The sequence below is a fragment of the Geodermatophilus amargosae genome (assembly GCF_041028265.1).
Taxonomy (GTDB): Bacteria; Actinomycetota; Actinomycetes; order Mycobacteriales; family Geodermatophilaceae; genus Geodermatophilus; species Geodermatophilus amargosae_A.
Map to the genome: position 1 here is coordinate 1 of NZ_JABGCW010000008.1, position 56482 is coordinate 56482.

At 75.3% G+C, this 56482-nt stretch carries 55 protein-coding genes (1 of these 55 cut by a window edge); 33 read left to right on the forward strand and 22 right to left on the reverse strand.

Annotated features, from left to right (window positions below):
- The 5 genes from HLV61_RS10630 to HLV61_RS10650 all read left to right on the forward strand — a co-directional run.
- Positions 1 to 1385, forward strand: a 1385-nt coding sequence (locus HLV61_RS10630) for a DUF2252 domain-containing protein (protein WP_369255113.1), incomplete at its 5' end; no start/stop codon positions are given.
- 196 nt (positions 1386 to 1581) lie between these two features.
- On the forward strand, positions 1582 to 2571 hold the full coding sequence (gene glpX / locus HLV61_RS10635; protein ID WP_369255115.1) for a class II fructose-bisphosphatase: 990 nt from the start codon (positions 1582 to 1584) through the stop codon (positions 2569 to 2571).
- Positions 2572 to 2629: 58 nt separating this feature from the next.
- A complete protein-coding gene (locus HLV61_RS10640) occupies positions 2630 to 4342 on the forward strand; it encodes a glycerol-3-phosphate dehydrogenase/oxidase (protein ID WP_369255117.1) in 1713 nt (570 codons plus the stop codon).
- Positions 4343 to 4367: 25 nt separating this feature from the next.
- Complete coding sequence (locus HLV61_RS10645) at positions 4368 to 5087, forward strand: Crp/Fnr family transcriptional regulator (protein ID WP_369255119.1); 720 nt, start codon at positions 4368 to 4370, stop codon at positions 5085 to 5087.
- 16 nt (positions 5088 to 5103) lie between these two features.
- Positions 5104 to 6495: an FAD-binding oxidoreductase gene (locus tag HLV61_RS10650; protein WP_369255121.1), complete on the forward strand. Its 1392-nt coding sequence runs from the start codon at positions 5104 to 5106 to the stop codon at positions 6493 to 6495.
- Between the two features lie 13 nt (positions 6496 to 6508).
- Here the strand turns inward: HLV61_RS10650 and HLV61_RS10655 are convergent, their stop codons facing one another.
- On the reverse strand, positions 6509 to 7075 hold the full coding sequence (locus HLV61_RS10655; RefSeq protein WP_369255123.1) for a dihydrofolate reductase family protein: 567 nt from the start codon (positions 7073 to 7075) through the stop codon (positions 6509 to 6511).
- Positions 7076 to 7108: 33 nt separating this feature from the next.
- Positions 7109 to 7525, reverse strand: a complete 417-nt coding sequence (locus HLV61_RS10660; protein ID WP_369255125.1) for a VOC family protein — start codon at positions 7523 to 7525, stop codon at positions 7109 to 7111.
- 260 nt (positions 7526 to 7785) lie between these two features.
- Between HLV61_RS10660 and HLV61_RS10665 the strand changes: the two genes are divergently transcribed.
- The 3 genes from HLV61_RS10665 to ggt all read left to right on the forward strand — a co-directional run bounded on the left by HLV61_RS10665 (position 7786) and on the right by ggt (position 11569).
- The gene (locus HLV61_RS10665; protein ID WP_369255127.1) at positions 7786 to 8775 is read left to right on the forward strand and encodes an ATP-binding cassette domain-containing protein; all 990 of its coding nucleotides are present in this window, start codon (positions 7786 to 7788) and stop codon (positions 8773 to 8775) included.
- Positions 8772 to 9608: an ABC transporter permease gene (locus HLV61_RS10670; protein ID WP_369255129.1), complete on the forward strand. Its 837-nt coding sequence runs from the start codon at positions 8772 to 8774 to the stop codon at positions 9606 to 9608. Before HLV61_RS10665 ends, HLV61_RS10670 begins: the two co-directional genes overlap by 4 nt.
- A gap of 110 nt (positions 9609 to 9718) precedes the next feature.
- Positions 9719 to 11569 carry a gamma-glutamyltransferase gene (gene ggt / locus HLV61_RS10675; protein WP_369255131.1) on the forward strand — a complete coding sequence of 617 codons (1851 nt, stop codon included), beginning with the start codon at positions 9719 to 9721 and terminating at the stop codon, positions 11567 to 11569.
- Between the two features lie 29 nt (positions 11570 to 11598).
- On the opposite strand, the gene HLV61_RS10680 is transcribed toward ggt, so the two are convergent.
- The 3 genes from HLV61_RS10680 to HLV61_RS10690 form a co-directional block, all read right to left on the reverse strand.
- A complete protein-coding gene (locus HLV61_RS10680) occupies positions 11599 to 11784 on the reverse strand; it encodes a hypothetical protein (RefSeq protein ID WP_369255133.1) in 186 nt (61 codons plus the stop codon).
- Positions 11781 to 13067 (reverse strand): glycerophosphodiester phosphodiesterase, encoded by a 1287-nt coding sequence (locus HLV61_RS10685; protein WP_369255135.1) that lies wholly within the window; start codon positions 13065 to 13067, stop codon positions 11781 to 11783. Before HLV61_RS10685 ends, HLV61_RS10680 begins: the two co-directional genes overlap by 4 nt.
- Before the next feature lie 207 nt (positions 13068 to 13274).
- Positions 13275 to 13808: a single-stranded DNA-binding protein gene (locus HLV61_RS10690; protein ID WP_369255137.1), complete on the reverse strand. Its 534-nt coding sequence runs from the start codon at positions 13806 to 13808 to the stop codon at positions 13275 to 13277.
- A 187-nt stretch (positions 13809 to 13995) separates the two neighbouring features.
- Between HLV61_RS10690 and recD2 the strand changes: the two genes are divergently transcribed.
- From recD2 to HLV61_RS10720, 6 genes are all read left to right on the forward strand, one after another.
- Entirely contained in the window at positions 13996 to 16233 is a 2238-nt protein-coding gene (recD2, locus tag HLV61_RS10695) for an SF1B family DNA helicase RecD2 (RefSeq protein ID WP_369255139.1), read from the forward strand.
- Between the two features lie 131 nt (positions 16234 to 16364).
- Positions 16365 to 17855 carry an AAA family ATPase gene (locus tag HLV61_RS10700; RefSeq protein ID WP_369255141.1) on the forward strand — a complete coding sequence of 497 codons (1491 nt, stop codon included), beginning with the start codon at positions 16365 to 16367 and terminating at the stop codon, positions 17853 to 17855.
- Between the two features lie 9 nt (positions 17856 to 17864).
- Positions 17865 to 18983, forward strand: coding sequence for a PD-(D/E)XK nuclease family protein (locus HLV61_RS10705; RefSeq protein ID WP_440284561.1), 1119 nt, complete (start codon positions 17865 to 17867; stop codon positions 18981 to 18983).
- Positions 18980 to 19246 carry a hypothetical protein gene (locus HLV61_RS10710; protein ID WP_369255145.1) on the forward strand — a complete coding sequence of 89 codons (267 nt, stop codon included), beginning with the start codon at positions 18980 to 18982 and terminating at the stop codon, positions 19244 to 19246. The genes HLV61_RS10705 and HLV61_RS10710 overlap by 4 nt, the downstream gene beginning before the upstream one ends.
- A 58-nt stretch (positions 19247 to 19304) precedes the next feature.
- Entirely contained in the window at positions 19305 to 21257 is a 1953-nt protein-coding gene (locus tag HLV61_RS10715) for an acyl-CoA dehydrogenase family protein (protein ID WP_369255147.1), read from the forward strand.
- Between the two features lie 94 nt (positions 21258 to 21351).
- Positions 21352 to 22140: an alpha/beta fold hydrolase gene (locus tag HLV61_RS10720; protein ID WP_369255149.1), complete on the forward strand. Its 789-nt coding sequence runs from the start codon at positions 21352 to 21354 to the stop codon at positions 22138 to 22140.
- A gap of 46 nt (positions 22141 to 22186) precedes the next feature.
- On the opposite strand, the gene HLV61_RS10725 is transcribed toward HLV61_RS10720, so the two are convergent.
- From HLV61_RS10725 to HLV61_RS10745, 5 genes are all read right to left on the reverse strand, one after another.
- Positions 22187 to 22852 (reverse strand): hypothetical protein, encoded by a 666-nt coding sequence (locus HLV61_RS10725; protein WP_369255151.1) that lies wholly within the window; start codon positions 22850 to 22852, stop codon positions 22187 to 22189.
- A 19-nt stretch (positions 22853 to 22871) separates the two neighbouring features.
- The gene (locus HLV61_RS10730) at positions 22872 to 23174 is read right to left on the reverse strand and encodes an STAS domain-containing protein (protein ID WP_369255153.1); all 303 of its coding nucleotides are present in this window, start codon (positions 23172 to 23174) and stop codon (positions 22872 to 22874) included.
- Between the two features lie 68 nt (positions 23175 to 23242).
- Positions 23243 to 23842, reverse strand: a complete 600-nt coding sequence (locus HLV61_RS10735; protein ID WP_369255155.1) for a GerMN domain-containing protein — start codon at positions 23840 to 23842, stop codon at positions 23243 to 23245.
- Entirely contained in the window at positions 23839 to 25209 is a 1371-nt protein-coding gene (locus HLV61_RS10740) for a sensor histidine kinase (protein WP_369255157.1), read from the reverse strand. Before HLV61_RS10740 ends, HLV61_RS10735 begins: the two co-directional genes overlap by 4 nt.
- Positions 25206 to 25916 carry a response regulator gene (locus HLV61_RS10745; RefSeq protein ID WP_369255159.1) on the reverse strand — a complete coding sequence of 237 codons (711 nt, stop codon included), beginning with the start codon at positions 25914 to 25916 and terminating at the stop codon, positions 25206 to 25208. Before HLV61_RS10745 ends, HLV61_RS10740 begins: the two co-directional genes overlap by 4 nt.
- 151 nt (positions 25917 to 26067) lie before the next feature.
- Here HLV61_RS10745 and HLV61_RS10750 point away from each other — a divergent pair, with 151 nt between their 5' ends.
- From HLV61_RS10750 to HLV61_RS10790, 9 genes are all read left to right on the forward strand, one after another.
- Positions 26068 to 26442 (forward strand): STAS domain-containing protein, encoded by a 375-nt coding sequence (locus HLV61_RS10750; RefSeq protein WP_369255161.1) that lies wholly within the window; start codon positions 26068 to 26070, stop codon positions 26440 to 26442.
- 154 nt (positions 26443 to 26596) lie between these two features.
- On the forward strand, positions 26597 to 27259 hold the full coding sequence (locus tag HLV61_RS10755) for a GntR family transcriptional regulator (protein ID WP_369255163.1): 663 nt from the start codon (positions 26597 to 26599) through the stop codon (positions 27257 to 27259).
- A 218-nt stretch (positions 27260 to 27477) separates the two neighbouring features.
- Positions 27478 to 28914 (forward strand): MFS transporter, encoded by a 1437-nt coding sequence (locus HLV61_RS10760; protein ID WP_369255165.1) that lies wholly within the window; start codon positions 27478 to 27480, stop codon positions 28912 to 28914.
- Between the two features lie 18 nt (positions 28915 to 28932).
- A complete protein-coding gene (locus HLV61_RS10765; protein WP_369255167.1) occupies positions 28933 to 29808 on the forward strand; it encodes a transketolase in 876 nt (291 codons plus the stop codon).
- Positions 29805 to 30860 (forward strand): transketolase family protein, encoded by a 1056-nt coding sequence (locus HLV61_RS10770; RefSeq protein WP_369255169.1) that lies wholly within the window; start codon positions 29805 to 29807, stop codon positions 30858 to 30860. The genes HLV61_RS10765 and HLV61_RS10770 overlap by 4 nt, the downstream gene beginning before the upstream one ends.
- Before the next feature lie 54 nt (positions 30861 to 30914).
- The gene (locus HLV61_RS10775) at positions 30915 to 31676 is read left to right on the forward strand and encodes an SDR family NAD(P)-dependent oxidoreductase (protein WP_369255171.1); all 762 of its coding nucleotides are present in this window, start codon (positions 30915 to 30917) and stop codon (positions 31674 to 31676) included.
- A 122-nt stretch (positions 31677 to 31798) separates the two neighbouring features.
- The gene (locus HLV61_RS10780) at positions 31799 to 32671 is read left to right on the forward strand and encodes a pyruvate, water dikinase regulatory protein (protein WP_369255173.1); all 873 of its coding nucleotides are present in this window, start codon (positions 31799 to 31801) and stop codon (positions 32669 to 32671) included.
- A complete protein-coding gene (gene ppsA / locus HLV61_RS10785) occupies positions 32668 to 35079 on the forward strand; it encodes a phosphoenolpyruvate synthase (RefSeq protein ID WP_369255175.1) in 2412 nt (803 codons plus the stop codon). Before HLV61_RS10780 ends, ppsA begins: the two co-directional genes overlap by 4 nt.
- Before the next feature lie 112 nt (positions 35080 to 35191).
- A complete protein-coding gene (locus tag HLV61_RS10790) occupies positions 35192 to 37525 on the forward strand; it encodes a glycoside hydrolase family 65 protein (RefSeq protein ID WP_369255177.1) in 2334 nt (777 codons plus the stop codon).
- Positions 37526 to 37547: 22 nt separating this feature from the next.
- Here the strand turns inward: HLV61_RS10790 and HLV61_RS10795 are convergent, their stop codons facing one another.
- A complete protein-coding gene (locus HLV61_RS10795; protein WP_369255179.1) occupies positions 37548 to 38333 on the reverse strand; it encodes a transglycosylase domain-containing protein in 786 nt (261 codons plus the stop codon).
- A gap of 476 nt (positions 38334 to 38809) precedes the next feature.
- Here HLV61_RS10795 and HLV61_RS10800 point away from each other — a divergent pair, with 476 nt between their 5' ends.
- The gene (locus HLV61_RS10800; RefSeq protein ID WP_369255181.1) at positions 38810 to 40012 is read left to right on the forward strand and encodes an MFS transporter; all 1203 of its coding nucleotides are present in this window, start codon (positions 38810 to 38812) and stop codon (positions 40010 to 40012) included.
- A 118-nt stretch (positions 40013 to 40130) separates the two neighbouring features.
- Here HLV61_RS10800 and HLV61_RS10805 read toward each other — a convergent pair whose 3' ends face one another.
- Positions 40131 to 40316: an RGCVC family protein gene (locus HLV61_RS10805; protein WP_369255183.1), complete on the reverse strand. Its 186-nt coding sequence runs from the start codon at positions 40314 to 40316 to the stop codon at positions 40131 to 40133.
- A gap of 38 nt (positions 40317 to 40354) precedes the next feature.
- Entirely contained in the window at positions 40355 to 40603 is a 249-nt protein-coding gene (locus HLV61_RS10810; protein ID WP_369255185.1) for a hypothetical protein, read from the reverse strand.
- Between the two features lie 173 nt (positions 40604 to 40776).
- Here HLV61_RS10810 and HLV61_RS10815 point away from each other — a divergent pair, with 173 nt between their 5' ends.
- Together HLV61_RS10815 and HLV61_RS10820 are read left to right on the forward strand one after the other, a co-directional pair.
- Positions 40777 to 40899: a hypothetical protein gene (locus tag HLV61_RS10815; protein WP_369255188.1), complete on the forward strand. Its 123-nt coding sequence runs from the start codon at positions 40777 to 40779 to the stop codon at positions 40897 to 40899.
- Between the two features lie 69 nt (positions 40900 to 40968).
- A complete protein-coding gene (locus HLV61_RS10820) occupies positions 40969 to 41256 on the forward strand; it encodes a DUF6343 family protein (RefSeq protein WP_369255190.1) in 288 nt (95 codons plus the stop codon).
- 43 nt (positions 41257 to 41299) lie between these two features.
- Here the strand turns inward: HLV61_RS10820 and HLV61_RS10825 are convergent, their stop codons facing one another.
- The gene (locus HLV61_RS10825) at positions 41300 to 42802 is read right to left on the reverse strand and encodes an amidohydrolase family protein (protein WP_369255192.1); all 1503 of its coding nucleotides are present in this window, start codon (positions 42800 to 42802) and stop codon (positions 41300 to 41302) included.
- Between the two features lie 173 nt (positions 42803 to 42975).
- On the opposite strand from HLV61_RS10825, the gene HLV61_RS10830 reads away from it, so the two are divergent.
- Positions 42976 to 43839 carry a dioxygenase family protein gene (locus HLV61_RS10830; RefSeq protein WP_369255194.1) on the forward strand — a complete coding sequence of 288 codons (864 nt, stop codon included), beginning with the start codon at positions 42976 to 42978 and terminating at the stop codon, positions 43837 to 43839.
- 10 nt (positions 43840 to 43849) lie between these two features.
- On the opposite strand, the gene HLV61_RS10835 is transcribed toward HLV61_RS10830, so the two are convergent.
- The 3 genes from HLV61_RS10835 to HLV61_RS10845 form a co-directional block, all read right to left on the reverse strand.
- Positions 43850 to 44260 carry a nuclear transport factor 2 family protein gene (locus HLV61_RS10835; RefSeq protein WP_369255196.1) on the reverse strand — a complete coding sequence of 137 codons (411 nt, stop codon included), beginning with the start codon at positions 44258 to 44260 and terminating at the stop codon, positions 43850 to 43852.
- 34 nt (positions 44261 to 44294) lie between these two features.
- On the reverse strand, positions 44295 to 45329 hold the full coding sequence (locus HLV61_RS10840; RefSeq protein WP_369255198.1) for a uroporphyrinogen decarboxylase family protein: 1035 nt from the start codon (positions 45327 to 45329) through the stop codon (positions 44295 to 44297).
- 122 nt (positions 45330 to 45451) lie between these two features.
- Complete coding sequence (locus HLV61_RS10845; protein WP_369255200.1) at positions 45452 to 46294, reverse strand: nucleoside-diphosphate sugar epimerase; 843 nt, start codon at positions 46292 to 46294, stop codon at positions 45452 to 45454.
- Between the two features lie 84 nt (positions 46295 to 46378).
- On the opposite strand from HLV61_RS10845, the gene HLV61_RS10850 reads away from it, so the two are divergent.
- Positions 46379 to 46807: a MarR family winged helix-turn-helix transcriptional regulator gene (locus tag HLV61_RS10850; protein ID WP_369255202.1), complete on the forward strand. Its 429-nt coding sequence runs from the start codon at positions 46379 to 46381 to the stop codon at positions 46805 to 46807.
- Between the two features lie 55 nt (positions 46808 to 46862).
- Positions 46863 to 47264, forward strand: a complete 402-nt coding sequence (locus tag HLV61_RS10855) for a nuclear transport factor 2 family protein (protein ID WP_369255204.1) — start codon at positions 46863 to 46865, stop codon at positions 47262 to 47264.
- An 18-nt stretch (positions 47265 to 47282) separates the two neighbouring features.
- Here the strand turns inward: HLV61_RS10855 and HLV61_RS10860 are convergent, their stop codons facing one another.
- Both HLV61_RS10860 and HLV61_RS10865 read right to left on the reverse strand, forming a co-directional pair.
- Entirely contained in the window at positions 47283 to 48641 is a 1359-nt protein-coding gene (locus tag HLV61_RS10860) for a circularly permuted type 2 ATP-grasp protein (RefSeq protein ID WP_369255206.1), read from the reverse strand.
- Entirely contained in the window at positions 48638 to 49540 is a 903-nt protein-coding gene (locus tag HLV61_RS10865) for an ATP-grasp domain-containing protein (protein WP_369255208.1), read from the reverse strand. Before HLV61_RS10865 ends, HLV61_RS10860 begins: the two co-directional genes overlap by 4 nt.
- Positions 49541 to 49625: 85 nt before the next feature.
- On the opposite strand from HLV61_RS10865, the gene HLV61_RS10870 reads away from it, so the two are divergent.
- The 3 genes from HLV61_RS10870 (at position 49626) to HLV61_RS10880 (ending at position 53314) form a co-directional block, all read left to right on the forward strand.
- Positions 49626 to 51632, forward strand: a complete 2007-nt coding sequence (locus HLV61_RS10870) for a glucuronyl esterase domain-containing protein (RefSeq protein ID WP_369255210.1) — start codon at positions 49626 to 49628, stop codon at positions 51630 to 51632.
- A gap of 78 nt (positions 51633 to 51710) precedes the next feature.
- Positions 51711 to 52856 carry an iron-containing alcohol dehydrogenase gene (locus tag HLV61_RS10875; RefSeq protein ID WP_369255212.1) on the forward strand — a complete coding sequence of 382 codons (1146 nt, stop codon included), beginning with the start codon at positions 51711 to 51713 and terminating at the stop codon, positions 52854 to 52856.
- 62 nt (positions 52857 to 52918) lie between these two features.
- Positions 52919 to 53314, forward strand: coding sequence for a VOC family protein (locus tag HLV61_RS10880; protein ID WP_369255214.1), 396 nt, complete (start codon positions 52919 to 52921; stop codon positions 53312 to 53314).
- A gap of 93 nt (positions 53315 to 53407) precedes the next feature.
- Here the strand turns inward: HLV61_RS10880 and HLV61_RS10885 are convergent, their stop codons facing one another.
- The 3 genes from HLV61_RS10885 to HLV61_RS10895 form a co-directional block, all read right to left on the reverse strand.
- The gene (locus tag HLV61_RS10885) at positions 53408 to 54001 is read right to left on the reverse strand and encodes a TetR/AcrR family transcriptional regulator (protein ID WP_369255216.1); all 594 of its coding nucleotides are present in this window, start codon (positions 53999 to 54001) and stop codon (positions 53408 to 53410) included.
- Positions 54001 to 55413 (reverse strand): amidase, encoded by a 1413-nt coding sequence (locus tag HLV61_RS10890; protein ID WP_369255218.1) that lies wholly within the window; start codon positions 55411 to 55413, stop codon positions 54001 to 54003. Before HLV61_RS10890 ends, HLV61_RS10885 begins: the two co-directional genes overlap by 1 nt.
- A gap of 64 nt (positions 55414 to 55477) precedes the next feature.
- Positions 55478 to 56275: a MerR family transcriptional regulator gene (locus HLV61_RS10895; protein ID WP_369255220.1), complete on the reverse strand. Its 798-nt coding sequence runs from the start codon at positions 56273 to 56275 to the stop codon at positions 55478 to 55480.
- A 78-nt stretch (positions 56276 to 56353) separates the two neighbouring features.
- On the opposite strand from HLV61_RS10895, the gene HLV61_RS10900 reads away from it, so the two are divergent.
- Positions 56354 to 56482, forward strand: partial view of a nuclear transport factor 2 family protein gene (locus HLV61_RS10900; RefSeq protein WP_369255222.1) — the beginning only. Its footprint extends 225 nt past the window's final position; the window shows 129 of its 354 coding nt (coding positions 1-129); the start codon lies at positions 56354 to 56356; its stop codon lies beyond the right edge, outside the window.

The following is a 56482-nucleotide window of genomic DNA, read 5'->3' on the forward strand; positions in this document are numbered from 1 at the left end:
AGACGGCGGACGGGGCGGCCTACGGCTCGCTGCGGCGCCGCTCCACGCCCCGCGCGGAGCGGTACGCCCTCGGGCGGCGGCTGCGCGCCCGGGTGCCCCGGTCCGAGCTGGGGCGGTGGGCTCCTCCCGCCGACCGGCAGGACGTGGTCGACCAGATCCGGGCGTCCCACGTCGGGCGGGTGGACCGGCTGATACCGGTCCGGGTCGCCCGGATGACCGCCTCTCCGTACGGCTTCCTGCGCGGGACGGCCGTGGTGATGGCGGCGGACCTGGCCGGGCTGCCGGCCACCGGGATCCGGCCGGTCATCTGCGGCGACGCGCACCTGGGCAACTTCGGCTTCTACGCCTCTCCCGAGCGCGACCTGGTCATCGACCTCAACGACTTCGACGAGGCGCACCCCGGCGGCTGGGAGTGGGACCTCCGCCGGCTGGCCGCGAGCATCTGGGTGGCCGGGCGGCAGAACTCGGCCACCGAGGAGCAGTGCAGCCGCGCGGTCGCGTCCATGGCGCACCGGTACCGGGAGCACCTGCGCCGGCTGTCCGGCGAGCCGCTCCTGGCGCGGTCGTTCGACCGGTTCGACGTCAGCCGGCTCCGCGCGACGGCGACGGACCGGTCGCTGCGCAAGGAGATCGAGCGGGCCGCGCGCCGGGCACGCAGGCGGGTGAGCGACCGGGCGCTGCCCCGGTTCACCGAGGAGCACGCGGAGGGACGGCGCATCGTCGAGGAGCCGCCGCTGATCACCCGGCTCGACCAGGTCGAGCGGGAGCAGGTGGCCGACGGTCTCGACGCCTACGTGGGCACGCTGCCCCCGCACTGGCGGCGGGTGATCAGCGGGTACACCCTCGTGGACGTCGCCCACAAGGTGGTCGGTGTGGGCAGCGTCGGACTGCGCGCCCTCGTCGTGCTGTGCGAGGGCAGCGGCGCCGACGACGTCGTGTTCCTGCAACTCAAACAGGCACGCCGGTCGGTCCTGGCGCCGTACGTCCACGGGGACTCCGCCTGGCACGCCCACCAGGGCCAGCGGGTCGTGGAGTACCAGCAGGCGCTGCAGACGGTCAGCGACCCGCTGCTGGGCTGGACCACCATCGCCGGCCGCCAGTACTACGTCCGCCAGTTCCGCAACATGAAGGGCACCATCGCGGTCGACGCGCTGGACGCCGATGCGCTCGGCGACTACGCGGGCGTCTGCGGGCGCCTCCTGGCCAAGGGGCACGCCCGGACGAGCGGCGCCTCGATGATCGACGGGTACGTGGGTTCCTCCGGGAAGCTCGACGGGGCGCTGTGCCGCTTCGCCCGGGCCTACGCCGACCAGACGGAGCGCGACCACGCGACCCTCGTGCGTGCGGTCGCCCGTGGTGCGCTCCCCACCGAGCCGGGGGCCTGACGGGCGGTCGCCGGCGGCGGCCGGGTGTCCTTGTGGTCCCGGTTGCACCTGGTTACGGTCCAGGCGGGTCGTCCCCCACGGGCGGACGACGGGAACGAAGCGCTCCGGACTCCCGAGCAGAGGTGCTGGCCATGTCCGCCGTACCCCGCACGCCTCCCGTTCCGGACGGGCTCCCCGGCATCCGGGAGGCGGGCGCGTGAGCGGGCGGGGCATGCCGCTGGACCCGGACCGCAACCTCGCCCTGGAGCTGGTCCGCGCCACCGAGGCGGCGGCCATCTCGTCGGCCCGGTTCGTCGGCCGGGGGGACAAGAACCAGGTGGACGCCGCGGCCGTCGACGCGATGCGGCCGGTGCTGGGCACCGTCGGCATGGCCGGGGTCGTCGTCATCGGCGAGGGCGAGAAGGACGAGGCGCCGATGCTCTTCAACGGGGAGCGGGTCGGCGACGGCTCGGGCCCCGAGGTCGACATCGCCGTCGACCCGGTGGACGGCACCACCGCCGCCGCCAAGGGGCTGCCCGACGCGGTGGCGGTCGTCGGCCTGTCCGAGCGGGGCACGATGTTCGACCCGGGGCCCTGCGTCTACATGCACAAGCTGGTCGTCCCGGGCGCCGCCGCCGGCGCCGTCGACCCCGACGCGCCCATCGCCGACGTCCTCGCGGCGGTGGCCCGCGCGCTGGGCAAGCGACAGGAGGACCTCACGGTCGCCGTCCTCGACCGGCCCCGGCACGAGGACCTCGTCGCCGACATCCGCCGCGCCGGAGCGGCGGTCAGGTCGCTGCTCGACGGCGACGTCGCCGGTGCCATCGCCGTGGGGCAGCCGGACTCCGGCGTCGACCTGCTGGTGGGCGTGGGCGGCACGCCCGAGGGCGTGATCGCCGCCTGCGCGCTGCGGTGCAGCGACGGGGAGATCTTCGGCCGGCTGCGGCCCCGCGACGACGCCGAACGGGCCGCCGCGCTCGACTTCGGGCACGACCTCGACCGCGTCCTCACCACCACGGACCTCGTGTCGGGCGACGACGTGTTCTTCGGCGCCACGGGCGTCACCACCGGCGCGCTGCTGCGCGGCGTCCGCTTCCAGCAGGACGCGGTGGTCACGCAGTCGCTGTCCATGCGCTCGAGGTCGGGAGCGATCCGCGTCATCGAGACCCGGCACGACCGGGGCCGCTCCAACCTCATCCGCCACTGACCAGGCGCCACTGACCGGGCGCCGAGACGTCCGGCGTCACCCGAGCAGAGGAGCGACCGTGCCCATCTCCGAACGGCTCAGTCCCCGCAACCGCGCCGCCGCCCTCGAGCGGCTGGCGGCCGAGGAACTCGACGTCCTGGTCATCGGCGGCGGGGTCGTCGGGTCCGGCGCCGCGCTGGACGCGGTCACCCGCGGCCTCAAGGTCGGGCTGGTGGAGGCGCGGGACTACGCCGCCGGCACCTCGAGCCGGTCCAGCAAGCTCTTCCACGGCGGCCTGCGCTACCTCGAGCAGTTCGACTTCCACCTGGTCTTCGAGGCGCTGCGGGAACGCCGCCTGGTGCTCGACACGCTGTGCCCGCACCTGGCCCGGCCGGTCCCGTTCATCTACCCGCTGGAGAAGCGCATCGACCGGGCCTACGTCGGCCTGGGCATCGGCGTCTACGACGTGATGGGGGCCGGGCGCGGGGTGCCCGGGCACCTCCGGCACCTGGGCCGCCGGAAGACGGCGGAGTCCTTCCCGTCGGGCAAGCGGTCGGCGATCCGGGGCGCGATCCGCTTCTACGAGGGCCAGGTCGACGACGCCCGCCACACCATGATGCTGGCCAGGACCGCGGCCGCGTACGGCGCGCTGTGCGTGAACAGCACGCGGGTCACCGAGTTCCTCCGGGAGGGCGACCGCATCGCCGGGGTCCGGGTCCGTGACCTGGAGAACGGCGGCGAGTTCGCCATCCGCGCGCAGCAGGTGGTCAACGCCGCCGGGGTCTGGACCGACGAGATCCAGGAGATGGTCGGCGGGAGGGGGCAGTTCCAGGTCCGCGCGTCCAAGGGCGTGCACCTGGTGGTCCCGCGGAACCGGATCAACAGCGCCACCGGCGTCATCACCCGCACCGAGAAGAGCCTGCTGTTCATCATCCCGTGGGGCAGCCACTGGATCGTCGGGACCACCGACACCGAGTGGCACCTCGACCTGGCCCACCCGGCCGCGAGCAGGGACGACATCGACTACCTGCTCGCCCACGCGAACAGCCTGCTGCAGGACCCCCTCACCCGGGAGGACGTCGTCGGCGTCTACGCCGGGCTGCGGCCGCTGCTGTCGGGGGAGTCCGAGGCGACCAGCAAGCTCTCCCGCGAGCACGCCGTCGCCAGTCCCGTGCGCGGCCTGACCGTGATCGCCGGCGGCAAGTACACGACCTACCGGGTGATGGCCAAGGACGCCGTCGACTCCGCCGTGCACGGCCTGGAGCGCACGGTGCCGCCGTCGATCACCGAGCGGATCCCGCTGCTGGGCGCCGAGGGCTACGTCGCCGCGCACAACGCGCGCCGGCTCACCGCCGAGCGCACCGGCCTCCCGCTGTCGACGGTGGAGCACCTGCTGGGCCGGTACGGGACGCTCACCGGGGAGCTCCTCGACCTGATGGCCGAGCAGCCCGCGCTGCGCGAACCGCTGGCGGGCGCACCCGAGTACCTGCGCGCCGAGGCGTACTACGCCGTCAGCCACGAGGGGGCCCTGCACCTGGACGACGTCCTGACCCGCCGCACCCGCATCTCCATCGAGGTGCCCGACCGGGGCGTCGCCGCGGCCGCCGAGGTCGCGGAGATCGTCGCGCCCCTGCTCGACTGGGACGCCGCGCACGTCGAGCGGGAGGTGACGCACTACCGGCTGCGGGTCGAGGCCGAGCGGGAGTCGCAGCAGCAGCTGGACGACCGCACCGCCGACGCCGCGCGACTGGGCGCGCCCGACGTGCGGGTGGGCACGACGAGCATGGCCTGAGCGCCCGCGGCTCCCGGTGTCCGGTGTGGACGACGGCGTCGCGGCCGCTCTCGCCGCCTCGAACCTCGCCCGGCTGCCGCGTCCCGCCCTCCAGCGGCTGCTCGCCGGGGCGCGTCTCGTGCGGGTGCCGGCCGGCTCGGTGACCCACCGGGAGGGCGAGACGGCCGAGTACCTGGAGCTGGCCGTCGACGGCCTCGTGCGGGTGTTCGTCACCGCGCCGGACGGCCGCGGCATGACCGTGCGCTACGCCCGGCGCGGTGCGCTCCTCGGGCTCGTCTCGCTGTACGCCGACGGCACCGGGATGCCGGCGGGCACGCAGGCCGTCGTCGACACGACCGTGCTGCGCCTCTCCCCGGAGGTGGTGCGGCGCGCGGCCGCCGAGGACGCCGACGTGGCCGACGCGCTGCTGCACGAGCTGGCCGACCGCGTGCGCAGCTTCGTCCACGAGATCACCGACAGCGCGTTCACCAGCGTGCGGCACCGCGTGGCCCGCCACCTGCTGGACCTGGCGTCGCAGGAGTCGCGGGCAGGCGCCGGCGCGACGCCGGTCCTCACCGTCCCGGTCAGCCAGGGAGAGCTCGCCGAGGCCGTGGGCAGCGTGCGTGAGGTGGTCGTCCGCGCGCTGCGAGACCTGCGGGAGGCGGGCGTGGTCAGCACGCACCGCGACCACATCGAGATCCTCGACCCGGTCCGGCTCAGCGCGGAGCTCGGTGGAACCTGGGTCCCTGACCGACCGCGCCGCTGACCCGAGACTCCCCGGCATGACCAGAACACTGGGTCCGGGTACGGCCGTGGCGGCGCTCCGCGCCTCCTTCGAGGGGCAGGTCCTCGCCCCGGGCGACGACGGGTACGAGGAGCACCGCCGGGTCTGGAACGGGTCCATCGACCGGCACCCGGCCCTCATCGCCCGGTGCACCGGCGTCGACGACGTCCGCACCGCCGTCCGGTTCGGACGGGACTCCGGGCTGACCGTCGCCGTCCGGGGCGGTGGCCACAGCTTCCCCGGCCTGTCGACGGTCGACGGCGGCCTGGTCGTCGACCTGCGGCCGATGGCCGGCGTGCGCGTCGACCCGGACGCCCGCGTCGCCGGCGTCCAGGCCGGGGCCCTGCTGGGCGAGGTGGACCAGGCGACCCAGGAGCACGGGCTCGTCGTGCCGTCCGGGATCGTGTCGCACACCGGGGTGGCCGGGCTGACCCTCGGCGGCGGCATCGGCTGGGTCATGCGCCGGTACGGGCTCACCGTGGACTCGCTGGAGTCCGCCGACCTGGTGACCGCCGACGGCGAGGTCGTCCGGGCGAGCGAGGACGAGGACGCCGAGCTGTTCTGGGGGCTGCGCGGCGGAGGCGGGAACTTCGGCGTGGTCACCGACTTCCGGTTCCGCCTGCACCCCCTGGGGCCGACGGTGATGGCCGGCGCGACCTTCTGGTCCATGGACGACGCGGAGCAGGTGCTGCGCCGCTACCGGGACTGGATCGACGGGTGCCCGGACGAGCTGATGACGATCGTCGTGCAGCGCTTGGCGCCCGCGCTGCCCGTCGTCCCCGCAGAGCTGGTCGGCCGGCCGGTCATCGCGGTCGCGGCGTGCTACGCCGGCGACGTCGACGAGGGGGAGGCGGTGCTGCGGCCGATGCGCTCCTCCGGGTCACCGGTCCTCGACCTGTTCGCACCCAAGCCGTTCCTGGCGCACCAGCAGATGTTCGACCCGTCGTTCCGGCACGGCTGCTCCTACTACGTCCGCTCCTGCGACGTCGCCGAGCTGACCGACGAGGTGATCGGGGTCGTCGCGGAGCACGGCCGGCGGATCACCTCGCCGATGAGCAGCATCGCGCTGTGGCAGATGGGCGGGGCGGTGGCCCGGGTCGCCGACGACGCCACCGCGTTCAGCGGCCGGTCCGCCGGGTTCACCTTCAACATCAACGGCAACACGCCGACCGCGGAGGGGTTCGAGGAGCAGCGGCAGTGGGCCCGCGACTACTGGACGGCGCTGACGCCCTGGCACACCGGCGTCTACGTCAACTTCCTCATGGAGGAGGGCGGGGCGCGCGTCCGTCAGGCGTACGGCGACGCGAAGTACCGGCGCCTCGCCGCGCTCAAGCGCGAGTACGACCCGGCCAACCTCTTCCGGCTGAACCAGAACGTCCTCCCGGGTTGAGCGGCGCGGCCGCTCAGCGCCGCACCCGGTAGCGCAGGTGGATCGCGCCGCGGCCGTCGAGCCGCCGGACGAGTTCCCGCTCGACCCGGTCGGTGGGTGCCCCGGACAGGCGGCGGCCGCCGCCCAGCAGGACCGGGACCAGGTGGATCTCCGTCTCGTCGAGCTCGCCGGCCCGCAGCAGCGCGTGCGCCGCGCCCGCGCCGTGCACCATGACGGCACGGTCGCCCGCCGCGGCCCGCGCCCGGGCCGCGCAGTCGGCCACGTCGGTGCAGAACCCCGCGGCGCCCGGGGGCACGTCGCCGTCGTCGACGGCGTGGGTCGGCACGAGGACCGGGACCCCGTCGTGGTGGTCGCCGTTCCAGCGCCCGGCGAGCTCGAAGGTGCGCCGTCCGCTGATCACGGCCCCGGTGGCCAGGGCCTCGCCGTACATCTGCCCGTCGACCCCGGGGGAGGTCCGGTCGTCGAGCCAGTCGAACAGCCGCCCGCCGCCGACTGCGAGCTCCTGCCCGGGCCGGTCGTCGGGTCCGGCGACGTAGCCGTCCAGGGACATGGACGCGTAGGGCCGGATCGGTGCGGTCATCGCAGGTGCGCCTCTCTCCGTGGCAGGTGGGGCTCAGCCGGCGAAGTCGGCTGAGGTCATGCCGGCGGGGTGACCGGCCGGCCACTGGACCAGCTCGATCCGGATGCCGTCGGGGTCGGTGACCCACGCCGTGAGGAAGCCGGGCGAGCCGTCCGGGGACGTCGGCGACTCGACGTCGACGCCCGCCGCGGTGAGCCCGGTGACGGTCGTGCGCATCGAGTCCACGGCGACCACGAGGTGGCTGAGGGTCGTACCCGGCCGGACCCCGGGTCCCGCGGGACCGGAGACCAGCTCGATGCTCACGAACTCGTCACCGGGCAGCTCCAGCATCGTCAGGTGCCCCAGGCCGGTCCCGGGGACCTCGCCCACGACCTCGTAGCCGAGGGCCGTGTAGAAGGCGAGCGACCGCTCGAGATCGGTCACGCGCAGTCCCACGTGCAGCGTCCTCATCGCTCCTCCTCCTGTGCCGGCCGGGAGCTCCCTCCCCACGGGTCCTGACCGCCCGGGCGCGCGGGAGTCATCGGGAGCGCCACCGGGCCGCCCGGCGGACCGCTTGACCTCGAGTGCGCTTGAAGGTCCAGCGTGGGTGGGGACGGGCACGACCCGCTGGCGGGCCGCCCGGGAAGTCGCCGGCCTCCGATGAGTCCGCGGCGGACGGCCCGTCAGACCTGCAGCGAGATCTCCCCGATGCGCTCGACGTGAGGAAGCCCATGACCACACAGACACCGCTCGCCATCGAGGCGAGCGGGCTCGGGAAGTCCTTCGGCACGACGCGGGCCGTCGACGGGGTCGACCTCGCCGTCCCGGCGGGCACCGTCTACGGGGTCCTGGGCCCCAACGGTGCGGGGAAGACCACCACGATCCGCATGCTCGCCACGCTGATCGCCCCGGACGCGGGGAGCGCCCGGGTCCTGGGGCACGACGTCGTCACCGAGGCCGACGCGGTCCGCGAGCTGGTCAGCCTGACCGGCCAGCTCGCCTCCGTCGACGAGGAGCTGACCGGCCGGGAGAACCTCGTGCTGCTCGGCCGGCTCCTCGGCTACTCCCGGGCCGCCGCGCGGAACCGTGCCGACGAGCTGCTCGACGCCTTCGACATCGCCGAGGCCGCGGGCAGGCTGGTCAAGCACTACTCGGGCGGCATGCGCCGCCGGCTCGACATCGCGGCGAGCATCGTCGTCACCCCGCGGCTGATGTTCCTCGACGAGCCGACGACCGGGCTGGACCCCCGCTCGCGCAACCAGGTCTGGGAGATCGTCCGCGCGCTGGTCGAGGAGGGGACGACGATCCTGCTCTGCACCCAGTACCTCGAGGAGGCCGACCAGCTCGCCGAGGGCATCGCGGTGATCGACCGGGGCCGGGTCATCGCCGAGGGCACCCCCGGGAACCTCAAGGCGTCGGTCGGCACCGGCTCCCTCCAGGTCCGGCTGCTCGACCCCGGACGGCGCGCCGAGGCCGCCGAGCTGCTCGAGCGCGCGGTGGGCCCGGTCGTGCTGGAGCCGGACCCGGCCGCCCTGTCGGCCGTCGGCGCGGACGCCGAGCGGGCGGCCATCGCCGTCGCCGGGCTCGCGCACGCGGGCGTCCCGCTGGCGCACTTCTCGCTGCAGCAACCGAGCCTCGACGAGGTCTTCCTCGCCCTCACCGGCCACCCCGCCGACGAGACGTCCCCGACCTCCGACACCCAGCAGGAGCACGCGTCATGACCGCCACGACCAGGACGACCGGCTCCGCCGACACCGCGGCGGTGCGCCGGGCGATCTCCTCCACGCCGCGGCCGCCCCGTCCCGGCCGGCTCTCGGCCGCGCTGACCTTCGGCTGGCGGGGCATGCTCAAGGTCAAGCACGTGCCCGAGCAGCTGCTCGACGTCACCGTCACGCCGGTGATGTTCCTGCTGCTGTTCACCTACCTGTTCGGTGGCGCCATCGCCGGGTCCACCAGCGCCTACCTCGACTACACGCTGCCGGGGCTGCTGGTCATGTCGGTCCTGTTCACGACCGTCTACTCCGGGATCTCGCTGAACACCGACCTCACCAAGGGGGTCGTCGACCGCTTCCGCTCCCTGCCCATCTGGCGGCCGGCGCCGCTGCTCGGCTCGCTGCTCGGCGACAGCGTCCGCTACGTCATCGCCGGCACGGTGATCATCGTCGTCGGCGTGGCGCTGGGGTTCCGGCCCGAGGGCGGGTTCCCGGGGACGATCGCGGCTCTGGGGCTGGTCGTCGCGTTCTCGTTCGGCCTGTCGTGGGTGTTCTCGGTCCTCGGCCTGCTGATGCGCTCCCCGAACGCGGTGATGAACGCCGGGTTCATGGCGATCTTCCCGCTGACCTTCCTGTCCAACGTCTTCGTCGACCCCACCACGCTGCCGGGGCCGCTGGAGGCCTTCGTCGACGTCAACCCGATCTCCGTCCTGGCCACCGCGTCGCGCTCGCTCATGGCCGGGCAGCCCGACGGCGTGGCGATCGTCGTCTCCCTCGCGGTGGCGGCGGCGCTGGCCGGAGTCTTCCTCCCGCTGACGACGAGGCTGTACCGCAGCCGCTGAGCCGGGGCCCCACCGGCGCGCGGCGGGGGACCGGCGTCCTGCGGTGGCGCGGCGGGTCTCCCGGGTGTGCGATCGGGGCCTCGCAGGTCCACCACGCCCGGGGAGGCGGCATGGCCCGTCGACGCACCACACTGCTCGCGCTCACCGGGCTCGCGGCCGGCCTGGTCGTGGCCGGCGGCCCCGCTGCCGCCGCGACGGAGGAGCCGGTGCCGGAGAAGGTGCCACTGGCGGTGGGCACCGGGGGCGCCGTCTCCAGCGTCGACCCGGACGCGACGCGCGTCGGCCTCGAGGTGCTGGCCGCCGGCGGGAACGCCGCCGACGCCGCCGTGGCCACGGCCGCGGCCCTGGGGGTCACCGAGCCGTACTCCGCCGGCGTCGGCGGCGGCGGCTTCTTCGTCTACTACGACGCCGCGACCGGCGAGGTGTCCACGATCGACGGCCGGGAGACCGCGCCGCTCGCCATGGGCGTCGACGCCTTCCTGGCCGAGGACGGCACGCCCCTGCCCTTCCAGGAGGCGGTGCAGAGCGGGCTGTCCGTGGGCACGCCGGGGACGCCGCTGACCTGGGCCCGGGCGCTCGAGCGGTTCGGCACGCTGCCGATGTCCGAGGTGCTGCAGGGCGGGATCGCGCTGGCCGACGCGGGCTTCGTCGTGGACGAGACGTTCCGGCAGCAGACCGCGGACAACGAGGCCAGGTTCCGCCGGTTCCCGGCGACCGCCGAGCTGTTCCTCCCCGGCGGGCAGCTGCCGGAGGTCGGCACCGTCCTGCGCAACCCCGACCTGGCCGGCACCTACCGGCTGCTGGCCTCCGAGGGCGTCGACCCCTTCTACACCGGCGAGGTCGCCGAGGACGTCGTCGCGACGGTGCAGGACCCGCCCGAGGCGCCCGGTGCGGGTGAGGTCCGGCCGGGGCTGCTGGAGGCGGTCGACCTGGCCCTCTACGACGCCCCGTCGCGCGAGCCGACCCGGATCGACTACCGGGGGCTGGAGGTCTACGGCATGGCGCCGCCGTCCAGCGGCGGGTCCACCGTCGGCGAGGCGCTGAACGTCCTCGAGCGGTTCCCGCTGGGCGAGCTGCCCGAGGTGCCCGCGCTGCACACCTACCTGGAGGCCTCCGCACTCGCCTTCGCCGACCGCAACCGCTACGTGGGCGACCCGGCCCACACCCCGGTGCCGCTGGAGGACCTGCTGTCCGACGGGTTCGCCGCCGAGCGGGCCTGCGCCGTCGACCCCGCCCGGGCGGCGGCCGAGCCGGTGCCGGCGGGGGACCCGGACGGCGAGTACGGGCCCTGTCCCGCGGAGGGCGCCGCGACGCCGGCGGGCGGCGCCGAGGGACCGTCCACCACGCACCTGACGGTCGCCGACGTGGAGGGCAACGTCGTCGGCTACACGCTGACGATCGAGCAGACCGGCGGCAGCGGGATCACCGTCCCGGGCCGCGGCTTCCTCCTCAACAACGAGCTCACCGACTTCACCTTCGCGCCCGCCGACCCGACGGTGCCGGAGCCGAACCTGCCCGCGCCGGGCAAGCGCCCGCGCAGCAGCATGGCGCCGACCATCGTGCTGGCCGACGGCGCGCCGGTGCTGGCGCTCGGCTCCCCGGGCGGTGCCACGATCATCACGACCGTGCTGCAGACGCTGGTGAACCGCGTCGACCGCGGCCTGGACCTCGGCGAGGCGATCGCCGCGCCGCGTGCCAGCCAGCGGAACTCCGCGACGGCCGACGCCGAGCCCGCCTTCCTCGCGCTGTACGGGGAGCAGCTGGGGGCGCTGGGCCACGTGTTCACGGAGACGGCGGAGATCGGCGCGGCCACCGGGATCGAGTTCCTGCCCGGCGGGCTGCTCCTCGCCGCCGCCGAGCCCGAACGGCGCGGCGGCGGCAGCGCCGGGGTCGTCAGCCCGCTCCCCGACGGTGCGGCGGGTGTCCCGGACCTCGCCCCGGACCTGGGGGACCAGGGGTAGACGGGCGCCGACCCCGACGTCCGGGTGGTTCAGGCGGTGCCGCCGGCGCCGGCGTCGGCGTCGGCGTCGGCGACGGCCTCGTCGCGGGTGGGGAACGGCCCCGCCCTGCGGCCGTCGGCGCGGCGGGTCCAGCCGTAGCCGTCCGGGGTCTCCTCGACGAGATAGCCGTCGGGGTCGGCGGGGCCGTGCCCGGGGCGTTCGCGGGGATCGGTCACGTGACCACCAGGTTCCTGAAACGGACCCCGGCGAACGCGCTGCCGAGGTGGACGACGGGCACGGGGCGGGAGGTCGTGTCCGCGATGGTCACGGCCGTTCCGCCGTTCCCCGCGCGGGCGGCCAGGCCCGCGCGGCTGACGGTGATGCGGAGCGGGACGTAGCTGCCCGTCCGCAGCGCCGCACCCCCGGTCGAGGCCGCCAACGCGGTGCTGACACCACCGGTGACCCGGTGGACCTCCAGGTCACCGTCGGCCCGCAGGAGGACGCGGTAGCCGTCGGTGCCGGGGGACGCACCGGACACCGGGACGTACGGGTGGTCGTCGGTGGTCAGCAGGACCGATCCGGAGCACGTCGGGTCGTCGGCGCGGGCCTCGTCCATGCGGAGGTCGAGGTCCAGCGTGAACGCGGCCGGATCCGGGGGTGCCAGGAAGCCCATGAGCGTGGAGGTGACGGAGTCGGGGCCGCCGGAGCCCCAGGTGGCGTCGTCGGGGTGGAACCGTCCGCGGTCGGTGTCCGGCAGCATCCCCGGCAGCCAGACCTGACGGGCGAACAGGTCCGAGGTACGACGCCCGGCCTCCCCCGCGACGTAGACGGGGTCGTCGGAGAAGATCGCGTCCACGCCGTCGGCGACCAGGGCGTCCCGCTGGTGCCGGCGGTTGACGGTGTGGCAGGCCACCTCGATCCCGGCCGCGTGCGCCCGGGTGCAGACCGCCGAGGTGACCTGGCCGGCCTCCAGGCCGATCCAGCCGATGCCCTCCGCGGCGGCCCGGGCGACGTCGGCGCTCCCGAGCCAGATGACGGCCCACCCCCGCGAGCGCGCCAGCCGGCAGTCGGCGAGCGAGTAGGACTGCAGCAGCACCGACTCCGGACGGAGGCCGCGTCGGTCGAGCGCGTCGAGCATCGGGGTCATCGCGTCGTTGCTCTTGGCCTCGGCGCACAGCAGGACGCGGTTGCCGAACTCGGTGAGCACCTCGTCGAACAGCGGCGGGCGGAGCCCGTCGGGCCAGCCGCCGCCGAGGGTGACCGAGGCGTCGATGTCCAACTGCTTCCAGGACACCGAGGTGTGGTCGGCGACGTTGCCGCTGGACGTGGTCATGCGGTCCACGGTGCCGTCGTGCATGACGCCGAGGCCGCCGTCGGCGAGTCTGGACACGTCCTGCTCGATGACGACCAGGCCCTGGCCCACCGCGACCCGGTAGCCCTCCATCGTGTGCTCGGGCACCTGCAGGGCCCCACCGCGGTGGGCGATGACGAATGGCCGGCGTAGGTCGGCGAAGTCCACGCGGAACCCTAAGGCGCCGGCCGCGTCGTCGGGGTCCTCGCGGACCGGCGGAGCGCGACCTGTGGTCCGGCCTCGTCGAGCCGGACGCCTGGGGTGCCGGCGGCACCCGCCCTGCTCGCCGTCTCCGGTCGCGCAGCCGCCGGGCACGGGCGCCGGCGCCGGCGCCCGTGCCCGTGCCCGGCGGAGTGGTGGTGTGTCCGGCGGAGGTCAGAAGGGCGGCTCCTCGCCGTCACCGCCGGCCGGAGCCGCCCACGGATCGGCAGAGCCGCCCCGTGTGGCCCCGACGCGACCGTTGCCGGTCTCCGTCCCGCCGGAGCCGCCACCGGAGCCCCCGCCGGAGCCGCCGCCGAAGCCCCCGCCGGAGCCGTCCCCGGAGCGGGAGGCCCGGGTGACCGTCGCCGTCGCGTAGCGGAGGGACGGGCCGATCTCGTCGACCTCGAGCTCGATGACGGTGCGGTTCTCGCCCTCCTTGGTCTCGTAGGAGCGCTGCTTCAGGCGGCCCTGGGCCATCACCCGCGAGCCGCGGGTCAGGGACTCGGCGACGTTCTCCGCCGCCTGCCGCCACACGCTGCAGCGCAGGAAGAGCGCCTCGCCGTCCTTCCACTCCTGGGTCTGGCGGTCCAGGGTTCGCGGCGTGGACGCGATGGTGAAGTTGGCGACCGCGGCGCCCGAGGGCGTCCAGCGGAGCTCGGGGTCGCTGGTCAGGTTGCCAATGACGGTGATGACTGTGTCGCCGGCCATGATCCGGTCCTCCGTGTCGTCGGTGCATCGCTCAGGTGAGCACCCGGAGGCTAGGGAGACCCCCTGACAGTCCTGTGTCCGCGGTCACCGCCTCCTCGCGGCCGGGGCCCCGGCCGCGGACCGGGAACTGTCCCTGGCGGCTGGAACCCTCGGTCGTCGGAGGACGCGTGAGCGAGGGGGACGGCAGGTGGGGGAGGCGCGGGCCGGGTCGGTCCTGGAGGCGACGCTGGAGCGGATCACGTTCGCCGACCCCGAGAGCGGCTACACCGTGGCGCGGGTCGACACCGGGCGCGGCGGTGACCTGGTCACGGTGGTCGGCTCGCTGCTGGGCGTGCAGCCGGGCGAGACCCTGCGGCTGCGGGGCCGGTGGGCGGCGCACCCCCAGTACGGCCGCCAGTTCCTGGTCGAGGACCACACCACCGTGCTGCCGGCCACGGTGCAGGGCATCCGCCGCTACCTCGGGTCGGGGCTGGTCAAGGGGATCGGCCCGCGGCTGGCCGAGCGGATCGTCGACCACTTCGGTACCGACGCCCTGCGGGTGATCGAGGAGGAGCCGCAGCGGCTGGCCGAGGTCCCGAACCTGGGCCCGAAGCGGACCCGGCTGATCACCGCGGCCTGGGAGGAGCAGCGGGCGATCAAGGAGGTCATGGTCTTCCTGCAGGGCGTGGGCGTGTCCACCTCGCTGGCCGTGCGGATCTTCAAGCAGTACGGCGGCGCCTCGATCGGCGTGGTCCGGGCCGAGCCCTACCGCCTGGCCGCGGAGGTGTGGGGGATCGGGTTCCGGACCGCCGACACGATCGCGGCCGCGGTGGGCATCCCGCACGACAGCACCCAGCGGGTCGAGGCGGGCGTGCAGTTCGTGCTCTCCGAGGCGACCGGGCAGGGACACTGCTTCCTGCCCGCGGCCGAGCTGGTCGCCCGGGCCGTCGAGATCCTGCAGGTCCCCGCCGACCTGGTGGGGCACTGCCTGGCCCTGCTGGTGGCCGACCGGAACGTCATCCGCGAGGAGTTCCCCCGCGCCGAGGGGCAGCCTCCGACGGTCGCCTACTACCTCGTCCCCTTCCACCGCGCGGAGGTCTCCCTCGCCGCGGGGCTCCGGAGGCTCGCGACCGCCGACGACGACCGGATGCCGGCCTTCGCCGCCGTCGACTGGGACGCGGCGCTGACCTGGCTGCACCGGCGGACCGGCGTGGACCTGGCGCCGGGTCAGCAGGAGGCCGTCCGCCTGGCGCTGACCGAGCGGGTCGCCGTGCTCACCGGTGGCCCCGGCTGCGGCAAGAGCTTCACGGTCCGCTCGATCGTCACCCTCGCGGCTGCCGCGGGGGCGCGGATCGTGCTCGCGGCGCCGACCGGGCGGGCGGCCCGGCGGCTCACCGAGCTGACCGGGACCGAGGCGGTCACGGTGCACCGGCTGCTGGAGCTGCGCCCCGGCGGGGACGCCGGCTTCGACCGGGACCGGCCCCTGCAGGCCGACCTGGTCGTCGTCGACGAGTCCTCGATGCTGGACCTGCTGCTGGCCAACAAGCTGGTGCGGGCCGTCCCGCCGGGCGCGCACCTGCTCCTGGTCGGCGACGTCGACCAGCTGCCCTCCGTCGGTGCCGGTGAGGTGCTGCGCGACCTGCTCGCCGAGGGCACCCCGGTCCCGCACGTGCGCCTGACGCAGGTCTTCCGGCAGGCCGGCCGGTCGGGGGTGGTGACCAACGCCCACCGCATCAACGCGGGGACCGTCCCCGAGGTCCGCGGACTCGACGACTTCTTCCTGTTCGCCACCGACGACGCCGAGGAGGCCGCCCGGCTCACCGTGGACGTCGTGGCGCGCCGGATCCCGGCCCGGTTCGGCCTCGACCCGCGCCGGGACGTCCAGGTGCTGACCCCGGTGCACCGCGGCCCGGCCGGCGCCGCCGCGGTGAACGAGCTGCTGCAGGAGGCGCTCACCCCGGCCCGGCCCGACCGGCCCGAGAAGCGCTTCGGCGGACGGGTGTTCCGTGTCGGGGACAAGGTCAGCCAGATCCGCAACGACTACGACAAGGGCCGCAACGGGGTCTTCAACGGGACCCAGGGCGTCGTCACCGCGATCGATCCCGTCGAGCAGACCGTCACCGTCCGCACCGACGAGGACGAGTCGATCGACTACGACTTCGGCGAGCTCGACGAGCTGGTGCACGCCTACGCGGTCACCGTCCACCGCTCCCAGGGCAGCGAGTACCCCTGCGTGGTCGTCCCGCTGACCACCAGCGCCTGGACGATGCTGCAGCGCAACCTGCTCTACACCGCGGTCACCCGCGCCAAGCAGCTCGTGGTGCTCGTCGGATCGCCCCGCGCCCTCGCCCAGGCGGTGCGCGCCGCCGGCTCCGGACGCCGGCACACCGCCCTCGCCGCGCGCCTCCGCGGCAGGACGTCCGCTCCCGACGCCGAGGCCGCCTGACCGGACGGCCGTGTCCGGACTTCCACCACCGGACGGTGCCGGAAACGCCTGTCAAGGCGACACGCCGTTTTGTCGGTACCCGTTCGTAGTGTCCGGGTCGACATCTTCCCCGTGTCACAAGGAGTCCCCCCATGACCGTCCCCGGTCTCAAGACCCGCAAGCCCACCGGCCGCGTCCCGTGGCCGTGCATCCTCCTCGAGGGCGAGGAGAAGTCGGGAAAGAGCTGGTCACTGGCCCAGCTCAGCAGCAGCGACAAGATCGGCGCGCTCTACTGGATCGACCTCAACGAGGGCGCCGGCGACGAGTACGGCGCGATCCCCGGCGCCCGCTACCAGATCATCGAGCACGACGGCTCCTACGCGGCGGTGCTGGCCGCGGTCCAGGCGGTCAAGACCGAGGCGCGCCGTGCCGCCGACGCCGGTCAGCCGCCGGTGGTCCTGGCCATCGACACCGGCTCGGCGATCTGGGACGGCCTGAAGGACTGGGCCAGTGACCGCGCCGCGAAGTCGGCCCGCAACCGCGAGATCCTCAAGCGGGACCCCAACGCCGAGGTGACCATCAGCCAGAACCTGTGGAACGACGCCGGCTCCCGCTGGCGCAAGCTGCAGACCGAGCTGCTGACCTTCCCCGGCATCGTGGTGGTGACCGCGCGCGGCAAGGAGGTCACCGAGGTCGACGCCAACGGCCGTCCGATCGAGGGGCAGAAGACCTGGTCGGTGCAGACCCACCGGGAGTTCCCGTACGCGGCGTCGGTGTGGATGCGGCTGCGCCGCGGCCGCCGGCCGCTGATCGTCGGTGCGCGCAGCGTGCACGTCGGCATCAAGCCCAACAGCGACCCCGCCCGGGAGGTCACCGACCCTGCCGCCACCGGCCGGCTGCTGGAGTGGCTGGTGTTCGACGCGCTCAAGTGCGACCCGGGCACCGCGCACGTGCGCGACCTCGTGTCCTTCCACGGCGGCGGGCTGCTCGAGCACGAGCGCACCCAGGAGGCCTCCGCGGCCCAGCAGGCCGGCGACGCCGGTCCCCGGGCCGGCGGACGGCAGGAGCCCGACGTCGCCGACCTGGTCGAGCGGATCGGCGACGCCCGCGGCGACGACGAGCTGCGCGAGGTGTGGACCGACGGCAACCGCTCCGGGCTCCTGCAGGCCGAGGTGTCGACCCCCGGCGGGCCGTACACGCTCGCCGAGCTGATCCGGGCCCGGCACGAGCAGCTCCTCGAGGCGTCGATGAAGGCGCACCCCGCCGGGCGGCGCCGGGTCGCGGCCGGCGATCCCACCGCTCCGCAGACGCCCGCCGCGGTGGTGCAGGCCGCCCAGGCGGCCGCTGCGGCCGCGCAGGCCGCCGTCGCGGCTCCCCGTCCGGAGGCCGGCCGGGAGGCGGCGCCGGCGAACCCGCTGCTGGAGCCCTCGTCCACCCCGGACGACCCGAAGGACCGCAGGCTCACCGCGGCCCGCCGGGGCGTGCTCGCCAGCCTCGAGGCGCTGGGCGTGACCGAGGAGCAGATCGGCGCCCGCTTCGGCCGCCCCGTCGAGCACGTGGCGACCAAGCGGCTGACCGCCCTGGTGCGCGAGGTGATCGCGGAGCAGCGGAACGGGTCCGACGGTCGCGCGGACGTCGCCTGAGCCGTGCCGATGGAGCGGGGCCGGACATCCGGCCCCGCTCCGCCGCCCGATCGAGGAGACGCGATGACCGCCGTCCTGCCCGCCCGTCCCAGCGCCGCCGAGCGGCGTGCCGCCCCCAGCCTGGCCGCGGCGGTCCGTGACCTGGACTCCCGCCGGGCACGGTCCCGCCAGCGGATGATCGGCGCCTCCGAGCTCGGCGAGTGCCGCCGCCGCGCGGCCTACCGGATCGCCCGGCGCCGGCCGACGAACACCCGGACGGGCCTGCAGGCCTTCCTGGGCACCGAGCTGCACCGCGGCGTGCTGCGGGCGCTGCGCCGCCAGTACGGCGGGCTGACCGAGGTCGGGCTCCGCGGCGAGCAGGTCAAGGGCCGCTGCGACTGGTTCCACGCCCCGGTCGTGGAGGACCTCAAGACGACGTCGCGGTTCGGCTTCGAGCGGGTCCTCACCCGCGGCGTCCCGGTCCGGCACTGGTTCCAGGTGGCCGTCTACGCCTGGCTGCTGCGGACCGGGCAGACCGCCGACCGCCGACTGCCGGCCGGGACCGGCCAGGACGTGGACGGACTGCGCATCCGCTACCTGTCCCGCGACTCCGGCGAGGACGTGGTCTTCGAGGCCGACTCCGACCCGGCGCTGACCGCCGAGGCGCTCATGTGGCTCACCGACGTCTACGACGCCGTCGAGGACGACGGCGTCGACGCCGTCCCCCGCGACGGGTTCGGCCCCGGCGTGGACACCATGTGCGACTGGTGCCCGTTCCTCGACCTGTGCTGGGGCCCGCCCGTGGACCCGGAGACGGAGGGCGAGGTCTCCCGCCAGTCCCGCCTGACGGTCACCGACGAGGACTTCGTGGCCGCCGTCCGCGACTACGACGCCGCGCGGGCGGTGGAGAACGAGGCCAGGCGCTCCAAGGAGTACGCCCGGGAGCGGCTGCGCGGGCGCTCCGGGCCGGCCGGCGAGCTGCACTGCGAGTGGTCCGGTGGCGGCCTGCGCACGCAGGTCGACAAGGACGCCGCGGTCGAGCGGCTGGCCGAGCTCGGAGAGGTCGTGCCCACCCGGCGGACCCGCAGCCCCCGGACGATCCGGGTGACCCGCAACGGCGTCCGGACGGGATCCGAGGAGGCCGGATGACCACCGTCGCCACGTCCCGGCTGCCGGCCGGGGAGCCGGTCCTCACCACCGACGTCGTCGGCACCGACTTCGGTCTGCCCCTGGTCCGGCCGAGCAGGACCAGGCAGGGGAGCCGGATCCGGGTCGTGCGCTCGCGCTGCCGGGCGCACGGAGGAGTCGTCGTCTGGTTCACCGACGGCACCAAGACGCCGCCCATCCACGGGCGCACGGCCTGGATCGTCGCCGATCCGGAGGCGCACGCCGCTCCGCGGGAGTCCCCGTGATCCGGTCCGGGACGCCGAGGGCCGTTGTCCGCCGGGGCGATGAGCGCGATGGTGGTCCATGGCGTCGAACCCGTCGTACGAGCAGTCGAAGCAGGTCGCCGAGGCCAGCCGTGAGACCGAGTGGACCAAGCCGTCGTTCGGCAAGGAGCTCTTCCTCGGCAACTTCCGCCTGGACCTGATCCACCCCCAGCCGGAGCCCGATCCGGCCGCGGTCGAGAAGGGCGAGGCGTTCCTCGCGCGCCTGCGCGCCTTCCTCGTGGAGCACGTCGACCGGCAGCGGATCGAGCGCGAGGCGAAGATCCCGGCGGAGGTCCTCGAGGGCCTCGCGGGCCTGGGCGCCCTCGGCATGAAGATCCCCGAGGAGTACGGGGGACTCGGCCTGAACCAGGTCTACTACAACAGGGCGCTGGCCCTGGCCGGCACGTGGCACTCGTCGATCTCGACGCTGCTGTCCGCCCACCAGTCGATCGGCCTGCCCGAGCCGCTGCACCTCTTCGGCTCCGAGGAGCAGAAGCGCACGTGGCTGCCCCGGCTCGCCACGGACTGCGTGTCGGCGTTCCTGCTCACCGAGCCGGACGTCGGCTCCGACCCCGCGCGCATGAGCACGACCGCGACGCCGACCGAGGACGGCACGGGCTACCGGATCACCGGCACCAAGCTGTGGGGCACCAACGGCGTGATCGCCGACGTCGTGGTGGTCATGGCCGTCGTCCCCGCGTCCGAGGGCCACCGCGGCGGCATCACCGCCTTCATCTGCCCGTGCGACCGCGAGGGCGTCACGGTCGAGCACCGCAACGAGTTCATGGGCCTGCGGGGCATCGAGAACTCGGTGACCCGCTTCGACGGCGTCTTCGTCGCCAACGACGAGGTCATCGGCGGCGAGGGCAAGGGCCTGCGGATCGCGCTCACCACGCTCAACACCGGCCGCCTGTCGCTGCCGGCGATCTGCGTGTCCACGGCCAAGTACTCGCTGAGGATCGCGCGCCAGTGGTCGGCCGAGCGCCGGCAGTGGGGCCGGCCCATCGGCGAGCACGACCCGATCGCGCAGAAGCTCGCGTGGTTGGCCGGCACCGCGTTCGGCCTGGAGGCGGTGCTCGAGGTGTCCAGCCGGCTGGCCGACGACGAGCGCAACGACATCCGCATCGAGGCCGCGCTCGCCAAGCTCTACGCCTCCGAGCTCGGCTGGACCGCCGTCGACCAGATGGTCCAGGTCCGCGGCGGCCGCGCGTTCGAGACCGCCGAGTCACTCGCCCGGCGCGGGGAGAAGCCCGTGCCGGCCGAGCAGATGCTGCGTGACATGCGCATCAACCGGATCTTCGAGGGCTCCACGGAGATCATGCACCTGCTCATCGCCCGGGAGGCCGTCGACCAGCACCTCGCCGTCGCGGGAGACGTCGTCCTCGGCGACCTCGGGCCGGCCGCCCGGGCGAGGGCCGCGGCGAAGGCCGGCGCGTTCTACGCCACCTGGTTCCCCCGGCTGACGACGGGCGCCGGGCAGCGCCGGAGCTCCTTCTCCGCCGAGTTCGGCGACCTGGCCCGGCACCTGCGCTACGTCGAGCGCTCCGCGCGCAGGCTCGCGCGCTCCACCTTCTACGCGATGGGCCGCTACCAGGCCCGCCTCGAGCGGAAGGGCGAGCTGCTGGGCCGGATCGTCGACATCGGCGCCGAGCTCTACGCGATGTCCTGCGCGTGCGTGTACGCGGACACCCTCGCCCGCGAGCACCCCGACCGCAGGCAGGAGGCCGTCGAGCTGGCCGACCTGTTCTGCGGCCAGGCCCGCCGTCGCGCCGACCGGCTGTTCACGGAGCTGTGGGCCAACGACGACGAGACGCGGTACCGGGTCGCGCAGCAGGTGCTCTCCGGCCGCTACGCGTGGTTCGAGGACGACGTGCTGGACCCAGCGGGCGACGGCCCCATGATGCCGGCGGCCGCCCAGCCGGCCGCCCAGCGGTCCGAGGCCCCGCAGGTTCCGCAGGCCGCGCCCAGGGAGGAGGTCCCGGTCGCCCGGTAGGGCGCGGCACGGGAGGACCGCGCGCACCTCGTCCGGAAGCACCCCACGTGCCCGAGGCGTTGTGGGGGTGTCCCCGGCGCGGTTGGCTGGCCGGGTGCGGACCCGGGTGGAGGAGGTGGTGGTCCACTCCGTCGAGCACGGGACCGGCCGGCCCGTGCTGGTGCTGCACGGCGCGGGCGTCGACCACCGCGAGGCCGAGGCCTGCTTCGAGCCGGCGCTCGACGGCGTCGCCGGGCTGCGGCGGATCTACCCCGACCTGCCCGGGACGGGCCGGACGACGGCTCCGCCGACGCTGGGCAGCGCTGACGACGTCCTCGACACGCTGCTCGGCTTCGCCGACGAGGTCACCGGCGCGACGGCGTACCTGCTGATCGGCCACTCGGCGGGCGCCTACTTCGCACAGGCCATGGCCGCGCGGCGCCCGGAGCGGGTGGTCGGCCTGGCGCTGGTCTGCCCGCTGCTGCCGGCGACGCGCGACGTCCCGCCCCACCGCGTCGTCGCCGGGCCCGGCAGGCTGGGGGACGACGGGTTCCGGAGCTACTTCGTGGTCCAGACGCCGGAGATGCTCGACCGGTACGAGCGCGTCGTCGCCCCGGCCGCCGCCCTGCTCGACGAGGCGGCGCTCGAGCGGATCGGCCGGCGGTGGCAGCTCGCCCCCCACCCCGCGCCGGCCTACGCGGGGCCGGCGGTGGTCGTGGCGGGGCGGCTGGACTCGACCGTCGGGTACGCCGCCGCCGCGGACCTCCTCGGCGCCCATCCGCACGCCTCGCTCGCCGTGCTCGACGACGCCGGCCACGCGCTGCCCCACGAGCAGCCGGAACTCCTGCGCGCCCTCCTCGCCGAGTGGCTCGCCCGCGTCGAGCGATCGGGCCGGTCGGGGTGATCGCCCTCGACGGGGACGGACGGCCTGCCGCGGGGCCCGGGGGTCCTCACCCCGGCGCGTCCGCGGACCGCCCCACGTAGCGCTCGGGCGGCTCGTCGGGTCCTCCGGTGAGCCACCGGGTGGTGCCCGCGGGGTCGCGCCGGGAGAACTCGTCGACCACGAGTGCGCGCACCTCGGCGCGCGCTCCGTCGGAGGCGGGTCCGGACCGGATCCCGGTGCCGTGCCACTCGTCGAACAGGACGTCCAGGGGCACCGACGCGAGGACCTGGCGCAGCAGCTCCGCATCCTGGCCGGCGCGCGTCCGGGCCGGGCGGGTGCCCGCCGGCCGGACGGCCTCGGCGGCCAGCCAGCGTCCGAACGCGGCCGTGCCCAGCAGCAGGGTCACGACGACGATCCCGCTCCCGAGGGTGTCCAGCGACGTCGTGCCCGCGAGTGCGGCGGGGAGTGTGCCACCCGCTGCTCCGGCCAGCGCGGGGTGCGGCAGCCCGGGCAGTTCGGCGGAGCAGCGGTGGTGGAGCGACGTGCAGCCCAGCACCGCGACCACCGCCCCCAGCGCACCGAGCGTCAGCGAGGTCCACGGGTGCAGCAACCCGCCCAGCGCGACCAGGGGGACGTACACGACGAGCAGCGCCGCGGAGACGGCCCGGCGTACAGCGGTGGGGGAGGTCCTCCCGGGTCGGGTGTCGGGACGTCCGGTGCGGTCGGTGGCCATCGCGTCCGCCGGCGGCGCGTCAGGCCAGGGGCGCCGGGCTCGTAGGGGGAGCGAGCAGGCGCAGCTCGCCGCCGCCGGCCGCCATCGTCCGCTCGAGGTCGCGCAGGACGCGCAGGCCGGCGAGGTCGGCGCCTCGCACGTCCGCCAGGTCGAGCAGCACCCGGGCGTGGCCGCTCCGGCGCAGGCTCTCGACGGTGCCGCGGAGGAGGTCGGCGCCCTGCACCGTGAGGTGGCCGCTGACCCGCACGGAGCCCCGGCGGGAGACGACCACCTCGGTCGTCGCTCGACGGTCGTCGCCCTGGAGTGCTCCGGTGGTGCCCATGGCCCCACCCTGACAGCCGGCGCCGACCGCGCCCAGCCTCGACGCCGACTCGTCACGGGACCGCAAAGTCAGGACGGCGGGCTCACCAGCAGTGGGTCGTAGTCGGCCGCCTCGAGCGGGTCGGCGGAGAGCTCCCCCGAGGGCAGCGGGGCCTCGAGCGGGTCGCCGTCCCGGGTGAGCAGCACGGCCTCCACCTCCGGCAGGCTCGTGGCGGTCAGCACGATCTGCGCCACGGCCAGCCGGCTCTGCAGGCCCGACGGCACCTCGCCCGGACCGGTCAGGTCGATGGTCACCGTGTCGCCGTCCACCGCCGCCACCGCCAGCCCGACGCCCGGGGCGAGCGCCGTCGTCAGCTCGCCGTCCCGTTCACCGCTGGTCGGGCCGGCGGCGAGCTGGGCGAGCAGGTCGTCCAGGCGCGTCCGGAGGTCCCCTTCCGCGACGTCGCGTCCGGTGGGGACGACGACGTCGTCCGGCGTGAGGAGGTACACCCGGGGCCGGTCGCCGAGCGGCGGGACCGGGGACGGTGCCGTGCTCGTCGGGGCGGAGGACAGCAGGCCGTAGGGGACGTCGGACGGCGCGATGGCCTCGGGGGCGCCACCCGTGGACACCCCGCAGCCGGCCAGCGCGACGAGCGTCGCGACGGTGACGAGCCGGGCCGGCGCCCTCACGTCCCCTCCGCGGGCAGTGACAGGGTCATGCGGGCTCCTCCGTCGGGGCCGGCCGAGCACCAGGCGGCCCCGCCGTGCCGGGCGGCGGTCTCGGCGACGATGGCCAGGCCGAGCCCGGCTCCGGTCCGGGACCCCCGCGCGGCCCGCGGCCCGCGGACGAAGCGCTCGAAGACGCGCTCGCGGTCCTCGGCCGGCACGCCGGGTCCCGCGTCGTCCACGGTCAGCACCACGGAGCCGTCGCGGCGTTCGACGCCCACGCGGCAGGGGCCCCCCGCGTGGCGGTCGGCGTTGTCGAGGAGGTTCCGCACGGCGCGCTCCAGCTGCAGCTTGTCCCCGAGGACGACGGTCCGGGCGTCGTCGTCGGACCGGAGGAGTGCCGCCGGCCGTCCGCCGACCGCGAGCACCTCCCGGGCCAGGGCGCCGAGGGAGACCGGAGGACGTTCGTCCGGGGCCGCGTCGTCGTCGAGCCGCGCCAGCTCGAGCAGGTCCTCGAGGGTCGCCCGGAACGCGGCCAGCTGCTGCTGTACCAGGTCCAGCGCCTGCCGGGAGCGCGGGCTCAGCTCCGCCTGGCGGGTGGCGAGCACCTCGACGCTGGTCACCAGGCTGGTCAGGGGGCTCCGTAGCTCGTGGCTGACGTCCCCGACGAAGCGGGCGTCCCGCTCGATCCGCGCGGCCAGCGCGTCGACCATCGTGTTGAAGCTGCCGACGATGGCCACGAGGTCCGGGTCGTCGGTCGGCGGCAGCCGGGTGCTCACCTCGCCGGCGGCGATCCGCGCGGCCGCCCCGGCGACCTGGTCCAGGGGGTGGACGACGCGTCGGCTGGCCCACAGGCCGAACGCCGCGCCGGCGGCGGTGGCGGCCAGCGCGCCGGCCGCCAGCACCGCCGCGAGGGTGTGCAGCACCGACTGCAGCTCGGACAGCGGGGCGACCTCGTAGAACTCCAGGTCCCCGGTCGTCACGGGGACGCCGACGACCAGCCGGGGGCCGTCGGGGGAGGGGGCGCGCACCCGGCCGGCCGAGCCGGACCCGACGAGGTCCTGCAGCTCGTCCGGGACGTCGAGGGCGCCGACGTCGAGGCTCGAGGAGTACCAGGACCCGCCGGTGCGGACGACGACGTCCGCCCCGCCCGAGGACAGTTCGGCCAGCGCGTCGGTGACCTCCGTGCCGGAGGTGGCCAGCCGGCTGCGCAGCAGGTCGGCGTGGACGAAGGCGGTGCGGGTGGCCGCAGCCTCCCGCTGGTCGAGGAGGTAGTTGCGGGCCAGCAGGAAGGTCGTGACGACCAGGACCGCCGAGACGAGGAGCGCACCGGCGGCGAAGGCGAGGACGATGCGCGCGCGCAGGCCGCGGGGCCCGAGCGCCGGTCTCACTGCGGGTCCAGCCGGTAGCCCAGCCCCCGGACGGTCTGCACCAGCCGCGGTGCGCTCGCGTCGAGCTCGACCTTGGTGCGCAGCCGGCGGATGTGCACGTCGACGATCCGCTCGTCGCCGAAGTAGCCGTGCTGCCACACGCGCTCCAGCAGGTCCTGCCTGCTGAGCACCCGGCCGGGCACCGCCGCCAGCTCGCACAGCAGGCGGAACTCGGTGACCGTCAGCGGCAGCTGCTCGTCGCCCCGGTGCGCGGTCCCGCGCGCCTCCCGCAGGACCAGGGGGGCGTCGGGGTGCCGGTCGAGGACGACCTCGTCCGGCCCGGTGTCGGCCGCCGGGCGGGCCGGGCCGGACCTCCGCCGCAGCGCGCGCAGCCGCGCGGTGATCTCCTTGACGTGGAACGGCTTGGTCACGTAGTCGTCGGCGCCCGCCTCCAGGGCCGCGACGATGTCGTGCGTGTCGGCGCGGGCGCTGACGACGATGATCGGCAGGTCGTGCCTGCGCCGGACGTGGCGGACGACGCCGAACCCGTCCATCCGGCCGAGCATCAGGTCCAGCAGCATGACGTCGGGCGGGGCGGCGTCCACCAGCGCGCAGGCCTCCTCGCCGCTCACCGCCTCCTCGACGGTGTAGCCCTCGTCCTCCAGGGCCCACCGCAGCGACGTGCGGATGGGGTCGTCGTCCTCGACGACGAGCAGACGCGGCGACACGTCCGTCCATGCTGCCACCGGTGACCGGCCGTCATCCACGCGGCGGCCGACCGTCACGGGATCGCAAAGGTCCGGCCCCGCGGATCGCAACGTCCCGCGGGCACGCTCGACGGCGGTGCCCTCCGGTGGCACCGACGTCCGGGAGGAACGCATGACCAGCGTGGCGATGCGCCGAGAGGTCCGTCCGGGAGCCGAGGACGAGGTCGTCGTCCGGCTCGACGAGGCGCTGCTGGCCGACGGCCTCGCCGACGTCCGGTGGCTGCTGCACGACGCCCTGCTCGCCGGGGCACGCCGCATCGTCGTCGACCTGTCCCGGGCGCACTCCCTGGGCAGCCCCGCGCTCGCGAGCTTCCTCTGGGCCCACCGCATCTGCCGCGCGCGGGGCGGGGCGGTGGTCCTGCGGGGGGCCGACCGGCGGATCCGCGACACGGTGCACCGCACGGGCCTGTGGCGGGTGCTGCAGCTGCAGGGCGGCGGAGGCCGGAGCGACGGCCGGCGGGCAGCGGCCGGGCGCGGCGACGGCTGACCCAGCCGGCGACCGGGCCGCCCGGGGAGGCGCACCGTCCCGCCCGGGGCGGGAGGCCGCGCCGGGCGTCGTCGCCGCCCCTCGTCGACGTGGTGTCGACAGTCGGCCCGTCGACAGCCCGGCGCTAGGATCCCGGCGAACGAGGAGGAACGTCGTGAGCACCGAGCCGCTGGCCAGCCTGGACCGCAGCACGCTGCGGGAACGGGCCCTGGACTCGGTCCGGTCGGCGATCGTCTCCGGCCAGTACCGCCCGGGTGACCACCTCAGCGAGGTCGAGCTCGCCGGCTCGCTCGGGGTCAGCCGCGGCACCGTCCGCGAGGCCCTGCGGCACCTCCAGCAGGAGGGGCTCGTGTCCGCCGGGCACCGCGGGATGCTCCGGGTCAGCAGCCTGACGTCGGTCGAGGTCCGGGAGCTGTTCGCGGTCCGCGCGGCCCTCGAGGGGATGGCGGTCCGCGCCATCATCGCCTCGCCACGGCGGCAGGACGCCGTGCGTGGGCTGCGCGCGGCGCTCGAGCACCTCGCCGACGAGAGCGAGGACTTCCCCGCGCGCATCGACGCCGACCTCGCCTTCCACCTGCAGCTGTGCCGGCTGTCGGGCAACTCCATGCTCGTGGAGTCCTGGCGGCACCTCGAGGGCCGTATGCGGGTCGCCATCCTGAACGGTGCGGCGTGGCAGGCGCCGATGATGGCGCGGGACCGGCACGCGCCGATCGTCGACGCGATCGAGGAGGCCGACGTCCCCGCGGCGGTGCGGATCGTCGACGAGCACATGGCCGCGGCGGCCGAGCGCTTCTCCGCGTCTCCCGACCCCGCCTGACCGCCCCGGCGGGAGCGGCTCGGGGACCTCCTGGGGAGCGTCCCGGGTGCCTCGTCCCGACCGGCGGATCGGAGGGCCGGCGCGTGCGCGCCGGATCCGGCGGTCCGGAGCGGGCCTTGACAGTGTGGCGCGGGCCACCCCACACTCCTCGTCAGTTGACTGTTAACAGTCGACACCAGCGGCCACTGGATCCCCGCCCGCGCTCACCGGAGGTCACCATGACCGAACGGCCCGCCCCGCACCCGGACCCCCACCTCCGGGAGGTCGCCGAGTGGCACCCCGTCGACGGCACGCCGACCAAGAAGAAGGTCGCCGTCGGGTGCTCGATCGGCGCGACGATCGAGACCTACGACTTCATCGGCTTCGGCACCGCCGCCGCCCTGTACTTCAACGACGCCTTCTTCCCGGCGAACGACCCCCTGTCGGGGACCCTGCTGTCGTTCGCGACGCTGGGCGTCGGCTTCGCGGTGCGCCCGCTCGGCGGCATCATCGGCGGCCACCTCGGTGACCGGATCGGCCGCAAGCCGGTCCTCGTCGGGTCCCTGCTGCTCATGGGGATCGCGACCGTCCTGATCGGCCTCCTGCCCACGTACGACCAGGTGGGCGTCTGGGCCCCGATCCTGCTCGTCGTCGTCCGCGTCGTGCAGGGCCTCGCCTTCGGCGCCGAGTGGGGCGGCGCGATCCTCATGTGCTTCGAGCACGCCCCCTGGCGCAAGCGCGGTCTCTACACCGGCATCACGCAGGCCGGCTTCCCCGTCGGCCTGCTGCTGGCCAACCTGGCCTTCCTCGCCAGCGTGCCGCTGGGTGGCTCGTGGGCGTGGCGGGTGCCGTTCCTGCTCAGCGCCGTGCTGATCGTCGTCGGCATCCTCATCCGGCTCAAGCTCGAGGAGTCCCCGGAGTTCGAGGAGCTCAAGCAGGAGGGCGAGGTCTCCAAGAACCCCATGCTCGAGGTCCTGCGCGACGACTGGCGCAACGTGCTGCGCGCCTTCTGCCTGCGGATCGCCGAGACCGCCGGCTACGCCGTCTCCGTCACCTTCATGCTGTCCTACCTGGTGAGCGAGGACCTCGCCGAGCGTCCGGTCTCGCTGACCGCGCTCATGGTCGCGGCCGGGATCGGCATCGTCGCCACCGTCTTCTTCGGCGCGCTCACCGACCGGATCGGGCGGCGCCCGGTGTACCTGCTCGGCACCGCGGTGATGGTGCTGTGGGCCGTCCCGCTGTTCCTGCTCATCAACACCGGCGCGGCGGCGGCGATCGTGCTGACCTTCGTCGTGAGCTACGCGGTCTGCCAGAACTCCCTGGCCGGCGTGCAGGGGGCGTGGTTCCCCGAGCTCTTCGCGGCCAAGACCCGCACCAGCGGTGCCTCCCTGGCCTACCAGCTCTCCGCCGTCGTCTCCGGCTTCACCCCCCTCATCGCCACCGGGCTCTACGCGGGCTTCGGCTGGGTCGGCCCGGCGCTGCTCTTCGGCGCCTACGGGCTCCTCGGCCTCGTCGCCGCCCTCGGGACCCCGGAGACCTGGGGCCGGGCGGAGCGCGAGGCGGTCGACGCCCTGCAGCGGATCACCACGGCACCGACCACACCGGGCGGCGGTGCCCCCACCCCGCGCACCGCGGCGGACGAGCGGCAGCTCGCCACCGACTCGGCGACCGACTGACCCCCGAGGAGCAGCGTCATGACCTCCCTGACCACCCCGCAGACGGCTCCGGCGGCCGGCGACCGCGCGCAGCGGATCGAGCGGATCCGCCAGGCCGCCACCCGCATCCGGCGCAACGCCCTCGACATGGGCGAGGTCCAGGGGCAGGGCTACATCGGCCAGGCGCTCGGCGTCGCCGACGTCCTCGCCGTCGTCTACACCGACCAGCTCCGGTACCGGCCGGAGGACCCCCACTGGCCCGACCGGGACCGCTTCCTGCTCTCCATCGGCCACTACGCCATCGCCCTCTACGCGGCCCTGGCCGAGGCGGGGACCCTCCCGCTCGCCGAGCTGGAGACCTACGGCTCCGACGACTCGCGGCTGCCCATGTCGGCGATGGCGTCCTACACGCCCGGCACGGAGATCTCCGGCGGGTCGCTCGGCCACGGGCTCGGGGTGGCCACCGGCATGGCCCTCGGGCTGCGGCACCTCGGCAACGGCGCGCGGGTCTACGACCTGCTCTCCGACGGCGAGCTCGACGAGGGCTCGACCTGGGAGGCGGCGATGTCCTGCGCCCACCACGGCCTGGACAACGTGACGGCGATCGTCGACGTCAACGCCCTGCAGGCCGACGGCCCCACCGCCGGCGTCCTGCGCACCGAGCCGGTGACCGACAAGTGGCGCGCCTTCGGCTGGCACGCCGTCCGCGTCGACGGCAACGACGTCGCCGCGCTCGTCGACGCCTTCGACGAGGTCCGCGCGCACCGGGGCTCGCCGTCGGTCGTCATCTGCGACACCCGCGTCGGCTGCGGCGTGCCGCTGCTGGAGGGCCGGGAGAAGGCCCACTTCATGCGGGTCGAGGAGCACGAATGGCAGATCGCCCGCGACCAGCTGCAGGAAGGACCGGCCCGATGACCAGCACCGCCCCCCGCAAGAGGCTCACCACCTCGGCGATGATCGCCTCCTTCGCCGACCCCGGCCAGCGCACGACCAGCGCTCCCTTCGGGCACGCCCTCAACCGGCTGGCCGAGGAACGGCCGGAGGTCGTCGGGCTGTCGGCCGACCTGGCCAAGTACACCGACATGCACGTGTTCCGCGACGCCCACCCGGACCGCTTCTTCCAGATGGGCATGGCCGAGCAGGTCATGCTGGGCGCGGCGGCCGGGATGGCCGAGGTGGGACTGGTGCCCTTCGCGTCCACCTACTCGGTCTTCGCCACCCGGCGCGCCTACGACTTCCTCTGCCTCGACATCGCCGAGCCGAACCTGAACGTCAACGTCGTCGGTGCCCTGCCCGGGCTCACCACCGGCTACGGGCCCAGCCACCAGGCCACCGAGGACCTGGCGATCCTGCGCGGCTGCCCGAACCTGACGATCGTCGACCCCTGCGACTCCGTCGACATCGAACAGGCCGTGCCCGCGCTGGCGGCCGCCCCGGGACCCACCTACCTGCGGCTGCTGCGCGGAGCGGTGCCCACGGTGCTCGACGAGTACGACTACCGCTTCGAGCTCGGCCGGGCGGCCGAGCTGCGCACCGGGCGCGACGTCGTGCTCATCTCCACCGGGCTGATGACCATGCGGGCACTGCAGGCCGCGGCGCGCCTGGAGGCCGACTCCGTCGACGTCGCCGTCCTGCACGTGCCGACCATCAAGCCGCTGGACACCGAGGCGATCCTGCGCGCCGCCCGCACGGACCGGCTCGTGGTCACCCTCGAGAACCACACGGTGGTCGGGGGGCTGGCGGAGTCCGTCGCCTCGACGCTGGCCTTCGCCGGCGTCGGCACCCGGGTGGTGCCCGTCGCGCTGCCCGACGAGTTCCTCGCCGCCGGCGCCCTGCCCACCCTGCACGACCGCTACGGGCTGTCCACCGACGCCGTCGTCGCCCGGGTCCGCGCCGAGCTCGGCGGCGACGGCCGGCACCGGCCGCCCGCGGCCTGGTCCGCCGATCCCGCCCCCGCCACCGCCTGAACCGCCACCGCCCGAACCGCACCCACCGAACCCCTGAGATCCCTGGAGGACACCGTGTCCGTCACCGACAGGACCGCCGTCGTCACCGGCGCCGGCTCCACGCGCGGCATCGGCCGCGCCACCGCCCACGCCCTCGCCGCCGCGGGGTGGCACGTCGCCGTCCTCGACCTCGACGAGGCCAGTGCCAAGGACGCCGCCCACGAGGTCGCCGGACGCCGCGGCGTGCAGGCCGTCGGCATCGGCTGCGACGTCACCGACGAGACCTCGGTGGAGAGCGCGCTCGGCGTCCTGGACGGGGCGCTGCCCCCGGTCGGCGCGCTGGTCAACAACGCCGGGATCACCTCACCGACGCCCTTCCTCGAGGTCAGCGGGCAGGAGTGGGACCGCATCTTCGCCGTCAACGTGCGGGGTGCGTTCAACGTGACCCGCCGCCTGGCGCCCGGCATGGCCGAGCGCGGCTTCGGCCGCGTCGTGTTCCTCTCCTCGGTCTCGGCCGAGCGGGGCGGCGGCGTCTTCGGCGGGGTGGCCTACTCCGCGGCCAAGGCCGGGCAGCTGGGCTTCACCCGGGCCCTCGCCCGCGAGCTGGGCCCGCACGGCGTCACGGTCAACGCCGTCGCCCCCGGGTTGATCGACACCGACATCACCGGTGGAGCCCTCGAGGGCGAGCGCAAGGCGCAGCTCGTCGCCGGCATCCCCGTCGGGCGCGCCGGCGACGTCCACGACGTCGCCGACCTCATCACCTACCTCTGCCGCGAGGAATCCGGTTACATCACCGGTGCCACCTACGACGTCAACGGAGGGGCACACATCCACTGACCGCCCGCCAGCGGACAGAGGTCCACGCGCTCGCCGGTGGCCGGGGCACACCGCCACCGGCGAGCGCGGACAGCACAGATGGGGGAGCACCCGTGCCCAGGCCGCCGTCGACCGATCCGTCCGTGGACCCCGAGCCGGACGCCGGCGAGGAGGCGGTCGTCCCGGTCTTCTTCCTGTCCGACAGCACGGGGATCAGCGCCGAGACGATGGGCAACGCGCTGCTGATCCAGTTCCCCGACGTGTCCTTCGAGCGCACGCTGATCCCCTTCATCTCGACGGTCGAGCAGGCCCGCGAGGTCGTGGCCCAGCTCGACGCGGCGATGGAGGGCCCGGTGCCCCCGCTGGTGTTCACCACCGCGGCGGTCGACGAGGTCCGCGAGGAGCTGCTGCGCACCAAGGCCCCGATCATCGACTTCTTCGGGCTGCACATGAGCCGGGTGGAGGAGCAGCTGGGGGCCCGCGGGCTGCGCGAGGCCCGCCGGCTGCACGGCGTCGGTGACGTGCGGCGCTACAACGACCGGATGGCGGCGATCGAGTTCGCCATCGAGCACGACGACGGCCTGGGCTCGCGCGGGCTGGACCGCGCCGACGTGATCCTGCTGGCCCCCTCCCGGTGCGGGAAGACACCGACGGCGATGTACCTGGCCCTGCAGCACGGCCTGTTCGTGGCGAACTACCCCCTGGTCGACGAGGACCTGGAGACCACCGACCTGCCGCGCCCGGTGCGGGACCTCCGCGAGAAGTGCTTCGGGCTGACCACCACGGTGTCCCGGCTCAGCCGGGTCCGCCAGGAGCGCCGGCCCGACTCGCGGTACTCCTCCGAGGAGCAGTGCCGCTTCGAGCTGCGCCGGGCGACGTCGATGTACGAGGCTCACGACCTGCCCACGGTGGACACCTCGGCGGCCTCCGTCGAGGAGATCGCCACCGTCGTGATCCAGACCCTGGCCCGGCAACGGCGCCGCGACCTCCGTCGAGGAAGGACTCCCCGTCCATGAGCACCGACACCGCACCCGAGATCAGCACCGCGGGGGAGGGCGACAACGTCCGGTGGTTCGCCGAGCTGGGGCTGGGCGACCTGGAGGTGGTCGGCGGCAAGAACTCCTCGCTCGGCGAGATGATCTCCCACCTGGCCGACGCCGGCGTGAACGTCCCCGACGGCTTCGCCACGACGGCGGCGGCCTACCAGCGCTTCCTCGGCGACACCGGCCTGGCGCAGCGGATCGCCGAGCGGCTGCGCACGCTGGACACCGACGACGTCCGCGCGCTGTCGGCGGCCGGGAGGGAGATCCGGCAGGCCGTCGTCGAGCAGCCCTTCCCGCCGGCCCTGGAGGCCGACATCCGCAGCGCCTACGACCGGCTGGCCGGCGACGACGCGCAGGCGTCCTTCGCGGTGCGTTCCAGCGCCACGGCCGAGGACCTGCCCGACGCCTCCTTCGCCGGGCAGCAGGAGACGTTCCTCAACGTGCGGGGCATCGACGCGGTGCTGCAGGCCGTCCGGGAGGTCTACGCCTCCCTCTACAACGACCGGGCGATCGCCTACCGGGTGCACCACGGGTTCGACCACGAGGCGGTGTCGCTGTCGGCGGGCGTGCAGCGGATGGTGCGCTCCGACGTCGGGGCGTCGGGGGTGCTGTTCACCATGGACACCGAGTCCGGCTTCCGCGACGCCGTCTTCGTGACCTCGGCCTACGGCCTGGGCGAGGGTGTCGTGCAGGGGGCGGTCAACCCCGACGAGTTCTACGTCTACAAGCCGGCGCTGCGGGCCGGGCGCCCGGCGATCCTCAAGCGGGGCGTGGGGGAGAAGGCCACCAAGATGGTCTACACCGACTCTCCCGAGGTCGGCCGGACGACGGCGTTCGTCGACGTCGACCCCGCCGAGCGGCGGCGGCTGTCCCTCACCGACGACGAGGTCACCGAGCTGGCCCGCCAGGCGCTCCGGATCGAGGAGCACTACGGCCGGCCCATGGACATCGAGTGGGGCAAGGACGGCCTGACCGGGCAGCTGTTCATCCTGCAGGCGCGCCCGGAGACGGTGCAGTCCCGCTCCGGCAGCAGCACCGAGCGCTACCGGCTCACCGGCACCGGCGACGTGCTGGTCGAGGGGCGGGCGATCGGGCAGAAGATCGGGGCCGGCCCGGTCCGGGTGCTCACCGACGTCGAGGAGATGGACGCGTTCACCCCCGGCGACGTGCTCGTCGCGGACATGACCGATCCCGACTGGGAGCCGATCATGAAGCGGGCCTCGGCCATCGTCACCAACCGCGGCGGGCGCACCTGCCACGCGGCGATCATCGCCCGCGAGCTCGGCATCCCCGCCGTCGTCGGCACCGGGACCGCCACTCGCACACTGGGCGACGGCGACCCCGTCACCGTCTCCTGCGCCGAGGGCGACACCGGCGTCGTCTACGCCGGGGAGGTGGCCTTCGAGGTGGAGGAGACCCGCCTGGACGCCATGCCGGAGATCCCCACCAAGATCATGATGAACGTGGGGACGCCGGAGCAGGCCTTCGCCTTCTCCCGGCTGCCGCACGCCGGCGTCGGCCTGGCCCGGCTGGAGTTCGTCATCAACCGGCAGATCGGCATCCACCCGCGGGCGCTGCTCGAGCTCGAGGACCTCGACGCACCGCTCCGGGCCAGGATCGCGGAGCGCATCGCGGCCTATCCGTCGGCGCGGGACTTCTTCGTGCAGCGGGTCGCCGAGGGCGTCTCCATGATCGCCGCGGCCTTCGCGCCCGAGCCGGTGATCGTGCGGATGAGCGACTTCAAGTCGAACGAGTACGCCAACCTCCTCGGCGGCGAGCTGTACGAGCCGCACGAGGAGAACCCGATGATCGGCTACCGCGGGGCCTCCCGGTACCTGTCGGCGGACTTCGCCGAGTGCTTCGCCATGGAGTGCGAGGCGCTGCGGTACGTGCGCGACGAGATGGGCCTGACCAACGTCAAGATCATGATCCCGTTCGTCCGGACGGTGAAGGAGATCGAGGGCGTGGTGCGCCTGCTGGGCGAGCACGGCCTGCGCCGCGGGGAGAACGACCTGTCCGTGGTGATGATGTGCGAGCTGCCCTCCAACGCGCTGCTAGCCGGCGACTTCCTCGAGCACGTCGACGGGTTCTCCATCGGCTCCAACGACATGACGCAGCTGACCCTGGGACTCGACCGCGACTCCGCCCTCGTCGCGGGCGGCTTCGACGAGCGCGACCCGGCGGTGCTCGCGCTGCTGGAGATGGCCATCAGGGCGTGCCTGGAGCGCGGCAAGTACGTCGGCATCTGCGGCCAGGGCCCCAGCGACCACCCCGACCTCGCCGAGTGGCTGGTGGCGCAGGGCATCGGGTCGATGTCGCTGAACCCCGACACCGTCGTCGACACCTGGCTGCACCTGGCCCGCACCGCCCGCACCACCTGAGGGCGCGCACGGCCGGTCGCCGGATCGCGCGGCAGCGTGCCGACCGGTAGGACAGGGACCGGGGACGCCCTGCGCGTCCCCGATCCCTCCTCCGAGGACGCGAGGACCCCACGTGACCACCCCCCGACTGGACACCGACCCCTGGCTGGTGCACGAGCCGCACGTGGACCCCGGGGCGCTCGCCGTCACCGAGTCCGTCTTCAGCCTCTCCAACGGCTACGTCGGGGTCCGGGGGACGCTCGACGAGGTCGAGCCCTTCGGCATGCGGGGCAGCTACCTGTCCGGGGTGTACGAGACGCACCCGCTGTCCTATCCCGAGGGCGGCTACGGGCACCCCGAGGAGGGGCAGGCGATGCTCACCGTCGCCGACGGCACGCCGCTGCGCCTCCTGGTCGACGGGATCCCGCTCGACGTGCGGGAGGTCGGGCCGCAGGTCCACGAGCGCACGCTCGACCTGCGCGCCGGCACGCTCGACCGCCGCCTGTGCTGGACCACGCCGTCGGGCACGTCGCTGGAGGTGACCTCACGACGGCTCGTCTCCCTCCGGGAGCGGTCGACGGTCGCCGTGCGCTACGAGGTCCGCGCCCTGGACGGGGGCGCACACGTCGTCGTGCGGTCCGAGCTGGTCGACGGGGAGCTCACGCCCACCGGCGTGGACAACGACGACCCGCGGGTCGCGCAGGTCCTGGACCACGCCTTCGAGCCCCTCGCCTCCGTCCGCGCGGCCGGCGGTGGCGCGCTCGCGGCGCGGACCCGCCGCTCGGGCATCACCGTCGCCGCCGCGGTCGGTCACGTCGTCGACGGCGGGCGGGTGAGCACGGACGCCGATCCGCGGCGGGTCGTCACCACGGTCGCCGCCGACCTGCTGCCCGGTGAGCGGCTCACGATCGTCAAGGCCGTCACCCACACCTGGTCGCGCGAGGCCGGGGCCGACTCCGCGCTCGCCGAGGCGCGGGCCGCCCTCGACTCCGCGCTCGACCTCGGGTGGGAGGGCCTGCTCGCCGGCCAGCGGGCCGCTCTGGACGAGCTGTGGGCGACGGCCGACGTCGAGGTCGACGGCGACCCCGAGCTCCAGCAGGCGCTGCGCTACGCCGTCTTCCAGCTGTCCTGCTCCGCCGCCTGCATCTCCGGTGCCCCCGTGGGTGCCAAGGGCCTGACCGGCAGGGGGTACAGCGGCCACACGTTCTGGGACGTCGAGGGGTTCGTCCTGCCCGCCCTGTCCCTGCTGCGCCCGGACGCCGCGCGACGGCTGCTGCTGTGGCGCTCGGCCACGCTCGACCTGGCCCGGGAGCGTGCCCGGACGCTCGGGCACGCGGGGGCGTCCTTCCCCTGGCGCACGATCAGCGGGCGCGAGGTGTCCGCGTACTGGCCGGCGAGCACTGCGGCCATGCACGTCAACGCCGACGTCGCCCGCGCCTTCTGGCTCCACCAGAACGTCACCGGCGAGGACCTCGACTCCGTCGGTGGCCTCGAGGTGCTCGTCGAGACCGCCCGGCTCTGGACGTCCGTCGGCCACGAGGACGCGGCCGGCGCCTGGCACCTGTTCGGCATGACGGGGCCCGACGAGTACACCGGGGTCGTCGACGACAACGTCTTCACCAACCTGATGGCCAAGCGGAACCTCCTGCGGGCCGCCGAGGCGTGCCAGCGGCTGCAGGCCCGGGCGGCGGAGCTGGGGGTCGACCCCAGCGAGACCGCCGCGTGGCGGTCGGTGGCCGAGGCCGTCCACGTCCCGTGGGACGAGGGGCTGGGCGTGCACCCCATGAACGCGAACTTCACCGCCTACCAGGAGTGGCCCTTCGAGGAGCAGCGCGACTCCTACCCGGTGCAGGAGCACCAGCACTACTCGACGTTCTACCGGCGTCAGGTGCTCAAGCAGGCCGATCTCGTCCTGGCCCTGTGGTGGTGCCGCGAGGACTTCACCGCCGAGGAGGTGGCCCGCGACCTCGACTACTACGAGGCGCGCACCGTCCGGGACTCCTCCCTGTCCGCCGCCGTCCAGGCGGTGGTGTGCGCCCAGGCCCAGCACCCCGGCCTCGCCCTGCGCTACCTGCGGGAGTGCGCCCTCGTGGACCTGCGCGACGTGCAGGGCGACACCGACAAGGGGCTGCACCTGGCCGCGGTCGGCGGTGCGTGGCTGGCGTTCGTCGCCGGGCTCGGCGGGCTGCGCGAGGACGGCGAGGACCTCGAGATCGCGCCTCTGCTGCCGTCCCCGCTCGCGCGCACCGCGTACTGCGTGACCTGGCGCGGCCGGCTGCTGCGCGTCGAGACGACGCGGGAGGGCACGACGGTCACGCTCGTGCGCGGCGAGGGGCCGGTGACGGTCGTCGTGGACGGCGCGCCGCTGCCGGTGACGGCCACCGCACCCGGCTCCGCACCGCTGCGTGCCCCTGCTCCGCTGCTCGCCGAGCCGAGGCAGCCCGCCGGCCGCGAACCGCGCACCTGAGGGGCTGCCGGCCCTCGACGGGTCAGCGGGTGCCCTCCGCGGCGATGAGCTCGGCGACCTCCTCGGGCATCTGCGAGCAGTCCTCGTCGGAGGCCGGCTGGTCCTGGGCGAGCCCCTCGACGCCGGCGTCCTCGACGGGCCCGAAGCCCTTCTCCGCGAGGTGCCGGGGCACCCGGTCCTGCGCGTTGACCACGTGGGACCGCGAGAGCCAGCCCAGGCCGTCCTCCACGTCGAAGTCGAGGCCGCCGCCGGGCGCCCGCTGCACGTGTCCCGGGGACGGCAGCAGCCCGACCAGCTGCACGGCCCGGTCCACGGGCAGCGTCGACGGCGGGGTGTCGAAGTAGTACCAGCTGGCCGCGCAGATGCCGTAGACCCGCGGACCGAACTGGGCGTAGTTGACGTAGAGCTCGAGCATGCGGCGGTCGTCGAGCACCAGGGCCAGCTCCGCCGCCAGGCCGGCCTCGACGGCCTTGCGCCAGACGCTCATGCTCTGGGTGAGGAAGAGGTTCTTGGCCACCTGCTGCGGGATGGTCGACCCGGACGGGTCGTCCTCGCCGCGCAGGTGTGCCCCGGCGCGGCCGAACAGCTCGTCCCAGGTGAAGGCGCCCGCGCGGTAGGGGAGCGGCTGGTCCTCGTGCGCGATGACCGCCGCGAGGAGGTTGCGCGAGACGTACTCGACCGGCACGGACTGCTGGACGGCGCCCTGCTCGTTGGCCAGCATGAACGCCGTCGTCGGCGGGTCGACCCAGCGCAGGGACAGCAGGACCAGCGCCTGCAGCACGAAGGCGACCAGCAGGCCGCGGCCCACCCGGCGCCGCAGCCGCCGACGCTTCCCGGCGTCCGGGGGCGGGCCCTCGTCCGCACGGCGCCGGGACTCCGGACGACCACCGTCGCGGGACAGCGGATCCCGGGGGGCAGGGGGCGGAGCCGGCGGCCACGGCCCGGACCGCGGGGCCGGCGCGGCCTCCGGTGGGCCTGCGTACCCCGCGGGCCGGTCGTCGCCGGGTCCCGGGGGCGACCAGCGGCGGGTGGGCACCGGGTCGGTCCACTGCTGCCGGGCCGGGGTCCCGTCGGGCGAGCGGCGGCGGCGCGGTGGAAAGGGCATGGGGTGCTGTCCTCCTGTGACCTCCTGTCCCGGTGGCCAGGCTACCGGGGGGCGGTGGCCGGACGGCTCAGGCCGGCGCGAGGACGCCGCTGACCGCGGAGGTGACCAGCAGCGAGCCACCCGTCACCGGGCTGCGGCCTCCCCGGTGGTCGTGGAGCGGCCTCGTATCGTCCTCCGGCATGCGATCCACGGCGTCGGTCGACTCGGTCCGGAGCTGGGGGATGGTCGCCGTGGCGTTCGCCGCCATGTTCGCCTCGTTCGGGATCGCCTACTCCTTCGGCGCGTTCCTCGAGCCGATGGCGGCGGAGTTCGGCGCCGGTCGCGGTGCCACGTCGGTCTTCTTCGCCCTGACCTCGCTCACGTACTTCGGCCTCGGGGCCCTCAGCGGCGTCGCGGTGGACCGCTACGGCCCCCGGCGGGTGCTGCTGGTCGGTGCGCTCGCCCTCGGCGCCGGGCTGGCCGCGACGTCGCAGGCCGGGGAGCTGTGGATCGGCCTGCTCACCTACGGCCTGGGCGTCGGGGTCGGGGTGGCGTGCGCCTACGTCCCGATGGTGGCCGTCGTCAGCGGGTGGTTCGAGCGGCGGCGCACGCTCGCGATCGGGGTGGCGGTGACCGGGATCGGCCTGGGCACCCTCACCGTCGCGCCGCTGGCAGCCGCGCTGATCGGCGAGCTGGGGTGGCGGACCACCCACCTCGTGCTCGGTCTGGTCGGGGCGGCGGTGCTCGTGGTGTGCGCCCTGGTCGTCACCCGCCCGCCGGTGCAGGCCGGGCCGGCGGCGCTGACGGTGCGCGAGGCCGTGCGCAACCGCGACTACCGGCGGCTGTACCTGGCGTCGGGTCTGCTGTCCGTCGCGCTGTTCGTGCCGTTCGTGCACCTGCCCGGGTACGCCGAGGAGGCCGGCGTCGACCGGGTCGCGGCGGCGGCGCTGGTGGGGGTCATCGGCGCCGCGAGCATCGCCGGCCGGCTGGTGCTCGGGGTGGTCGCGGCCCGGACCGGTGCGCTGCGCGCCTTCCAGGGGTGCTTCCTGACCATGGGCGCGAGCTTCGCGCTGTGGGCCGTCGACGGCGGCTACGGCGTGCTGGTCGTCTTCGCCGCCGTCCTGGGGGTGGGCTACGGGGGCTTCGTCGCCCTCGGTCCCGCGGTGGTGGCCGAGCGCTTCGGCACCACCCGCCTAGGTGGGCTGCTGGGGGTGCTCTACACCAGTGCCGGGATCGGATCGGCCGTGGGTGCACCGCTGGCGGGTGTGGCGGTCGACGCCTCGGGTTCCTACGTGCCGGTCATCGCCGGGTGCCTGGCCCTCGGTCTGGTCGCCTACCTGACCGTGCTGGGCGTCGGTCGCGGTGCCGGCCGCGCTGCCGGTCGTGGTGCCGGTCGCGGGTGAGCGCCGCGGCGCGCCCCGGCCGGGGCGGAGCCGGCAGCACGGTGCGTGCACGGAACGCCGCCCGGCACGATGCCGGAGAACGTCCCGTGCACAGGACCGCCCTGGGGGCTGCGCCGGCTCAGGCGGCCGGGCAGACGCATCCGCGGGCGAGGGCGGAGTCCAGGGTGGCCCGGCAGAACCGCAGGCCGATCCGGTCGTGGGCGGACACGGGGTGGGGGCAGGCGTCGCACCCGGGCGGGGCGTCGGCGTGCGGCGTCCGCTCGTCCAGGGCGTGGCGGTCGAGGGTCGGGAGGGCAGTGGGCACGAGGGCTCCTCGGGTCGGGGTCGGGGACGGGGGACGGCTCACCAGTTCGACGGCGGGTCGCTGGCCGGGAAGGACTGCAGGCCCCACTCCTCGACGAGGTCGGTCCCCGGGGTCCCCGGGCCGGCCGCCGGCCGTCGCGCGAGCGCATCCCAGGAACGCCCGGCCGGGACGCCCCTGACGGGCACCCGTTCGCCGGTCACCGCCGCGTGCACGGTCACCGCCGCGGGCACGGTCACCGCCTCCTGCAGGAGGCGCGGGGGTGGGGGGAGATCGAGGATCAGGGGCACGGCGGTTCCTCCGTCTGCTGGTCGGGGTGTCCACCCCAGTGTGGACCTCCGGCGGGGGTGCCGTCGTCGGCTCCGGCCGGACGACCGGGCGGCCCCCTCCTTGCCCGTCCCCGGCAACGTCGGTAGGGGCAGGCCGGCCCTCTCCGCCGGCGTGTCGCCGGACTCCGGCAGGGGTGGGGGAGCGGCCCCGCCCCGGCGTGCGGTTGTTCCCGGTGTTCGGCTACGGGCTGCTCGTCGTCTGCGTCGTCCTGGTGCTGCGGGTGCTGGTCGTGGTGCTCCGGCAGGACCGGCCCTGACCTCCGACCCGGGCGTCGAGCGGTCACCGGACCCTGGTCGGCGACGGCGGACCGGAGTAGGCAGCGGGCATGGACCGCCCCCGCCGACGCCTGTCGCGTGAGGACTACCAGCGCGGTCTCCCCGACCACCACGACCCGACCGCCGGCCTCGGTGGCGCCGCGCCGGCGCAGTCGGCGCTCACGCTGCGGCTCGTGCTGGCCGCGTTCGGCCTGCTCGTCTGCACCGCCGGCGGGATCGCCTTCCTCGCCGTCGGGGCGCCGCTGTGGACGGCGGTCGTGCTGTTCGTCCTGGCGGGCGTCGCCCTCGTCGACGCCGCCGTGGTGGTCCGACGCAAGGCCCGCGGAGAACCCGGGTGACGCCGCGGGCCGGCGGGGGACGGGCAGGACGCGGGGTCCTCCGTCACCGGCCGAGGACCCGCTCCTCGCCGCCGGCGCGCTTGGACTCGTCCTTGTAGTCGGTGTACTGGTACGGGTTCTCCAGGATCTCGGCCTCGGCCTCCGGCCGTTCCGGGAACATGCCCTGCTCCCAGGCCTCCTCACCGATCTCCGCGCGCAGGTACTCGACCGTCGCCTCGACCTCGCGGCGCACGGGAGCCAGGTCGATGCCCACCAGCCTGCCGTCGTACTTCACCACCCGGCCGTCGACGACCACGGTGTGCACGTCGCCCCGCTGCGCCTGGAAGACCACGTGCCCGTACGGGTTCAGCAGCGGGAACGACACCGGTGAGGCGTCGTTCTTGACCAGCACGACGTCGGCCTTCTTGCCCTCCTGCAGGCTGCCCAGGTCGTCGCGGCCGAGCGCGGCGGCGCCGCCGCGCGTGGTCCACGCGAGGACCTGCTGCGCCCGCAGCCGCAGGTGGGTGATCGTGTCGCCCCTGAGGTGGGCGTCCATGTGCTCGGCCATCCGGTCGGCGTTCAGCGTGGCCCGCATCGCGGAGAACATGTCGCCGCTCCACCACACGCTGGTGTCCATCGACAGCGAGACGGGGATCCCGTACTGGAGCACCTGCTCGGTGGGCGCGTGCCCCTGGCCGGCGCTGCACTCCGACTCCGTGGCCACCGAGATGGACCCGCCCGTGGCGGCGATCCGCTGGTAGCTGTCCCGGGTGAGGGTCGAGGCGTGCACGTACACCGTCTCCGGGGTCATGAACCCGTTCTCGTGCATGAGCCGGATGCCGTCGTCGTTCGTGGCGCCCCAGACCCCGGCGTGGGTCGTCACCGGGATGCCGAGCTCACGCGCCACCTCGAAGGCCGCCTTCTCGGGGAAGGCCGGGTCCCCGGTGACGTCGAAGGCCACCTGCACGCCCATCCGGTCGTCGGCGTCGTCGCGCAGCCGCTCCAGCAGCGAGCGGACGGCGGGGTCGGCGGTCCACTCCCACGGGCCGGCCTGGATGTTGCCGTAGGCGAGGACGAACCGGCCGGGCACCGAGCGGAGCGCCTCGAGGGCGGCCTCGCCGTGGTCGATGGTGTGCAGGTTGTGCGACCAGTCGACCGTCGTCGTCACCCCGGCGTCGAGCGACTCGATGGCGGCGAGCCGGTTGCCCGCGGCGATGTCCTGCGGGCGGAACCTCCTGCCGTGCTCGAGGTAGTACCAGACGAAGTACTGCGTCAGCGTCCAGTCGGCGCCGTAGCCCCGCATGGCGGTCTGCCACATGTGGCGGTGCGTGTCGATCATGCCGGGCATGACGATGCCGCCGCGGGCGTCGACCTCCTCGGTGCCGTCGGGCACCGCGAGACCCTGGCCGACGCCGGCGATCCGGTCGTCGACGACGAGCACGTCGGCGTCCCGGAGGACCGTCGAGGCGTCGTCCATGGTCAGGACGGTGCCCCCGCGGAACACCAGCGGACGGCCGGCGGCGGGGGCGCCGCCCCCGCTCCCGCGTGCGGTACCCGGCAGGCTCATCGTGTTCTCCTCGGTCGTCGGCGGACCCCTCCCGGGCCGGTGTGCGCGCAGCGGGCCGGGCGCGGGCCGTGCCACCCTCGTGTGGCCCGGGTCACGTGTCAAGGAGACCGCGGGCGGATCCATCGACGTCGGGGACGGCGCCCGCCGTCCCTCCGGCCCGCCAGGAGGTTCCCGTGCAACCGGTCACCGAGGACACCATCACCGACCTCGCCGTCGAGCGGTGGCGGACCGCCCGCGATCCGCGGCTGGGCGAGCTCATGGCGGCACTGGTGCGCCACCTGCACGACTTCGCCCGCGAGGTCCGGCTGACCGAGGCCGAGTGGACGGCGGCGGTGCAGTGGCTCACCCGGGCCGGCCGGATCAGCGACGAGAAGCGCGAGGAGTTCATCCTCGCCTCCGACGTCCTCGGACTGTCGATGCTCGTGGTCCAGATGAACCACCGCCTCGACCCGGCGGCGACACCGGCGACGGTGCTCGGGCCCTTCCACGTCGAGGGCTCGCCGGAGCTCGGCTTCGGCGGGGACATGTCCGACGGCGTCCCCGGGACCCCGCTGTTCGTCCACGGCACCGTCCGGGACCTCGACGGCGCCCCGGTGGCCGGCGGGGTGCTCGACGTCTGGCAGGCCGACACCGAGGGCACCTACGAGTCGCAGATCCCCGGCCTCGACGAGGCCCGGCTGCGGGCGCGGTACACGACCCGCGAGGACGGCAGCTACTGCCTGCGCACCATCGTGCCGAGGGGGTACACGATCCCCATGGACGGACCGGTCGGCGACCTCGTCGGGCGCACGGGGATCAGCCACTTCCGGCCCGCGCACGTCCACTTCCTGATCGACGTGCCCGGCTACGAGCCGCTGGTCACGCACCTGTTCCAGGAGGGCGCGGAGTACCTGGACAGCGACGTCGTCTTCGGCACCAAGCCGGAACTGGTCGTCGCCTTCGAGCGGCGCGAGCCCGGTGCCACACCGGACGGCGGCACGTCGGCCACCCCCTGGGTCGAGGCCCGCTACGACTTCGTGCTGCAGCGGCAGGCGTAGGGCCCGGGACTCAGGCCGGCAGCGGCGTGGGGGCGAGCGGTGTGGGAGCGAAGGCCAGCAGCTGCCACCCGCCCGGGGTCCTGGTCCAGACCGCGAGGGCCAGGTTGTCGATCGTCCGGGGCCTGCCGTCGACGTCCAGGTCGGCGGTCATCCGGCCGACCACGACCGCGCTGTCGCCCACGACGGCGACCCGCTCCACCGGGTGGTCGATGCGCCGGTAGAGGTAGTAGCCCGAGCGCACCTTCGCGAGGTACTGGTCCTTGGTGTCCCGGACGCCGCTGGAGTGGGCGTAGCTCAGCTCGGCCGCGCACGACGCGTCGAGCGTCGGCAGGTCGGCGTCGAGCATGGCCCGGTAGCGGCGGTCCTCCGCCGCCAGCACCGCGCGTACGTCCTCGGGGTCCCCGACGTGGTCCTCGCCCATGGGTCGATGATCGCCCCGGCGCCGGCCGGATGCGTCAGATCTCGGAGCGCAGCACCGCGGCCGCCTGCGCGAGGGACCGCATCTTCCCGGCGGCCGACGCCCGCGGCAGGTACTTCAGCCCGCAGTCGCTGGAGAGCACGAGCCGGTCCACGTCGACGTGGTCGAGCGCCCGCCGCACCCGGTCGGCGACCGTCTCCGGGGTCTCGACCTCGGGGGTCGACAGGTCGAGGACGCCGAGCGCGATGCCCTTGCCGCGCAGGGGCCGGAGGGTGGTCGGGTCGAGGTGGGACTGCGCCGTCTCGACGGAGACGGTGTCGGCGGGGGTGTCGGCCAGCTCCGGCAGGAACGAGTAGCCGGCCGGCCGGTCCGCGACCATCGCCGCGTAGCCGAAGCACAGGTGCACGTGCACCGGGCCGGCGGCGTCGGCCACGGCACGGGTCACGGCCTCGGCGCCGTGGCGGCGGGCCACCTCGGGGCGCGCCTGCAGCCAGGGCTCGTCCACCTGCACGACGTCGGCGCCGGCGGCGAACAGGTCGGCGATCTCCTCGCGGACGACGTCGGCGTACGCCAGGGCCAGCGCCCGGTCGTCGCGGTAGTGCTCGTCCTGCGTCTGCTGCGCCATCGTGAACGGCCCGGGCACCGTGATCTTGACCGCGCGGTCGGTGTGCGCGCGGAGGAACCGCACGTCGTCGGCCTGGACCGGCGCCGGCCGGCGGATCTCGCCGGTCACCCGCGGCACCGGGATGTCGATCCCCGAGCGGTTGCGGACCGTCCCGGGGTGCTCGAGGTCGAGGCCGGCGAGGGCCGTCGCGAAGTGGTTGGAGTAGGACTCCCGGCGGATCTCCCCGTCGGTCACCACGTCCAGGCCGGCCTCCTCCTGGGCGCGCACGGCCGCCAGCGTGGCGTCGTCCTGGGCCTCCTGCAGGTGCTGCGGCGGGATGCGCCACAGCTCCCGTGCCCGGACCCGCGGAGGGAACTGGTGCCCCAGCCGCTCCCGGTCGATGAGCCAGTCCGGCTGGGGCAGGCTGCCCACGATCATCGTGGGCAGCGGGGGCAGCAGGGCCGGCATCCGATCCTCCCGGGGCGGGGGCGCAGCGGCTCCCGTCGCCACTGGCATCTCGATGCGCCCCATCGTCGCGGAGCCGGCCCGCACCGACCACACCGGCACGTGGACCGGTGGGCCGGACGCCGTCAGACCGCGCGTCGCAGGGCCGGTCCGGCGTCGGCGAGGAAGGCCTCCAGCGTCCGGGCCGGTCGGCCCGTCACGCGCTCCACCGTGTCGGTCACGACGGCGAAGACCCCGGCCCGCACCCGCTCGAACGTCAGCACGGTGAGGTCGCGCTCGAACCCCTCGGTCCCGGCGGCGGCCTCGTCGATCGACACCTCCCGGTGGACCACCGGGTGCCCCACGGCGCCGGAGAGCAGCTCCGCGGTGCGCGGCAGCGAGAGGGCCTCCGGCCCGGACAGCTCGTACACCCGGCCGGCGTGCCCCTCGTCGAGCAGAGCCCGCTCCGCCACCGCGGCGATGTCGCGGGCGTCGATCCAGGCCACGTCCGCGCCCCCGCTCGAGAACGGCAGGTCCCCGGCGTCCACGAGCCGGTCGCGGTGGAAGCGCGGGTCGGGGAAGACCTGCATGAACCAGCTCGGCCGCAGGACCGTCCAGCTCCGGCCGCTGCCGGTGACCGCGCGCTCGGCCCGGGGCGCCCACCCGTCGGGCCCGACGGAGTCCGCGTCGCGCTCGGACAGCAGGACGACGCGGGTGCGGGCCGGCATCACGTCGAGCAGGGCGCCGATCAGCTCCGGCGCGTCCGCGCGGTCCGGCCGGACGACGTACACCGCGTCGACGCCGTCGGTCGCCGCCGGCCAGCCGGACGGGTCGTCCCAGGAGAAGGCGGTCGGCCGCACGCCGTCGACGGTGACCGTGGCCGGGTCGCTGCTGCCGCCGAGCACCTCGACGCCGGGCCGGGTCAGGAGCAGCTCCGCCAGCGGGACGCCGGTCTTGCCGCGCACCCCGGTCACCAGGATCCGGTCCACGGCCGTCCTCCAGACAGTTGAGTGGCTCAAGTTCCTGGACCGAGCCAAGCACGACTCCTTGAGGAACTCAAGTAGTGTCCGCTCGTGACCGGGGCAGGGGACGCGCTGGACCAGCAGCTGTGGGACTTCGTGTACCTCTACGACGCGGCGTACGACCGCGCGGCGCGGGCGGCCGGGCTCAGCGCGGCCCAGGCGTGCCTCCTCGACGCCCTCACCCGGGGCGGCCGCTCGATGGGGGAGCTCGCCGACGAACTGCTGTGCGACGCGTCGAACGTGACCCAGCTCGTCACCCGGCTGGAGGCCGGGGGACTGGTGTCCCGGATCCCCGACCCGGACGACCGGCGGGTCAGGCACGTGTCGATCACCCCGGCGGGACGCCGGGTGCGCCGCGCCGTGGGGCGGGCCTTCGACTTCCCCTCCGGCCGGCTCGGCCGGCTGACGGAGGAGGAGCGGCTCCAGCTCTCCGGGCTGATGGCGAAGCTGCTCGCACCGGACACGTCGCCGTCGTCCTGACCGGGCACCCCGGCCGGGCATGATCGTGCCCTGCGCACCCGACGAGGGGGATCCCGTGATCGACGACGTCATCGCCCGCTGGCACCGGTACATGGAGGGTGGGTCCCCGAACGGCCTCGACGAGCTGCTCGCCGACGACGTCGTCTTCTACTCGCCGGTGGTGTTCACCCCGCAGCGCGGGAAGGAGATCACGACGCGCTACCTCGAGGCGGCGGCCGTCGCGCTGGCGGGCGAGGGGGCCGAGGGCACCTTCCGCTACACCAAGGAGGTCCTCGCCGGGGACACCGCGGTCCTCGAGTTCGAGACGACCGTGCAGGGCAGGTACGTCAACGGGGTGGACGTCATCCGGTGCGACGACGCCGGCCGGATCGTCGAGTTCCGGGTGATGGTGCGTCCGCTGCAGGCGATCCAGGCCGTCCACGAGCAGATGGGCAGACGGCTGACCGCGGGCTCCTGAGGAGCCGGCGCGTCGTCGTCACCCGACCACCCACGTGTCCTTGCCGCCACCGCCCTGCGAGGCGTTGACCACCAGCTCGCCCTCGGTCAGGGACACCCGGGTGAAGCCGCCCGGCAGCACGATCGTCTCGCCGTCGACGCAGAAGGCGTAGGGCCGGTAGTCCACGTGCCGCGGCACGAGCGCGCCGTCGACGACCGTGGGATGCGTCGACAGCGCCACCGGCTCCTGGGCGATCCACTCCCCGGGGGCGGCCAGGACGGCGGCGCGGGCGCGCTCGAGCTGTCCCGCGTCCGCGCGCGGGCCGATGAGCACCCCGTGCCCGCCCGAGCCGGACCGCGGTTTGACCACCAGCTCGTGCAGCCGGCCGAGGGCTGCGCGGCACCGGGCGGGGTCGCCGAGGTCGTAGGCCGGCTGCGAGCGCAGCTGCGGTTGCTCGCCGAGGAAGAAGCGGACCAGGTCCTCGACGTAGGGGAAGGTGCGCTTGTCGTCGGCGACGCCGGTGCCGAAGGCGTTGACCACCGTCACCGTGCCGGCCCGGAGGGGACCGAGCAGCAGCTCGCCCAGCTCGTTGGGCCGGCCGTCGTCGTCGGTCAGCCGCTCCTCGCTGGTGCGCCGCCAGAGCAGGTCCACCCGGCGCCCGTCGGGCAGCACCAGCGCGTCGCCCCGGGCGGCCAGCTGCGAGGGCAGCACGACCGGCGCGTCGACCATCTCCCCGAGCCGGTCGATCTCCCAGGCCACCGAGCTGCGCGGCCCGTCCCCGAGCACCGCGACGACCGGGTCGGCGACGTCGGTGGCGGCGGCGAGCATCCGCCGCATCGCCGAGCGGGCGGCCTCCCGCACCGGCGCCGGGCCCGGCTGAACACCCAGCCGCGGTGCCACCAGGTCCCGCGCGGCCAGGGCGTAGGCCAGCAGCGTCGGCGTCCGGACGTTGTCCTCGAGGACGACGAGCCGCCCGTCGGCACCGCGGACGACGTCGGGCCCCGCCATGCCGATCCACCGCCGGGGCGGCGGCAGACCGGGGGCCAGGTAGCGGTTGGTGTCGAGCACGACGGCCGGGACGACGCCGGCGCGGACCGCCTCGCGCGGGCCGTGGGCGTCGGCCACGAAGGCCTCCAGCGCCCGCAGCCGCTGGTGGAGACCCGCCGCCAGCTGCTCCCACTCCGCCCGCGGCAGCACCCGCGGCACCGGGTCGACGGTGAACACGTGCGCCTCGTCGGCGGGCCCGTGCAGCAGGCCGAGGTCGGCGGCCGCGCGGGCCACGTCCGCGGCCAGCGCCCCCGGGCCGTACGCGCGGACGGCGGCCAGCGCGGGCGCCGCGTGCTCCCGGTCGCCGCCGTCGGGCAGCAGCGCCTCGTCGAGGCCGGCCCCCGTGCTCACGCGGCTGCCGCGGCGCGCTCGGCCGCGGCGCGCTCGGCGACGGCCAGGGCGGCGCGGGCCACCCACCGGCCCTGCTGGGGATCGGTGACGTCGAACCCGAAGGGCGCGTTGGCCTCCAGCGCGACCAGCCGGCCGTCCGGCCCGACGAGCACGTCGACGCCCATCAGCCCGCCGCCGAGGGCAGCGACCATCTGCGAGGCCAGTCGCGCCATCTCCGGCGGCGCCTCGTACACCCGCGGGTACACCGTGCCGTGGGTGACCAGCGCGCCCTCCTCGCGAGACTTCTCGTAGACCAGGGAGGTGGTGGTGGGCGTGGCGAAGATCCGCGCGCACGCCGGCTCGGCGATCCACTCCTGCAGCAGCGCCGCGCCGCGTCGGTGCCCGCCGGCCGCCTCGTCGGCCCGCCAGGCCGCCTCGATCCCGGAGGCGGCGTCGAGGTCGCCGACCAGTTCGATGTAGCGGGCGCCGTCGCCCAGCGCGGGCTTGAGCACCATCTGCCGCCCGGGCATCGGCCACTCCCGGACCCGGGCGAGGTCCCACGCGGCGGGCTGCGGCACGCCGGCGGCGGCCCACACGGCGTGGGTCACGAGCTTGTCGGCGGAGGCGACCAGGGAGGTGACGGGGTTGAGCAGGGGCACGCCGGCCGCCTCGAGCAGGACGGCCAGGGCGAAGGTCGGCGCGTAGGCGATGACCTCCTCGACCAGCACGTGCGCGATCGCCAGGTCGTAGTGCCCCGGAGGCGGGCCGGTCACCGGCCAGTCGTCCGGCACCCGGGCCAGCCGCTCGACCTCCGCGCCCTGCTCCTCCAGCGCCCGGACCCAGGCGCCGGCGTAGCCGGCCGCCTCGTACCAGTCCTCGTCGGTGATCACCAGCAGCACGCGCACCTCGTCACTCTGCACGCCGGCCGCACCACCCGCACCACGCGCAGCACGGACGCAACACGCGGAGCACCGGGAGGACACGTCCCGGCCCTACCGTGCGCGCATGACGCAGGTGCTGCCGGGGAGCCGGTCCCGGGGCGGGCTCCTCGGGCGCTCGGCCGCGGCACGCCGGCTGCGCTACACCGCCGAGCTGACCGGAGCGCTGCCGCCGAGCGAGGCCTTCGAGGCGTGGCTGTCCGCCGGCGGCGACCCGGCGCCGGACTTCGCCCGGCTGCCGGCCCGCACGGGCCTGTGGTCCCCGGCCGAGGGCCTGGCCGGGAGCCGTGCCGGAGCCGCCGGGTGGCCGGCCCGGCGCGCGGTGCTGCGCGCCCGCTGGCGCCGGTGGCTGACCGGGGACCTCCCTCCCGCCCCGCGCCGCACGGCCGCCCGCGTGGACCGGGTGCGGACGGCGGACGGCGTGGAGGTCCGCGAGCTCGTCGTCGGCGACGGTTGGTCGGTGCGGGCGCGGCTGCTGCTGCCCGTGCCCGCCGCCGGCGTGCGGCGCGACGTGCCGGTGTACCTGCTGCAGTCCAGCCACGGGGTGTGGGCGGAGGCGGCGCTGGCCCGCGGGTGGGGCGCCTGCCTGGTCTCGGCCGCGGACGGGGACGACGACACCGGGCTCGTCGAGCGTGCCTTCCCCTCGGTCGTCGCCGGCCGCCTCGCGTGGCGGGCCTGGGCACTGTCGCGGGTCCTCGACGCGCTGTCCGGCCAGCCCGGGGTGGACGCCCGCCGGGTGCTGGTGGGCGGGCACAGCCGCAACGGCAAGACCGCGCTGCTGGCCGCCGCCTTCGACGACCGCTTCGCCGGCGTCGTCTCCAGCTCCAGCGGCGTGCTCGGCGCCATCCCCGCCCGGCTGTGCACCGACCGCCACTTCGGCGAGGGCGTGGAGCTGCTCACCCGGCACTACCCCGGCTGGTACCACCCGCGGCTGCGCTGGTTCGCCGGGCGGGAGCACCGGCTGCCCACCGACGCCCACGAGCTGCTCGCGCTGGCCGCGCCGCGGCCGGTCCTGGTCTCGGTGGCGGTCGAGGACCCGGTCGAGCGCGTCCCCGCCGCCCGCGCGGCGGTCGACGCCGCACGGGAGGCCTTCGCCCTGCTCGGCCGGCGCGACGCCCTCGAGCTGGCGCTGCGCCCGGGAGGGCACCGGGCCGACGAGTCCGCGGTGGCCGGCCAGCTGGACTGGGCGCAGTCGGTGCTCGGCGGCCCGCCCCGCCGCGCCGCGCGGGCGCCGGTGGCGCCGTCCCCGGTCCCGTGGCCGGCCGACCGCGTGCGCCCGGGTCCGCGGCCGGTCCGCGGTCCGGAGCTGCGCGCCGCCGTCCGCGCCGCCCTCGGCCCTGCCGGGCGGGCCACCCGCCCGGGGACCGGCCTCGTGCCGGTCCCGAGGGCGGGGGAGGACCGGCTGCGTACCGGGGACGGCGTGGCGGTCACCGTCCTGCGCCCGCCGGGCGGGGGCAGCGGCCGGGGGCTGGTGCTCTGGCTCGGCCCGCCGTGCGCGGCGACCGGGTGGCGGGCCGGGTACGAGCAGGCCCAGCCGCTGCCGGAGTCGCTGGCCGCGGCCGGCTGGGTGGTCGCCTGCCACGACCCGGTCGGCAGCGGCGCGCGGCACGGCGAGCACCCCGGGCCGGGCTCCTCGCCGCTGGGGCGGATGACCGCCGACGCGGCCGCCGTCGCCGCCGTCGCCGCGGCGGCCACCGGGCACGACCGGGTCTGGCTGGCCGCCTACGGCACCGGGGCGCTGGTGGCCCTGCACCTGTCCGCCCTCGGCACCGGGCCGGACGACGTGCCGCCGGCCGGCGCGGTGCTGGCCGCCCCCAGCTGCGGGGAGCCGCTGCTGCGGACCCGGCCCGGGTACACCCTGGCCGACCTGCTCGCCACGACGGCGGAGCGCCCCGCGGTCGTGCTGGACCCGGTCTGGGACCCCGAGGCGCCGGCCGGCGCGGTGGCCGCCGCCTGCCGGGCCGCCGGCGTGCCGCGGGTGCCGCTGGCCGACTGGCACCGGCTCTCCGGCGCCACCCGGTCGGCGATGACCGACTGGCTGGACGTGCACGGCCCCCGGCGCGCCCCCGTGTGACCGCGGCGCGCGGTCCGGCCCGGCGCGGCGGACCGGCCTAGGCTCGCCGTCACGCGCGGGCACGGGGGGAGGCGGTCGGTGGACGGGTTCGACCTCGCCGTCCCCCGGCGGGTGCTGTTCGGCCCCGGACGCGCGGCCGAGCTCGCGGACCTGCTGCCTCCTCTGGGACGGCGGGTGCTGCTGTGCGCCGGGAGGGACCCCGCGCGGCACCGGTCCCTGCTGGGCGGGATCGACCCGGTCGCCGTCGTGTCGGTCGCGCACGAGCCGACGGTCGACGAGGTGCGGGCGGCGACCGCGACGGCGAGGGGCGCCGGCGTCGACGTGGTCGTGGCGATCGGCGGCGGCAGCGTGCTGGACACGGGCAAGGCCGTCGCCGTCCTGCTGGGCAACGGCACCGACCCCCTGGACCACCTGGAGGTCGTCGGCCGCGGGATCCCCGTCGAGCGGCCGGCCCTGCCCTGCGTCGCGGTCCCCACGACCGCGGGCACCGGAGCGGAGGTGACCGCCAACGCGGTGCTCGCCTCGCCGGAGCACGGCGTCAAGGCGAGCATCCGCAGCCCGCACCTGCTGGCGGCGGTCGCACTGGTCGACCCGCTGCTCACGCTGGGCTGCCCGCCGGGGGTCACCGCCAGCAGCGGGCTCGACGCGCTGACCCAGTGCCTGGAGCCCTACGTCTCCCCCCAGGCCAACCCGGCGACCGACGCCGTCGCGGCGGCCGGGCTGCGGCGGGGTGCACGGGCGCTGCGGGCCGCCTACGAGGACGGCGGGGACCGGACGGCGCGCGAGGAGATGGCGCTGTGCAGCCTGTTCGGCGGCGTCGCGCTGGCCAACGCGAAGCTGGGGGCGGTGCACGGCCTGGCCGGCGTCGTCGGCGGGATGGTGGACGCGCCGCACGGCGCGGTGTGCGCCGCGCTGCTGGCGCCGGTGGTCGAGGCGAACGTCCGGGCGCTGCACGAGCGCGAGCCGGGCTCTCCCGCGCTGCGGCGCCACGCCGAGGTCGCCCGGCTGCTGACCGGGCGGGACGACGCGCGCGTCGAGGACGCGGTGGCCTGGCTGCGCGAGACGGTGGCCGCGCTCGACGTGCCCCCTCTGGGGGCGGTGGGTCTCCGGGCGGCGCAGCACGCCGAGGTCGCCGCGAAGGCGGCGCGCTCCAGCAGCATGCGGGGCAATCCGGTGCCGCTCACCGAGGACGACCTCGTCGCGGTGCTGCGCGCGGCGTCGTGACGGCGACTGCCTCCACTCCGGGAGGGGACGGACCGTCGGCGCTCCCGGCTAGCCTGCCGCCCATGCCGGAGCAGGTGACCCCCTTCCTGATGTTCACGGGCGATGCGGAACGCGCCATCGAGCTCTACACGTCGCTGTTCGACGACGCGCGGGTCCTGTCCCTCACCCGGTTCGCGCCGGGCGGGACGGGCGTGGAGGGGACGGTGGAGCAGGCCACCTTCTCCATCGCCGGCCAGGTGTTCCGCTGCTTCGACAGCCCCCCGGTGCACGACTTCACCTTCACGCCGTCGTTCTCGGTCTTCGTCGACGTCACGTCGGCCGAGGAGCTCGACCGGCTGTTCGCCGGGCTCTCCGACGGCGGGGGCGTCCTGATGCCGCTGGACGACTACGGCTTCAGCCGTCGCTTCGGCTGGGTGAACGACCGCTTCGGCGTCTCATGGCAGCTGAACCTCGCCTGACCGCACCCGTCCGCTCCACCGGGCCGGAGGTCGACCCCGACGACCGCCTCCCTGCCGGGGACCGGTCCGCCGGCGGCGGAGCGGGCACGCCGGTCAGCGGGAGTCCTGCCGGAGGAAGGCCATCAGCCCGTCCAGTCCGGGGAGCTGGTAGCTCCAGAACCCGGTGACCAGGGCGCGGCCGTGTCCGGGGTCGCGGGCACTCCGCAGGATGTGCGCCAGGGCGCGGCGGGTGTTGTCGAAGACGAGCTCCAGGACGGCGTGCTGCTCCGGCGACGGAGGTCGGTCGAGGTCCCGCAGGGCGTGCGCGACCAGACGCTGCACGAAGCCGGCGGGGTAGTCCGCGAACCGCGTGCCCTCGGCGCGGTCGAGCAGGACGGCGACGGCCAGGCGGTGCTCGAGCCAGAAGTCGAGCAGCTCGTCGGCCGGCTCCCCGTACCTCGATCCCGCCGCGAGGGCCGCGATCCGCGTGTCGAGCAGCCGGTCGTGGCGGGCCGGCAGGTCCGCCGGGACCACCGCGTCGAAGACCAGTCGCTTCGAGCGGAAGTACCGGTAGACGTTGCCGGGGGCCACGCCCGCGTGCGTGGCGATCGTGACGATCGACGTGCCCGGGTAGCCGTGTTCGGCGAAGCAGCGCAGCGCGGCGTCCTCGATGCGTGCGCGGACCTCCTGTTTGAGGACCTGGGCCATCACGGCCGCCCGGCGAGGTGCCGCTCCGGCGGCCGGGTGTCCGCCCAGGGGGCGGCCTCCTCGAGCTCGAAGGCCAGCTCCAGGAGGAGCCGGTCGGCCCCTGGGCGGGCGGCGACGTGGATGCCGACGGGCAGCTCGTCGTGCCGGCCGAGCGGAACGGACATCGCCGGGCACCCGGCGACGTTGTGGATCGGGGTGTACCCGACGGCGTCCTCGGTGCGGCGGACGAGCGTCTCCCGGCCCGCCGCGGGGTCGAGGTACCCGATCGGCCAGGACGCCCGGGCGAGCGTGGGGCTGAGCACCACGTCGTGGTCGGCGAACAGGCGCAGGTAGGCGCGGGCCGCCTGCGTCATCGTGCGCTCGCTCTCGGCCCGTGCGCCGGGGTCGAGGGTGGCCGCCCAGGCGATGAGCTCCAGGGTGAACGGCTCCAGCTCGTCCGGCCCGGGGGGACGCCCGAGCACCGGCGCGAACGCCTGCTCGACCTGCGCCATGGTCTGCGCGGCGGTCGTGAAGAACGCCCGGCTGAGCGCCGCGCCGTCGACGTCCGGTCGCTCCACCGTCTCCACGTGGTGTCCGAGGGACTCGCAGAGCGCCGCGGCACGGTCGAGCTCCCGCTGCACCGGCGCGTCGGGGGAGCGGCCGGTCAGCGTCGGGGTGAGCACGCCGATCCTGAGCCGGGTGGCGGAGGGGCCGGTCACGTTCCCGACCGGGGGGTGGACCGCGCCCGGGCCGGTGCGCTCGGTGGCCGCGAGGAACGCCGCACCGTCCCGCACGGACCGGGTCATCACGTGCTCGACGAGCAGCGCGGCGAGGCCCGGCGCCTCCGGCCCGGTCGGTTCCCCTCGTCCGTTGGACGGCTTGAACCCGAACACCCCGTTGAGGGCCGCCGGGACGCGCAGCGAACCGCCGGCGTCGCTCCCGTGCGCCATGGGCAGGACGCCGGCCGCGACGAGCGCGGCGGAGCCACCCGACGAACCGCCGGCCGACAGCCCCTCCCGCCACGGGTTCGCCGTGACGCCGTGCAGCGCCGACTCGGTGCTGCCGAGCAGTCCGAACTCCGAGCTGGTCGTCGAGCAGAGGACGGTCAGGCCGGCATCGCGGATCCTGGCCGCGTACGGGGACGGGCCGGGCACCGGCGTGCCGGCCATCAGCCGCGACCCCATCGTCCAGGGCAGTCCGGGCCAGGCGAGCAGTTCCTTGACCGCGAAGGGAACGCCGGCGAGAGGGCCCCGCGCCGGCGGAACGCCGTCGAGGGGCTCGGCGAGGTGGGCGACCGCGTTCAGCGCGGACCGGGCGTCGATCAGCTCCCGCGCGGTCTCGGCGAGTTCGGCGGCGGTGACCTGACCCGCGCGCACCAGGCGCGCCATCTCCACCGCATCCCACGCGAGGTAGTCGGGAAGGGCGATCGTCACGTCTCAATCGTGAATGAGGCAGTCGCGATTGGGAAGGGTCTCCCGCCCCTTGCGGCGGGGACCGTCAGCCCGGGGCCACGCGGAAGACCGGCCACCCGATCTCGGTCCGCCAGGCCGACGGGTCCGCCGTGTCGCGCGGGCCGACCGGGTAGGACTCGCGCACCGGTCCGGCCACCGCCAGCGCGTTGGCCACGACCCAGACGCCCAGCTCGCCGTACGTGACGTCGATGTCGTCGTGCTCGCCGACGTGGGTCGTGACGGCCAGCTCGACGGCCGGCAGGGTCACCGGGTGCACCCGACCGCTGCGCGGGGGATCGGCCGTGGGCCGGTACACGAGCACGTGCCCGCCGCCGTCCTCGAACAGGGCGTTGTCGTACAGCCCTCCCGGGACGCCGGTCGGCTCGCCGACCACCGCGTCCAGCTCGGCCATGGCGCCGGCGTACCAGGCGAGGACCTGGTCGTGCGCCACGTCGTCCTCGACCGCGGCCACCGTCGTCGCCGGGACCGCGCGCAGCTCGACGGCCAGCGGAGCCGGCTCCGGCCGCAGCAGCCGGCGCAGCGACGCCACCGCCGCGCGGGTCCGGTCCAGCTCCGACTCGAGCCGCTGCAGGTGGTCGGCGACCAGCGCGGCGCGGGCCCGCGGATCGGCGGACCGCAGGATGCGCTGCACGTCGGTCAGGGGGACGTCGAGCTCGCGCAGCCGGTGGATGACCTGTGCGGCCGGGATCTGCTCGGCGCCGTAGTAGCGGTAGCCGGTCGCGTCGTCCACGACCGCCGGCTCGAGCAGGCCCGCGTCGTGGTACCGGCGCAGGGTGCGCACGCTCAGGTGGGTGAGCCGCGAGAACTCGCCGATCGCCAGCACGCCCCCACGGTGGACCCTCCCCCCGGGGGAGGGTCCAGTGCTGGACCCTCCCGCGCCGGGAGGGCGCACCGTGGCGGCATGACCACACCGACCGGCATCCGGCCCGACCAGTTGCCCGCTCCGATCCGCGGCTACCTCGCCGCGCACGCCGCCCGCGACGCCGACGCCGCGCTCCGCGCTTTCACCCCGACCGCGGTGGTCGTCGAC

Excerpts from the sequence above, each read along its gene's own strand:
- HLV61_RS10650 (WP_369255121.1), top strand. The coding sequence starts at position 5,104 with ATGACCAGAACACTGGGTCCGGGTACGGCCGTGGCGGCGCTCCGCGCC.
- HLV61_RS10655 (WP_369255123.1), bottom strand. The coding sequence starts at position 7,075 with ATGACCGCACCGATCCGGCCCTACGCGTCCATGTCCCTGGACGGCTAC.
- HLV61_RS10660 (WP_369255125.1), bottom strand. The coding sequence starts at position 7,525 with ATGAGGACGCTGCACGTGGGACTGCGCGTGACCGATCTCGAGCGGTCG.
- HLV61_RS10665 (WP_369255127.1), top strand. The coding sequence starts at position 7,786 with ATGACCACACAGACACCGCTCGCCATCGAGGCGAGCGGGCTCGGGAAG.
- HLV61_RS10670 (WP_369255129.1), top strand. The coding sequence starts at position 8,772 with ATGACCGCCACGACCAGGACGACCGGCTCCGCCGACACCGCGGCGGTG.
- ggt (WP_369255131.1), top strand. The coding sequence starts at position 9,719 with ATGGCCCGTCGACGCACCACACTGCTCGCGCTCACCGGGCTCGCGGCC.
- HLV61_RS10690 (WP_369255137.1), bottom strand. The coding sequence starts at position 13,808 with ATGGCCGGCGACACAGTCATCACCGTCATTGGCAACCTGACCAGCGAC.
- HLV61_RS10700 (WP_369255141.1), top strand. The coding sequence starts at position 16,365 with ATGACCGTCCCCGGTCTCAAGACCCGCAAGCCCACCGGCCGCGTCCCG.
- HLV61_RS10705 (WP_440284561.1), top strand. The coding sequence starts at position 17,865 with ATGGAGCGGGGCCGGACATCCGGCCCCGCTCCGCCGCCCGATCGAGGA.
- HLV61_RS10710 (WP_369255145.1), top strand. The coding sequence starts at position 18,980 with ATGACCACCGTCGCCACGTCCCGGCTGCCGGCCGGGGAGCCGGTCCTC.
- HLV61_RS10715 (WP_369255147.1), top strand. The coding sequence starts at position 19,305 with ATGGCGTCGAACCCGTCGTACGAGCAGTCGAAGCAGGTCGCCGAGGCC.
- HLV61_RS10725 (WP_369255151.1), bottom strand. The coding sequence starts at position 22,852 with ATGGCCACCGACCGCACCGGACGTCCCGACACCCGACCCGGGAGGACC.
- HLV61_RS10730 (WP_369255153.1), bottom strand. The coding sequence starts at position 23,174 with ATGGGCACCACCGGAGCACTCCAGGGCGACGACCGTCGAGCGACGACC.
- HLV61_RS10750 (WP_369255161.1), top strand. The coding sequence starts at position 26,068 with ATGACCAGCGTGGCGATGCGCCGAGAGGTCCGTCCGGGAGCCGAGGAC.
- HLV61_RS10760 (WP_369255165.1), top strand. The coding sequence starts at position 27,478 with ATGACCGAACGGCCCGCCCCGCACCCGGACCCCCACCTCCGGGAGGTC.
- HLV61_RS10765 (WP_369255167.1), top strand. The coding sequence starts at position 28,933 with ATGACCTCCCTGACCACCCCGCAGACGGCTCCGGCGGCCGGCGACCGC.
- HLV61_RS10770 (WP_369255169.1), top strand. The coding sequence starts at position 29,805 with ATGACCAGCACCGCCCCCCGCAAGAGGCTCACCACCTCGGCGATGATC.
- ppsA (WP_369255175.1), top strand. The coding sequence starts at position 32,668 with ATGAGCACCGACACCGCACCCGAGATCAGCACCGCGGGGGAGGGCGAC.
- HLV61_RS10800 (WP_369255181.1), top strand. The coding sequence starts at position 38,810 with ATGCGATCCACGGCGTCGGTCGACTCGGTCCGGAGCTGGGGGATGGTC.
- HLV61_RS10820 (WP_369255190.1), top strand. The coding sequence starts at position 40,969 with ATGGACCGCCCCCGCCGACGCCTGTCGCGTGAGGACTACCAGCGCGGT.
- HLV61_RS10825 (WP_369255192.1), bottom strand. The coding sequence starts at position 42,802 with ATGAGCCTGCCGGGTACCGCACGCGGGAGCGGGGGCGGCGCCCCCGCC.
- HLV61_RS10835 (WP_369255196.1), bottom strand. The coding sequence starts at position 44,260 with ATGGGCGAGGACCACGTCGGGGACCCCGAGGACGTACGCGCGGTGCTG.
- HLV61_RS10840 (WP_369255198.1), bottom strand. The coding sequence starts at position 45,329 with ATGCCGGCCCTGCTGCCCCCGCTGCCCACGATGATCGTGGGCAGCCTG.
- HLV61_RS10870 (WP_369255210.1), top strand. The coding sequence starts at position 49,626 with ATGACGCAGGTGCTGCCGGGGAGCCGGTCCCGGGGCGGGCTCCTCGGG.
- HLV61_RS10880 (WP_369255214.1), top strand. The coding sequence starts at position 52,919 with ATGCCGGAGCAGGTGACCCCCTTCCTGATGTTCACGGGCGATGCGGAA.
- HLV61_RS10885 (WP_369255216.1), bottom strand. The coding sequence starts at position 54,001 with ATGGCCCAGGTCCTCAAACAGGAGGTCCGCGCACGCATCGAGGACGCC.